The 57671-nt window shown below is 37.8% G+C and carries 57 protein-coding genes and 2 riboswitches (2 of these 59 only partly in view); of the genes, 45 read left to right on the plus strand and 12 right to left on the minus strand.

What is annotated here, in order from left to right:
- From LIS78_RS04815 to LIS78_RS04845, 7 genes are all read left to right on the plus strand, one after another.
- Nucleotides 1–2887 carry the 3' portion of a hypothetical protein gene (locus LIS78_RS04815; protein WP_252284707.1) on the plus strand. 362 nt of this gene lie to the left of the window's left edge, so the window shows 2887 of its 3249 coding nt (coding positions 363–3249); its start codon lies beyond the left edge, outside the window; its stop codon occupies nucleotides 2885–2887.
- Nucleotides 2888–2889: 2 nt separating this feature from the next.
- On the plus strand, nucleotides 2890–3258 hold the full coding sequence (locus LIS78_RS04820) for a response regulator transcription factor (RefSeq protein ID WP_252284708.1): 369 nt from the start codon (nucleotides 2890–2892) through the stop codon (nucleotides 3256–3258).
- Complete coding sequence (locus LIS78_RS04825; protein ID WP_252284709.1) at nucleotides 3248–6124, plus strand: ATP-binding protein; 2877 nt, start codon at nucleotides 3248–3250, stop codon at nucleotides 6122–6124. Before LIS78_RS04820 ends, LIS78_RS04825 begins: the two co-directional genes overlap by 11 nt.
- A gap of 456 nt (nucleotides 6125–6580) precedes the next feature.
- Nucleotides 6581–6955 (plus strand): DnaJ family domain-containing protein, encoded by a 375-nt coding sequence (locus LIS78_RS04830; protein WP_116074601.1) that lies wholly within the window; start codon nucleotides 6581–6583, stop codon nucleotides 6953–6955.
- Nucleotides 6956–6991: 36 nt separating this feature from the next.
- Nucleotides 6992–7798, plus strand: coding sequence for an alpha/beta fold hydrolase (locus LIS78_RS04835; protein WP_252284710.1), 807 nt, complete (start codon nucleotides 6992–6994; stop codon nucleotides 7796–7798).
- Between the two features lie 12 nt (nucleotides 7799–7810).
- A complete protein-coding gene (locus LIS78_RS04840; RefSeq protein WP_195781039.1) occupies nucleotides 7811–8398 on the plus strand; it encodes a histidine phosphatase family protein in 588 nt (195 codons plus the stop codon).
- A gap of 334 nt (nucleotides 8399–8732) precedes the next feature.
- Nucleotides 8733–10052: an aspartate aminotransferase family protein gene (locus tag LIS78_RS04845; protein WP_252284711.1), complete on the plus strand. Its 1320-nt coding sequence runs from the start codon at nucleotides 8733–8735 to the stop codon at nucleotides 10050–10052.
- Between the two features lie 170 nt (nucleotides 10053–10222).
- Nucleotides 10223–10322: riboswitch (SAM riboswitch) on the plus strand.
- A 243-nt stretch (nucleotides 10323–10565) separates the two neighbouring features.
- Here the strand turns inward: LIS78_RS04845 and LIS78_RS04850 are convergent.
- Complete coding sequence (locus LIS78_RS04850) at nucleotides 10566–11195, minus strand: hypothetical protein (protein ID WP_116074593.1); 630 nt, start codon at nucleotides 11193–11195, stop codon at nucleotides 10566–10568.
- 53 nt (nucleotides 11196–11248) lie between these two features.
- Nucleotides 11249–11818 carry a YkoF family thiamine/hydroxymethylpyrimidine-binding protein gene (locus LIS78_RS04855; protein ID WP_252284712.1) on the minus strand — a complete coding sequence of 190 codons (570 nt, stop codon included), beginning with the start codon at nucleotides 11816–11818 and terminating at the stop codon, nucleotides 11249–11251.
- A gap of 522 nt (nucleotides 11819–12340) precedes the next feature.
- On the opposite strand from LIS78_RS04855, the gene LIS78_RS04860 reads away from it, so the two are divergent.
- The 4 genes from LIS78_RS04860 (at nucleotide 12341) to LIS78_RS04875 (ending at nucleotide 16775) form a co-directional block, all read left to right on the plus strand.
- A complete protein-coding gene (locus LIS78_RS04860; RefSeq protein WP_252284713.1) occupies nucleotides 12341–13684 on the plus strand; it encodes a 5'-deoxyadenosine deaminase in 1344 nt (447 codons plus the stop codon).
- A gap of 143 nt (nucleotides 13685–13827) precedes the next feature.
- The gene (locus tag LIS78_RS04865; RefSeq protein WP_252284714.1) at nucleotides 13828–13977 is read left to right on the plus strand and encodes a hypothetical protein; all 150 of its coding nucleotides are present in this window, start codon (nucleotides 13828–13830) and stop codon (nucleotides 13975–13977) included.
- A gap of 294 nt (nucleotides 13978–14271) precedes the next feature.
- On the plus strand, nucleotides 14272–15597 hold the full coding sequence (locus LIS78_RS04870; RefSeq protein WP_013055656.1) for an NCS2 family permease: 1326 nt from the start codon (nucleotides 14272–14274) through the stop codon (nucleotides 15595–15597).
- 146 nt (nucleotides 15598–15743) lie between these two features.
- Entirely contained in the window at nucleotides 15744–16775 is a 1032-nt protein-coding gene (locus LIS78_RS04875) for a LacI family DNA-binding transcriptional regulator (RefSeq protein WP_013081964.1), read from the plus strand.
- A 24-nt stretch (nucleotides 16776–16799) separates the two neighbouring features.
- Here the strand turns inward: LIS78_RS04875 and LIS78_RS04880 are convergent, their stop codons facing one another.
- The gene (locus LIS78_RS04880; RefSeq protein ID WP_013055659.1) at nucleotides 16800–17357 is read right to left on the minus strand and encodes a shikimate kinase; all 558 of its coding nucleotides are present in this window, start codon (nucleotides 17355–17357) and stop codon (nucleotides 16800–16802) included.
- 548 nt (nucleotides 17358–17905) lie between these two features.
- Between LIS78_RS04880 and LIS78_RS04885 the strand changes: the two genes are divergently transcribed.
- From LIS78_RS04885 to aroD, 3 genes are all read left to right on the plus strand, one after another.
- Complete coding sequence (locus LIS78_RS04885; protein WP_252284715.1) at nucleotides 17906–19336, plus strand: aldehyde dehydrogenase family protein; 1431 nt, start codon at nucleotides 17906–17908, stop codon at nucleotides 19334–19336.
- Nucleotides 19337–19387: 51 nt separating this feature from the next.
- The gene (locus LIS78_RS04890) at nucleotides 19388–21145 is read left to right on the plus strand and encodes a thiamine pyrophosphate-binding protein (RefSeq protein WP_209151051.1); all 1758 of its coding nucleotides are present in this window, start codon (nucleotides 19388–19390) and stop codon (nucleotides 21143–21145) included.
- Nucleotides 21146–21211: 66 nt separating this feature from the next.
- Entirely contained in the window at nucleotides 21212–21997 is a 786-nt protein-coding gene (gene aroD / locus LIS78_RS04895; protein WP_195781031.1) for a type I 3-dehydroquinate dehydratase, read from the plus strand.
- Nucleotides 21998–22035: 38 nt separating this feature from the next.
- Here aroD and LIS78_RS04900 read toward each other — a convergent pair whose 3' ends face one another.
- Nucleotides 22036–22212 carry a YvzF family protein gene (locus LIS78_RS04900; RefSeq protein WP_013081969.1) on the minus strand — a complete coding sequence of 59 codons (177 nt, stop codon included), beginning with the start codon at nucleotides 22210–22212 and terminating at the stop codon, nucleotides 22036–22038.
- A gap of 200 nt (nucleotides 22213–22412) precedes the next feature.
- Here LIS78_RS04900 and treP point away from each other — a divergent pair, with 200 nt between their 5' ends.
- The 7 genes from treP (at nucleotide 22413) to LIS78_RS04935 (ending at nucleotide 30412) form a co-directional block, all read left to right on the plus strand.
- A complete protein-coding gene (gene treP / locus LIS78_RS04905; RefSeq protein WP_195781030.1) occupies nucleotides 22413–23876 on the plus strand; it encodes a PTS system trehalose-specific EIIBC component in 1464 nt (487 codons plus the stop codon).
- A gap of 15 nt (nucleotides 23877–23891) precedes the next feature.
- Entirely contained in the window at nucleotides 23892–25577 is a 1686-nt protein-coding gene (treC, locus tag LIS78_RS04910) for an alpha,alpha-phosphotrehalase (RefSeq protein ID WP_252284716.1), read from the plus strand.
- An 88-nt stretch (nucleotides 25578–25665) separates the two neighbouring features.
- Entirely contained in the window at nucleotides 25666–26382 is a 717-nt protein-coding gene (gene treR, locus LIS78_RS04915) for a trehalose operon repressor (protein ID WP_013055666.1), read from the plus strand.
- Between the two features lie 355 nt (nucleotides 26383–26737).
- Nucleotides 26738–27454 carry a 5-oxoprolinase subunit PxpB gene (gene pxpB, locus LIS78_RS04920; RefSeq protein WP_252284717.1) on the plus strand — a complete coding sequence of 239 codons (717 nt, stop codon included), beginning with the start codon at nucleotides 26738–26740 and terminating at the stop codon, nucleotides 27452–27454.
- Nucleotides 27450–28448 carry a 5-oxoprolinase subunit C family protein gene (locus LIS78_RS04925; protein WP_195783321.1) on the plus strand — a complete coding sequence of 333 codons (999 nt, stop codon included), beginning with the start codon at nucleotides 27450–27452 and terminating at the stop codon, nucleotides 28446–28448. Before pxpB ends, LIS78_RS04925 begins: the two co-directional genes overlap by 5 nt.
- A gap of 11 nt (nucleotides 28449–28459) precedes the next feature.
- Nucleotides 28460–29215, plus strand: a complete 756-nt coding sequence (locus tag LIS78_RS04930; protein ID WP_195781026.1) for a LamB/YcsF family protein — start codon at nucleotides 28460–28462, stop codon at nucleotides 29213–29215.
- Nucleotides 29216–29224: 9 nt separating this feature from the next.
- Nucleotides 29225–30412, plus strand: a complete 1188-nt coding sequence (locus LIS78_RS04935) for an NRAMP family divalent metal transporter (RefSeq protein WP_252284718.1) — start codon at nucleotides 29225–29227, stop codon at nucleotides 30410–30412.
- Between the two features lie 42 nt (nucleotides 30413–30454).
- On the opposite strand, the gene trhA is transcribed toward LIS78_RS04935, so the two are convergent.
- Nucleotides 30455–31105, minus strand: coding sequence for a PAQR family membrane homeostasis protein TrhA (gene trhA, locus LIS78_RS04940; RefSeq protein ID WP_014461342.1), 651 nt, complete (start codon nucleotides 31103–31105; stop codon nucleotides 30455–30457).
- A gap of 382 nt (nucleotides 31106–31487) precedes the next feature.
- Here trhA and LIS78_RS04945 point away from each other — a divergent pair, with 382 nt between their 5' ends.
- The 4 genes from LIS78_RS04945 to LIS78_RS04960 all read left to right on the plus strand — a co-directional run bounded on the left by LIS78_RS04945 (nucleotide 31488) and on the right by LIS78_RS04960 (nucleotide 34965).
- Nucleotides 31488–32126 (plus strand): DUF1643 domain-containing protein, encoded by a 639-nt coding sequence (locus LIS78_RS04945; RefSeq protein ID WP_229754487.1) that lies wholly within the window; start codon nucleotides 31488–31490, stop codon nucleotides 32124–32126.
- A 101-nt stretch (nucleotides 32127–32227) separates the two neighbouring features.
- Nucleotides 32228–32647: a hypothetical protein gene (locus tag LIS78_RS04950; RefSeq protein ID WP_014461339.1), complete on the plus strand. Its 420-nt coding sequence runs from the start codon at nucleotides 32228–32230 to the stop codon at nucleotides 32645–32647.
- A 464-nt stretch (nucleotides 32648–33111) separates the two neighbouring features.
- Entirely contained in the window at nucleotides 33112–33765 is a 654-nt protein-coding gene (gene bluB / locus LIS78_RS04955) for a 5,6-dimethylbenzimidazole synthase (RefSeq protein WP_116074569.1), read from the plus strand.
- Between the two features lie 168 nt (nucleotides 33766–33933).
- On the plus strand, nucleotides 33934–34965 hold the full coding sequence (locus tag LIS78_RS04960; RefSeq protein ID WP_116074567.1) for an AI-2E family transporter: 1032 nt from the start codon (nucleotides 33934–33936) through the stop codon (nucleotides 34963–34965).
- On the opposite strand, the gene LIS78_RS04965 is transcribed toward LIS78_RS04960, so the two are convergent.
- Complete coding sequence (locus LIS78_RS04965; RefSeq protein WP_195781023.1) at nucleotides 34962–35840, minus strand: LysR family transcriptional regulator; 879 nt, start codon at nucleotides 35838–35840, stop codon at nucleotides 34962–34964. The genes LIS78_RS04960 and LIS78_RS04965 overlap by 4 nt on opposite strands.
- A 161-nt stretch (nucleotides 35841–36001) precedes the next feature.
- Here LIS78_RS04965 and LIS78_RS04970 point away from each other — a divergent pair, with 161 nt between their 5' ends.
- The 9 genes from LIS78_RS04970 (at nucleotide 36002) to LIS78_RS05010 (ending at nucleotide 48078) form a co-directional block, all read left to right on the plus strand.
- Nucleotides 36002–36982 carry a zinc-binding dehydrogenase gene (locus tag LIS78_RS04970; protein WP_252284719.1) on the plus strand — a complete coding sequence of 327 codons (981 nt, stop codon included), beginning with the start codon at nucleotides 36002–36004 and terminating at the stop codon, nucleotides 36980–36982.
- A 234-nt stretch (nucleotides 36983–37216) separates the two neighbouring features.
- Nucleotides 37217–37795 (plus strand): DedA family protein, encoded by a 579-nt coding sequence (locus LIS78_RS04975; protein WP_229754486.1) that lies wholly within the window; start codon nucleotides 37217–37219, stop codon nucleotides 37793–37795.
- 515 nt (nucleotides 37796–38310) lie between these two features.
- Nucleotides 38311–39207 (plus strand): shikimate dehydrogenase, encoded by an 897-nt coding sequence (locus LIS78_RS04980; protein WP_252284720.1) that lies wholly within the window; start codon nucleotides 38311–38313, stop codon nucleotides 39205–39207.
- Nucleotides 39208–39847: 640 nt separating this feature from the next.
- Nucleotides 39848–41152, plus strand: coding sequence for an MFS transporter (locus tag LIS78_RS04985; protein ID WP_013081988.1), 1305 nt, complete (start codon nucleotides 39848–39850; stop codon nucleotides 41150–41152).
- A gap of 98 nt (nucleotides 41153–41250) precedes the next feature.
- Complete coding sequence (locus tag LIS78_RS04990; protein WP_209151055.1) at nucleotides 41251–42459, plus strand: CaiB/BaiF CoA transferase family protein; 1209 nt, start codon at nucleotides 41251–41253, stop codon at nucleotides 42457–42459.
- Nucleotides 42459–43415, plus strand: a complete 957-nt coding sequence (locus LIS78_RS04995) for a hydroxymethylglutaryl-CoA lyase (RefSeq protein WP_195781019.1) — start codon at nucleotides 42459–42461, stop codon at nucleotides 43413–43415. The genes LIS78_RS04990 and LIS78_RS04995 overlap by 1 nt, the downstream gene beginning before the upstream one ends.
- Nucleotides 43416–43566: 151 nt before the next feature.
- On the plus strand, nucleotides 43567–45015 hold the full coding sequence (locus LIS78_RS05000; protein WP_252284721.1) for an aldehyde dehydrogenase family protein: 1449 nt from the start codon (nucleotides 43567–43569) through the stop codon (nucleotides 45013–45015).
- 91 nt (nucleotides 45016–45106) lie between these two features.
- A complete protein-coding gene (locus LIS78_RS05005) occupies nucleotides 45107–45982 on the plus strand; it encodes a sugar phosphate isomerase/epimerase family protein (protein WP_195781017.1) in 876 nt (291 codons plus the stop codon).
- 160 nt (nucleotides 45983–46142) lie between these two features.
- Nucleotides 46143–46244, plus strand: a riboswitch (purine riboswitch).
- A gap of 505 nt (nucleotides 46245–46749) precedes the next feature.
- Nucleotides 46750–48078 (plus strand): amidohydrolase family protein, encoded by a 1329-nt coding sequence (locus tag LIS78_RS05010; RefSeq protein ID WP_252284722.1) that lies wholly within the window; start codon nucleotides 46750–46752, stop codon nucleotides 48076–48078.
- A 47-nt stretch (nucleotides 48079–48125) separates the two neighbouring features.
- Here LIS78_RS05010 and LIS78_RS05015 read toward each other — a convergent pair whose 3' ends face one another.
- The gene (locus LIS78_RS05015) at nucleotides 48126–48323 is read right to left on the minus strand and encodes a cold-shock protein (RefSeq protein ID WP_013055689.1); all 198 of its coding nucleotides are present in this window, start codon (nucleotides 48321–48323) and stop codon (nucleotides 48126–48128) included.
- A 423-nt stretch (nucleotides 48324–48746) separates the two neighbouring features.
- Between LIS78_RS05015 and LIS78_RS05020 the strand changes: the two genes are divergently transcribed.
- The 11 genes from LIS78_RS05020 to LIS78_RS05065 all read left to right on the plus strand — a co-directional run bounded on the left by LIS78_RS05020 (nucleotide 48747) and on the right by LIS78_RS05065 (nucleotide 55779).
- Complete coding sequence (locus tag LIS78_RS05020; RefSeq protein WP_195781015.1) at nucleotides 48747–49379, plus strand: NAD(P)-dependent oxidoreductase; 633 nt, start codon at nucleotides 48747–48749, stop codon at nucleotides 49377–49379.
- Nucleotides 49380–49551: 172 nt separating this feature from the next.
- Complete coding sequence (locus LIS78_RS05025) at nucleotides 49552–50538, plus strand: Gfo/Idh/MocA family protein (RefSeq protein ID WP_252284723.1); 987 nt, start codon at nucleotides 49552–49554, stop codon at nucleotides 50536–50538.
- Between the two features lie 139 nt (nucleotides 50539–50677).
- The gene (locus LIS78_RS31265; RefSeq protein ID WP_286676942.1) at nucleotides 50678–50812 is read left to right on the plus strand and encodes a hypothetical protein; all 135 of its coding nucleotides are present in this window, start codon (nucleotides 50678–50680) and stop codon (nucleotides 50810–50812) included.
- A gap of 448 nt (nucleotides 50813–51260) precedes the next feature.
- Entirely contained in the window at nucleotides 51261–51803 is a 543-nt protein-coding gene (locus LIS78_RS05030; protein ID WP_195781013.1) for a peroxiredoxin, read from the plus strand.
- 119 nt (nucleotides 51804–51922) lie between these two features.
- A complete protein-coding gene (locus LIS78_RS05035; protein WP_013055693.1) occupies nucleotides 51923–52366 on the plus strand; it encodes a TlpA family protein disulfide reductase in 444 nt (147 codons plus the stop codon).
- A gap of 147 nt (nucleotides 52367–52513) precedes the next feature.
- Nucleotides 52514–52693: a hypothetical protein gene (locus tag LIS78_RS05040; protein ID WP_252284724.1), complete on the plus strand. Its 180-nt coding sequence runs from the start codon at nucleotides 52514–52516 to the stop codon at nucleotides 52691–52693.
- A gap of 198 nt (nucleotides 52694–52891) precedes the next feature.
- The gene (locus LIS78_RS05045) at nucleotides 52892–53503 is read left to right on the plus strand and encodes a sigma-70 family RNA polymerase sigma factor (RefSeq protein WP_057239085.1); all 612 of its coding nucleotides are present in this window, start codon (nucleotides 52892–52894) and stop codon (nucleotides 53501–53503) included.
- Nucleotides 53496–53642 (plus strand): YvrJ family protein, encoded by a 147-nt coding sequence (locus LIS78_RS05050; RefSeq protein WP_013055696.1) that lies wholly within the window; start codon nucleotides 53496–53498, stop codon nucleotides 53640–53642. Before LIS78_RS05045 ends, LIS78_RS05050 begins: the two co-directional genes overlap by 8 nt.
- Nucleotides 53643–53646: 4 nt before the next feature.
- Nucleotides 53647–53874, plus strand: a complete 228-nt coding sequence (locus tag LIS78_RS05055) for a helix-turn-helix domain-containing protein (protein WP_013055697.1) — start codon at nucleotides 53647–53649, stop codon at nucleotides 53872–53874.
- A 486-nt stretch (nucleotides 53875–54360) separates the two neighbouring features.
- Entirely contained in the window at nucleotides 54361–55260 is a 900-nt protein-coding gene (locus LIS78_RS05060; RefSeq protein WP_252284725.1) for a LytS/YhcK type 5TM receptor domain-containing protein, read from the plus strand.
- Nucleotides 55261–55296: 36 nt separating this feature from the next.
- On the plus strand, nucleotides 55297–55779 hold the full coding sequence (locus LIS78_RS05065) for a diguanylate cyclase (RefSeq protein ID WP_252284726.1): 483 nt from the start codon (nucleotides 55297–55299) through the stop codon (nucleotides 55777–55779).
- 28 nt (nucleotides 55780–55807) lie between these two features.
- Here LIS78_RS05065 and LIS78_RS05070 read toward each other — a convergent pair whose 3' ends face one another.
- The 5 genes from LIS78_RS05070 to LIS78_RS05090 form a co-directional block, all read right to left on the minus strand.
- Nucleotides 55808–55981 carry a twin-arginine translocase TatA/TatE family subunit gene (locus tag LIS78_RS05070; protein ID WP_252284727.1) on the minus strand — a complete coding sequence of 58 codons (174 nt, stop codon included), beginning with the start codon at nucleotides 55979–55981 and terminating at the stop codon, nucleotides 55808–55810.
- Nucleotides 55982–56054: 73 nt separating this feature from the next.
- The gene (locus LIS78_RS05075; protein ID WP_047933611.1) at nucleotides 56055–56369 is read right to left on the minus strand and encodes a DMT family transporter; all 315 of its coding nucleotides are present in this window, start codon (nucleotides 56367–56369) and stop codon (nucleotides 56055–56057) included.
- A gap of 1 nt (nucleotide 56370) precedes the next feature.
- On the minus strand, nucleotides 56371–56712 hold the full coding sequence (sugE, locus tag LIS78_RS05080; RefSeq protein WP_195781010.1) for a quaternary ammonium compound efflux SMR transporter SugE: 342 nt from the start codon (nucleotides 56710–56712) through the stop codon (nucleotides 56371–56373).
- 42 nt (nucleotides 56713–56754) lie between these two features.
- Nucleotides 56755–57345, minus strand: a complete 591-nt coding sequence (locus tag LIS78_RS05085; protein WP_195781009.1) for a TetR/AcrR family transcriptional regulator — start codon at nucleotides 57343–57345, stop codon at nucleotides 56755–56757.
- Nucleotides 57346–57429: 84 nt separating this feature from the next.
- Nucleotides 57430–57671, minus strand: partial view of a hypothetical protein gene (locus LIS78_RS05090; RefSeq protein ID WP_252284728.1) — the 3' portion only. The gene runs 412 nt beyond the window's last position; 242 of the gene's 654 nt are visible here — the last part of the coding sequence; the start codon falls outside the window, past its right edge; the stop codon is at nucleotides 57430–57432.

Here is a 57671-nt window from a genome sequence, read left to right on the forward strand (position 1 = left end):
ATCTCAATTGGTGTATGGCGGTATGACTTCTGACGACGTCAGCTACGTTAAGAAAGCGCTGAATGGACGTACAAAAACGTTGATTGGAGAGTTTAATACATTCGGAAGCCCTACTTCTTTAGACGTTCGTAAAGAACTGTATGAATTATACAATGTTACCTGGTCCGGCTGGATTGGTCGTTATTTTGATGAATTCGGCAGTGAAGAAGTTCCTGCTTGGGTAAAAAGTGCTTACAAAAAGCAGTACAGCAAAGAGTGGAACCTTACAGGGAAAGGATTATTATTTGTTAATGAATCCAATAAGCTCGTTATTGTAACGGAAAAAGAATTAAAAGAAAATCCAGTATGGTTTCAATATACAAAACAAGGAAAGAAAACATTGGATTTACAGGATGAATCTGCTTATCAATATTGGTTTGACGTAATTACACCGCATCAAAAAAGTGATGTGCAGGCTCAGTTTGTCTTTCACTTGGATTCTAAAGGACAAAACAAGCTAAAGGAAAATGGCATTCCTTTGTCCATACCAGCAGTCATTCATCACAATAAAGAGCGATATGATACCTATTACTTTGCAGGAGATTTTGCAGATCAAGGAGAAGTACCTTCCATTTATCAAACCTCTTTTTACCCGGTGTGGAAGAAATGGACAGAGAAAATTGGAAAAGAAGATGAGTCTTCATTTTACTGGACTGTTTACCTGCCTCTTATGAACAAGATAATAGATCAACGGAAAAATGAATCGCAGCCCGCCGCTGCTACTTTTAATGAAAATATGGAAATCTATGAAGATGCTGACCGTAAAGTAGCAGGGAAAGTAGGGAAAGATTATTTGCAAGTTTATCAAAATGGCAAGTGGAAGGATTTGCTGATTAAAGGAGTAAATATGGGCATTAGTAAACCAGGCCATTTCCCCGGTGAGACTGCTATTTCGAAAGAGGAATATTTGCGCTGGTTTAAAGAAATTGGAAAGATGAATGCAAACTCAGTCCGCGTATACACCATTCATCCTCCTGCCTTTTATGAAGCGCTTGCTGAGTATAACCAAAAAGCCAAAGAACCCATTTATCTTTTTCATGGAGTATGGGTGAATGAAGAAGTTTTCTATGATTCACAAGATGCTTTTGCGAAGGGAAACACAAAAGAATTTGAAGCTGAAATGAAAAGGATTGTAAACGTTATTCACGGAAATGCAACGCTGCCAAAACGGACGGGACATGCAAGCGGCACCTATACAGCAGACGTTTCTCCTTATGTGCTAGGCTGGATTATAGGAGTTGAATGGGATCCTACTGTAGCCCTTTCAACAAATGAAAAACATAAAGGAATGAAAGATTTTAAAGGGCAGTACATCTATACCGAAAAAGGCAATCCCTTTGAAATTTGGCTTGCTCAGCTTATGGAAAAAACAATTTCATATGAGCAGGATAAATATGATTGGCAGCGGCCTATGAGCTTTACGAACTGGGTGACGACGGATTTACTGACTCATCCATATGAGCCTTCTGAAGACGAAGATAAAGTGTCTGTTAATCCTAATTTAATTCACACGACCAAAAAATTTGAGCCGGGCTTATTTGCTTCTTATCATATTTATCCGTACTATCCTGATTTCTTAAACTATGAACCTCGTTATCTTGCTTATAGAGATCATCGAGGAGAGAAAAATAACTACGCAGGCTATTTGCAAAATATGAAAGAAGTTCATCATATGCCCGTTCTTGTTGCAGAATTCGGTATCCCAGCTTCACGAGGACTGACCCATAGAAACGTATACGGGTGGGATCAAGGCTTTCATACGGAACAAGAACAAGGAAAGATTCTGTCACGCTTATACGAAGATATTGTTGAAGAGAAAATGGCTGGCGGTATGGTCTTTACATGGCAAGATGAATGGTTTAAGCGAACGTGGAATACGATGGAGTACGACAATCCGAACCGCAGACCATTTTGGACGAATTTGCAAACGGGAGAGCAGCATTTTGGACTGCTGAGTTTTGATCCAGGAACGAAGCTAAAAGTCAAAGTAGACGGTAAATCAGATGATTGGAAAAAGCTGAAAAGCAAGTCGGTATATAAGCCGTCTAAGAAGTTAAAAGCATTGAACATTACAAGTGATGAAGGTTATCTATATCTACACGTGAGTGCAAAAGAACTGGAAGATCAAAAGCTTTATTTCTTGTTTAACACGATTAACAATCAGGGACAGGCGAAAATTCCTCAAATTCCTTCCTTAAAAACAAAAGGAATCGATTTTGTAGCAGAATTAAACGGGAAAGAAGACAGTCACTTATGGGTAGACAGCTATTACGATACGTATTATTTTTCATATGCTCATCAGCTTCAAATGATTTCAGCGGTAAAAGGAACCGATACAAAAGACAACGGCATGTTTAATCCAATCAGGCTGGCGCTCAACAAAGAGTTAGCGATTGGCGAAGGGAATAACAAGAGAACCATTCCTTTTGACGCCTATGAAACTGGGAAGCTCGAAGAAGGAAACAGCGATCCTAACTCTTCTTCATTCGATTCATTAGCAGATTTTAAAGTGGATGAATCAAATGGAATTGCTGAACTTCGCATCCCTTGGGCGCTTTTAAATGTAAAAGATCCGAGTCAAAAAGAAATAATGGGAGATATTTGGTCCAAAAAAGGATTAGAATCCAGCGAGAAAATAAAAGGAATTCAAGTGGGAGTCGTAGCTGTTAATAAGAAGAGCAATGACGTGGAAGATACGTTTCCGACTCAGAAAAAAGGAGAACTTTTATTAAAAGATTTTTACTTATACAAGTGGAAAAATTGGGAGTATCCAACTTTTCACGAACGAATAAAGCCGTCCTACTTCATATTGCAAAAAACGTATGGACGACTACAAGCGGAGGAATAACAATGGCCAAAATTTTATTAGCGGAAGATGAAGAAGTGCTTCGTATGTTAGTGGTAGATACGCTTGAAGATGAAGGACATGATGTGACGGAAGCAGAAAATGGCGAAGAAGCTTTGGAATTTATTAAAGAACGTGATTTTGACTTAATTATTTTGGATTATATGATGCCCGCGTTCACCGGGCTTGAAGTCATTCAGCAGCTGAAAGAAATGAAAGATAAGCGCCATACAAAAGTATTGATGCTTTCAGCTAAGAGTCAAGCTGCTGATCAAAGCCGAGTGTTAGAAGCAGGGGCTGCGTATTTTATGTCTAAGCCGTTTAGTCCCCTATTACTAGCCGAACGTGTCGAGGAAATTTTAGATGAACAATAAACTAAAACGAAAAAGTATCTCAACCCAGTTCATCCTCTTAGCAAGTATCCTTTTACTTGCTTTTGCAGCGGGTTCAACTGTACTTGTCGTACGACAAAAAGAAATTACAGCTGATTATGCCCAGTACAGGGCACAAGTACGGGAAAAGGCACAGCTGCTATCTACAATTGATAAATCAATGAACAAGGCTTTTTTGCAGGCTCGTGGTTTTATTGCGTTTGATTCAGAGGATATGTATAACGAGGCTGCAAGTCAGCAAAAAATTATCGAAGAAAATCTCGATCGACTTTCAGGTCTAGCCACAGATAGACGTGAGCGTACGTTTGTAAATGAAGCGATGGTGATGTTAAACACGTATTTTAATCAAACGCTTCCTTATTTTAAAGATATTTACGACAAAAAAGGTATTGAAGGAGTCCGCTCTAGTCCTGAGCGGAAGGCTGCTTCTAAATCAATAGAACAAATGCAAAAAGAACTTGATGACTATCAAAACCAGCTAACTAAAGACTTAAATACACAGTACGATGATACGTCGAGTGAAATGCAGAAAAGTCAAACGCTCTTTATTTTATTTTTAGCGTTTACAGTGGTCATTTTATTGTTGCTTACACGGGTACTGCTAAATAAGTTTGTAAAGCCACTAAGTCAGCTAGCATATACGGCAAGCGAAATTGCTGCTGGAAAAGAAATGCCTATGACATTTGATGAACATAGAAGAGATGAAATCGGTATGCTATCTCAAGCCTTTTACAAAATGGTATCGACTTTGCAAAATAATGAACAGGAGTTAACGGCTCAAAATGAGGAGCTGATTGCACAGCAAGATGAGTTGCACAGTCAGCAAGATGAACTTCAGCACGCATTAGAATTGACAAAGGAACGAGAAGGAGAGTTAGAATTGCGCAATTTATTTGTGCATGGACTAACAAATTCTCTTCACAAGCAAGAAGTTCTCACGAGTGCTGTCACAAACATGAGCCGAGTGATGAAAGCTGATCACGGTTTTATTATGCTAACCGATGAAAAGACACATGCTTCATTTGGTCTATCTTCATCAAGTGTTCAACAGATGGTGGCAAATCTTCATAATAATTATGTTGATCATGTGCAAAAGACGAAAAAATGTTTGGTAGTAAAAAGAGAGTGTATAGAACATGAGCGCCTATATCATCAGCAAACGTTTTATTTGTATGATGTTATCGTACCGGTGCTGTCTTCACAGGGAGATATGCTAGCCTATATGTTTTACAGCCGCTACGCGGATGAATACACAGAACATGAATTACAGACATTTGAAATACTGGCCAAACAAATCACGATTGCTCTTGAAAAAATTTATATTTACGAAGAGTCTGAGCATGACCGATTGCTATCTCAAGATATTTTAAACTCGATTCAAGAAGGAATGCAGCTTGTAGATACAAGCGGTACGATTCTACAAGTGAATACGAAGATTAGCGAATTGTTTCAATATGAGCATCAAAGCGGGCTTCTTCAGCTCTCTCGCGATCAATGGCTAGATGCTCTCTCTCAAAAAATCGAAAATATACAGCAGCTGAGACAATACGTTGAAACCATTTGTAAGGGAGAGCAAGTAGAAAAGTCTTTTGTTTATTACCTGCACACGGAAGGTAAGCGAAAAGTTATAAAAGTTTATAGCGAATACGTGTATCGAAACCGTCAGATGTTTGGCGTATTGTTCGTTCATCGTGATATTACGAAAGAATTTGAAGTTGATCAGATGAAGTCGGAATTTGTAAGCACTGTGAGTCACGAGCTGCGCACACCTTTAGCAAGTGTATTAGGGTTCACTGAGCTTATGCTAAACAAAACATTAAAAGAAGAAAGACAGAAGAAGTATTTAACTACTATTTATCAGGAAGCACAGCGGTTAACGTCTTTAATCAACGATTTTCTGGACGTCCAAAGAATGGAAGCGGGGAAACAAACCTACGATAAAAAGTATCAAGACATTCTGCCGCTTATTAAGCAGGTGATTGAGGTCCAGAAAATACAAACAAGTAAGCATGAATTTGATATGATTTCCGATCAAGAGCATTTTACAGTAATGGGAGATAAAGATAAGCTGCTGCAATTGTTTAATAATGTAATTAGCAATGCAGTGAAATATTCGCCCGATGGAGGGAACGTTACAGTTAAAGTGTATCAAAAGGAACACGCTGTTTATATTGATATTCAAGATGAAGGAATTGGTATACCAAGTGAAGCGCTAGGTCAATTGTTTACCAAATTCTACAGAGTAGATAACTCCGATATGCGCAAAATTGGTGGAACTGGTCTAGGATTAGCAATTGTAAAAGAAATTGTAAAAGCTCATGGTGGAGACATTACTGTACAATCGGAATGGAAAAAAGGAACAACATTCACGGTTGTGCTCCCGCTTCTATATGAAGTTCAGTACGATGAAGAAATGATGATAAGTACGAATGATAACCGTAAAAGCGTAGTGATTGTAGAAGATGATAAAAGTTTAGCGACGCTTTTACAGGTAGAATTAAAAGAAAGCGGTTTTCACGTTCGGTATTTTAACAACGGAGAAGACGCATTAAACTCTATTCATCAGCAAAAGCCTGAAGTGGTTGTTCTAGATATCATGCTAGGAGAAAATAAGTTAGACGGCTGGGATGTTTTAAGACATCTCAAAGAAAATACAGAGACAGAAAAAATTCCTATCTTAATCTCATCTGCTTTAGACGAAAGAAGCAAAGGATTAGAGCTTGGAGTGTGTGAGTTTCTGATTAAACCCTATCAGCCTAGTAAATTATCCAAAACGATTCTTCAGCTGCTTTTGAAAAAACAAGAGCATGAAGGAGAAATTATGATTCCATCAGATAATGAAGAGTAGAAATTTGGTGAGGCTTCGCTATATTTACGGAGTCTCATTAAACGAAAAGAAAATTAGTAAAGTAATATAAAAAAACACTGAAAACGCTATCAAAATGTGGTTTTATAGAAAGTAGGCATAACATGATGACCTTAGAATTACCTTTTTCCACCTCCTTACATGCGTAAGGAGGCTTTTTTGTATAAATATAGTAAGATAAGATAACAAAACCTGATGCAGAATCGTTCATTGAATTTCAGCTAGTTAAGAAACTGCTCAAGAAAGTTTGATAGTGAAAGGCGTGAAGCTCTGGAAATTATTTCACAAAGGGAAGGTAGTCTATCCAAGAAGTGAAGGTAGTTCAATTTTTATAATCATAGTATAATAAAAAATACGGTTATAAAAGCTGTGTTCGTTATACATCTTTTATATAGAAGGTAAGATTGAATTTTATATTTTCTTAAAGGAGGTCTTTCCTTGGATATTGCGTATATAATTGCTGAAGAAAGAATTAGACAAGCAATAAAAGACGGTGACTTTGATAAGCTGCCTGGGGAAGGAAAACCATTAAAGTTAGAAGATTTATCACATATACCTGAAGAACTGCGCCAAGCTTATAGGATGTTAAAAAATGCAAACATGATAACTGATGAACAAGAGCTAAAACGAGATATGGCTACAATAGAAGAATTGATTTCTATATGCACGAATGCTAATGAAGAACAAAGGCTAACAGAGATGCTTACGGAAAAGCGTTTGCGCTTTGAGCAGCTCGTTGACAAGAAAAAGATGACAAGTTCTGCAGCTTACAGGACGTATCAGAATAAAATTTACTCCAAATTTTTTTATTAATGAGTGTAATGGACGAGACGATCGGAGGGTGAGAACTTGCGGCTGTTAATTTTATTGATTAGTATCATATTATTTATTTCGCTTTGTTTTTATATTTTTGCCCCACAAATAAAACGAGGTGCCCAATCGAAAAATGTGCCAGTTTTATTTATGCATGGCTATTTAGGCAGTCAAAAAAGCTTAGGGAAAATGATTAAACGATTTGAACAAAACGGATGGGGAACTAAAGTAGCTTACTGCGTTGTTCAAAAAGATGGAGCTATTCAGTGGAAGCATATTATGAAAGCAAAAGAGGGAAAACTTCCGCTTATTCATATCGTCTTTAAAAAGCCAGATGCCAGTATTGCACAGCAGCAAAAATGGATTGAAGCTATTATGCAAGATGTACGTGATACATATAAAGCATCTTCTGTTGATTTAGTTGGACATAGTATGGGAGGAGTAACAGCAGCAGCTGTTAGTTTGTCTAACCCTCAATATATTCAAAAGTTAGTTACGTTAGGATCGCCAATTCAAGGATTAGATTATCAGGAGTTAATGGAGATGTATCCTCATGCACGCAATCATATTGAATCTATGGGTGCTCGTGATTTAGCTTTTCACTCTATAGCGTTAAACAAGCTATACGAAAGTCGTCAAGATTTCTCAAAAGAAATCGACGTTTTTTCAGGAGCAGGAGACGTGGGTGATAAGACAGATGGAGTGGTAACAGTAGAAAGTGCGTACGGACTGCAAGAGTTTACCGAACACATTCACCTCCAAACGTTTCATGAAGCACATTCGGATTTACATGAAAGCTCAGAGGTTGATAAAGCTGTCTATCAATTTCTAAAACGGGATTAAAGGGGGATTACGATGCTTTACTTAATTAGACACGGCCAAACAGATTGGAATAAAAACAAACTTATTCAAGGGCATGCTGATATTCCGCTCAACGAAGCGGGAAAGCAACAAGCTAAACGCGTAGCGGAACGTTTTCGAGATATCCATATTGATGTAATCTATACAAGCGATTTGCTTCGTGCGCAGGAGACGGCTAGGGAAATTGCAGCAGCTGCTAAAGTAGAGAAAGTCGAGGTTTGTGAGCAGCTGCGTGAGCGCTCTTTTGGAGAACTAGAATCAAAGAACGTAGAAGTTCTGCATGAGCTTGTGCCAAACTATGCGACAAATTGGGGAGAAGAACCTTTATATAATATCGAAACACTCGAAGCCGCTCAAGAACGGATGGTTCGGCGGTTAACGGAAATTATGAAGAAGTCTATCGGAAAGAAAGTAGCAGTTGTTAGTCATGGAGCGGCAATTAATACATTCATCCATCATGTAACAAGTGGAGAACAAGGAACTGGGACGACAAGTTTGCAAAATACATCCATTACAACGTTTGCTTATGAAAACGGAAAGTGGCGTCTTGAAACAATCAATGATGCCAAACATCTTGAATAAATATACTTTACATAGGCTGGGACAGCAGTATTTTAGTTGAGGGAAGATCCGAACGATTAATCGTTCGGATTTTTTATGTTTAATGGATTTAGTTATGTCTCAATCTCTGTTTTTATGATAAATAAACAAAAAGTAGGGGAGATGAAAAGACGATATATTAATTTTAAATATAAATATTTATACAATTGATTTTAATAAAAATGCATAGTAAAATAAGTTTTATTACTATTCTATTAAAGCGTTTAGTATAACTGAATTTCCTAATATTGTTTAATAAGTAACTATATTTCGGAATAAGATTAATTGATTTGTATAATTTCAAGGAGGATGTAGTATGTCAAAAGATTGGAGTCACTTATTTGAAAGAATGCCTGAATTGCTAGCACCGACGATGGCTAAAGACCATCCGAATTTGCCCGTTGTGAAAGAAGAAGGATGCTATTATTATGGATTGGATGGTAAAGAATATCTCGATTTTACTTCCGGAATCGCTACGACAAATGTAGGACACAGACATCCGAAAGTAGTAAAAGCAATTAAAGACGGAGCAGATCAATTATTGCATGGTCCTTCTGGTGTTATTATGTACGAATCGATATTAAAGTTAGCTGATGAGTTAGGGAAAGTAACACCGGGTAATTTAGACTGTTTTTTCTTTGGGAACAGTGGCACGGAAGCAATTGAAGGAGCATTGAAGTTAGCGAGACATGTGACTAAGCGTCCGTACGTTATTTCTTTCTTAGGTTGTTTTCATGGCCGTTCCATGGGAGCTTTAAGTGTTACAACATCCAAAAGCAAATATAGACAGTTTCAGCAGCCTTCGGGACTGACGTATCAAATTCCATATGCAAATCCAAAAGAGTGTCCGCCAGAGCTAGATAGCGATATATACTTTACTGAAAAGCTTGAAAAAGATTTTGAAACACTCTTTAAGCACCAAGTGACGCCCGAAGAAGTGGCTGCGGTTATTTTGGAACCAGTATTAGGAGAAGGCGGTTATATTATCCCGCCTAAAAGTTGGATGAAGAAGTTAAGAGAAATTTGTGATCGACACGGAATATTACTTATTTTTGATGAAGTGCAAACGGGTTTTGGACGCACCGGCGAATGGTTTGCTGGACAAACGTTCGATGTCGTACCAGATATTATGGCTATAGCAAAAGGAATTGCTTCTGGAATTCCACTTAGTGCAACGGTAGCTTCTCAAGAATTAATGAAGCAGTGGCCGCTTGGCACACATAGTACAACATTTGGAGGGAATCCTATTGGATGTTCAGCTGCGCTTGCGACCCTTGAAGTGATGAAAGAAGAACAGCTGCTGGATAATACGAAAAAAATGGGTGCTTATGCGTTAGAAAAGCTACATCTTTTAAAGGAAAAACATTCAGTGATTGGTGATATCCGTGGTTTAGGACTTATGATTGGAATTGAAATTATAGATCCGTATACGGGAGAAGGAGATGGAGACGCCCTATTCGAGATTTTAGATTTAGCTTTAGAAAAAGGCGTGTTATTTTATTTTTGTGGAAATGCAAGTGAAGTTATTCGTATGGTACCTCCGCTTACTGTAACAAAAGAACAGATAGATGATGGCATTCGTATGCTAGATGAGGCTATTACTTCTTTTGAAAAAAAGTCATTTGTAAAGGCATGATTAAAAAAATATAAAAAAATTATATATTTGTAACCTAGTTGTCATAGTAATGGTAGCGATATCATAGTTTTAGAGGGAAAACAATTTTCTGAAAAGTAGTTGACATCTGTTTGTGCAGCATGTAACATAATATTTATCTTATCAACAATTATCAACAAAATTCGACAAACTTCTTATCAAGAGAGGTGGAGGGATAGGCCCTTTGAAACCTCGGCAACGGACTGTATAGAACCGTGCCAACTCCCACAAGCAGTGCTTGACAGATAAGAAGAGACCAGGCTTACTAACAATTGTGATCCCAACCTCTTCTTACAGGCACTTAGACACTGTAAGTGGAGGTTTTAATTTTATGACAAGAATATGACATTTAGATAAAAAACAGCAGGTGAAATTACCTGCTGTTTTTATATGCTGTAAAATGATAAATAACCTACCAGAATTCCTAGTAAAAGTACTCCAATCGTAATACCAACAATCCACCACATCAATTTTTTCATTATTTATTCCTCTTTATCAATTAACTATAGCTGTAGATCCGCCTGAAGCGCCGGAAGCTGTACCGTAAGCAGTTTGTCTTTTGATTCCGGCATTTTTAGCTGCAATTTTCCACTGCCAGTCAATTCGCCCGTAGGCTCGGTTATTTTGCACCCAAGATTTTGAGCTCTTTTTTGAAATAGATACAAGGGGGTTTACATTTTTCGTGACGACGCCTCGTACACTTTTCACTGAAGTCACCGATGAGTTTTTCGTGTAATAGTCTACATACACCGTTAGTTTTGTTGTTGTAAATCCAGCCGCTTTATAAGAAGCCGTATAAGCTGCTGTTTTGAATAAAGGTGAAGCCGTTCTTGCTCCGTATGCTGCTGTACTTGCAGCTTCGACCGTGCCGCTGCTCTCTTCAATATCCATTTTTAACAGAGATGGATCCTTTAGTGATTGTACAACTTTTTGTTTTTGTTGACGCGACAGTTTTGAAAATTCATACAGTGAACTTTTATCACTTTGCGCTTTCAAGAACTGCGTGTAAGAAGCAACCGTTAAATGAGCAGGTTTTTCACTAGCCATAACAGAGTTTGGTACGACTAATAGACATAATAATGCACCTATCAGGAAAAAAGAAAAAAACGTTCTTTTTGTAGCCATATTTATATAAATCCTTTCTAGTAGTCTATCTTTATAAATAGATAAGAAGTAATTTATCGTTTTGAAGAAGGACTGTGTGCTGACATATTAACTGTCATCACGACACGAGCTTGCTGTACAGATTTCATAAAACATTCGTATAGAGAAGCGAATACTTTGTCCACATCTCCTTCTAAAGCTGTTGCAAAAGGCACGGTTTCGGTAAATACTCCCTGTTGTTTAACTGCGCCAATTCCGCTTTTGATGATGTCTACATAATGCGGCGTATCTAATGGATACAAAGAAAATTGAGTGGATACAGGGAACGAAGCACAAAGCTGTTGGTTTGAAGACATGTTTTCTTTTGGTTTTATTTTTCTTTCTTCGAAATATTCTTGGTGCTGCCCTGTTGAAAACGTGGCATTCAGCACAATATGCTTTCCTGACTTTCCAGCACTTTTATAAATGGCTTGCACAACTTCAAATACGTCTTTGGCAGTTCCTTCAATAAACGTACTAACACGGTCCGTTTTTCGCTGAACTTTAGACATATCCACTTCGTTTAGTGCGCCTAAAATAATATCGATGAAGTTATCACTCATAACGGAAAGCGTAAAACGACAGCCAACATTTATTTTTTCCAAGTTAATCACCCCTAAAATATAGATTTGTAGTTTTTTAATCATACAAATCATAAAATAACTTTTCTGTTTTGTATAGAAACAGAAGATAGATTCTTTATTTTTAGGAAATATTACATAGAAGAAACGAAAATAAATTGCATAACATGAAAAATAAGGGTGTTAAGAAAAGTCACATAATGAAAAAGAATAAAAAAACAATGTTAGAACTTCTGACAAAAAGCTGGAATGTAGACTGAAAACACCATATTATAAATACAAGATCACATTATTCTCCTGCGATTTCGTATAACCTCTTGAAAAAGGGACTTGGGATTTTATCATAAATCCAACCTCCTAGCTGTATAATCAGCTAGGAATTTTTTTTACCCAAACTCTCTATCGCGCATGAGGTTACCTACACTTATTCAACTCAGAGCATGCACCATATATATTTAAGACCAGTGTAAGAAAGATTGCTTGAGGATGTTAGTGTTCGGCTTGAGCTAGAAATAGATAGATGTTACGAAAGAGGGGAAAGAAGGTATGACGCACACATTAATTAAAAATGCAGAGATTATTACGATGAATGAGAAGAATGATATTATTTACGGTGACCTTTATATTGTTGGAAATCGTATTGCAGCCATCGGGAAAAACCTGCATCAGGAAAAGGTAGATAAAGTCATTGACGCAGCAAATAAAACGATTGTGCCGGGCTTTATACATACTCATATTCATTTATGTCAAACGCTTTTTAGAGGGCAAGCAGATGATTTAGAGCTGCTAGACTGGCTAAAGAAGAAAATATGGCCGCTTGAAGCTTCGCATGATGAAGAATCTATCTATTATTCAGCACTGTTAGGGATCGGCGAACTCATTCAAAGCGGAACTACAACAATTGTAGATATGGAAACTGTTCATCATACAGACTCTGCTTTTCAAGCTATATCTCAAAGTGGAATCCGAGCTCTTGCAGGAAAAGTAATGATGGATAAAAAAGGCGATGATCTGCCAAAAGCTCTGCAGGAGACAACGGCTGACTCGATCAAAGAAAGTGTAGAGCTGCTTGAAAAATGGCATAATTCAAATAACGGTCGTATTCGATACGCATTCTCCCCAAGATTTGTGCTGTCGTGTACGGAAGATTTGCTGCGTGAAGTGAGCCATTTATCAGCTGCATATAATGTCCATGTACATACTCATGCTTCTGAGAATCAAGAAGAAATTCGCATCGTAGAAGCTGAAACGGGTATGAGAAATATCATGTACTTAGATCATTTAGGATTAGCCAATGAGCGCCTTATTTTAGCGCACTGTGTGTGGCTAAACGATCAAGAGAAGCAAATTATTAAGAATCAAGGAGTAAAAGTTAGTCATTGCCCAGGCTCAAACTTAAAACTTGCATCCGGAATCGCAGATGTGCCCAGTTTATTAGAACAAGGTGTATTTTTAAGTCTTGGCGCTGACGGTGCTCCTTGTAATAATAATTTGGATATGTTCAACGAAATGAGGCTGGCCGCTACGATTCATAAACCCTCGTACGGACCAACGGCCATGAATGCAAAGCACGTGCTAGAAATGGCTACAATCGGGGGAGCGAAAGCAGTTGGGCTTGAAAAAGAAATTGGAAGTTTAGAGGTCGGGAAAAAAGCGGATCTTGCTATTTTAAATTTAAATCAGCTTCATACCTTTCCATCTTACGGCGTAGACCCTATTTCCAGAGTTGTGTATTCGGCAACGCGAGGAGATGTAGAACTAACGATGGTTGATGGAGAAATTGTGATGGAAAATCGCGTGCTGAAAACAATTGACCAGGGAATTGTATTGAAAGAAGCAAATCATTCGATTGATCGTCTTCTAAAAAGAATCCCACTTTTAATTTCATAAGATATAAAACGAAGAAGGTGCTGAGACAAAAGTATTTTAGTTGAAGTGAAAATCGAATGATTAATCGCAATTATTGATTAATCATTCGATTTTTTTGCTGTCATGATGAACGTAGGTTTAATCTGTTTAGTAGCTTCTAGCTGTTGATTAGAAGGCAAGACGAAGACTCCTGCGGGAAAAGCGTAAGCGACGAGGAGGCTCACCGGCCGCCCGCGGAAAGCAAAGCCTTGCACGGAGATCAACAGCGGTGTCACAAGCAGTCCAGATCATTTATCCAGTTTGTTCGTCTTTAGATGGGATTGATTTAGTTATGTCTCAATCTCTTTTTTTTGTATAAATGATTAAAAAGAGTACTCTTGCCACAGACTAAAGGGATAGAAGAAATAAATTTTCAAAATTCCAAACTAACGGAAGATAAAAATTTTTATAATGATAGCGTTTTCTGCCTTTGCATATCTGTAAATTAAGACTATAATAGGACAAAAGATTTTACTTTGTAACGTAAAATCCTCCTAAATCGTGTCCTTGTTAGGACATTTGAATAGGTAGGATTTTTTATTTTTTTTAGAAGTAGGGAGGCGCGCGTGTTGGAGCGTAACGGAATATTAGAGCGCTTGTTTAAACTATCAGAGCGCAACACAACACCAAAACAAGAAATACTAGCAGGACTTACAACTTTTATGACGGTCAGTTATATGGTAATCGTCAACCCCATTATCATGTCTGACGCGGGGATACCCCGAGAAGCAGCTCTTGCAGCTACCATTTACGCCATTGTATTTAGTACGTTACTGATGGCCCTGTGGGCAAACTTCCCAATTGTAACCGGTCCAGGGATGGGCTTAAATGCGTTTTTTACGTATTCAGTAGTATTAGGACAAGGATTGTCATGGCAAACGGCACTTGGAGCGGTTTTTATATCTGGCGTCTTGTTTTTTGTTTTGACAGTAACAGGAATACGCGGAAAGATTATTGATGCCATTCCAAACGTATTAAAGTCTTCAATAGCAGTTGGAATTGGTCTTTTTGTTGCGTTTATCGGTTTGAAAAACGCTGGATTAGTTGTGGCAAACGAGTCTACTTTTGTAGGGCTTGGAAACGTTATGGATAAAGGACCTTTACTTGCTATTTTTGGGCTGATATTAGCAGCTGTACTGATGGCTAAAAATGTAAAAGGTGCTCTCATTATAAGTATTTTTGCTACGACAATATTAGCGATGATTGTAGGAGTACAAGCAGTTCCTCATTCCGTGAAAGACGTTTTTTCAGCCACGCCGCCAAGCGTCGGAGAAACATTCTTTCAAATGGATTTAAAAGGTGCAGTTGCCTACGGCATTTTTTCAGTTGTATTTTCTTTCACCATCGTAGAACTATTTGATACGCTAGCGACACTGATTGGACTATCTAAAAAAGCAAACTTAGTAGATAAAAACGGTAAAATTCCAGGTTTAAATCGCGCGCTTGCAGCGGATTCAATCGGTACAATGGCGAGTGCTATTTTTGGAAGCACAGCGTTAAATACGTATATTGAAAATGCAACAGGTATTGCAGAAGGAGGACGTACCGGCTTAAAGGCATTAACGGTTGCCATCTTATTTATATTTACCTTGTTTTTTGCACCGCTCATTCAATTTATCCCAAGCGTTGCTACTGCACCAGCACTCATTATTATTGGTTCGCTTATGCTAAGTGACATTCGAAACGTTAACTTCGACGATTTTACTGAGGTTGTTCCCGCTTTCTTAACAATTGTCATGATGCCGTTAACCTACAGCATTGCAGAAGGTTTAGCATTCGGCTTCATTTCATACACAGCGATTAAACTGTTTACAGGACGCCATCGCGAAATTCATTGGATGATGTATGTGATTACCATTGCCTTTTTTATCAATTTTTATATGAGTTCGCATTAGGAAGAAAAGACGTAGCCCCACACTACGTCTTTTTTTGTTACTGAGTCCTTGTCAGAGAACATCGTGAAAGGATGAAGCTTTTCTTTTATTTTAGATAATTGTAAAATAATCATAAAAGGTGCGTTATAAAGGGTTGGTGGAATAAATTGAAACAAAGTAAACGCAAACGTGTAACCTTACAACAAGTGGCAGAACACGCGGGAGTATCTCGAGCTACCGCTTCGCTTATTGTGCGAAATAGTCCAAGTGTTTCTGAAAAAACAAGGAAAAAAGTTCTAGCTTCGATGAAAGAGTTAGGATACGTATATGACCGTATTGCAGCAAATTTAAGATCTCAAACTTCATCAACAATCGGAGTTATTATTACGGATATATCTAATACGTTTTTTACAGAATTGTTAATTGGAGTGCACGAGGAGCTCGAGAAAGACGGATATACGGTGTTTTTAGGTACGACGTTTGATTCGGATAATCGACAGGATCAGCTGCTTTCTACGATGCTAGAGCATCGGGTAGGAGGCATTATTTTATGTCCTGTTGCGGGTACATCGGAAGATACGATAAGAAAAATTCAGCATTTAGATGTTCCTTCAGTACTAGCAGTAAGGGAATTGCCTGAGGTGGAGTCAGATTATGTAGGGGTAGATTATAGCTTAGGCGTTCAAAAAGCGGTTCAACACTTACTTGAACAGGGACACAAAAGAATCGCATTTTTAGGAGGAACAACCGGTTCTACAACGTGGAAAGAAAGAATGGAAGGTTACCGTTCGGCGCTAAAGAACGCAGGAATTTCTATCGATGAAGAGCTTGTTATTCCGAGCGGTCCGACAAGAAGCGGCGGTGTAGAAGCTGCACGTCAAGTGTTGGACATTTCTGAGCCTCCAACAGCAGTTTTTTGTTTTAGCGACTTAGTTGCATTTGGTGTTATGCAAGGTTTAAAAGAGAAAGGGATTGTTCCGGGAGAAGATATAGCGGTAGTGGGATTTGATAATGTCATGGAATCATCCGTATGTCACCCTACTCTAACAACCGTCTCTTCTTTTGCAAGACAAATAGGAAAAGATGCTGCACGGTGTCTTCATAACCAAATTGTTGATAAAAAAGAACATCATCATCGCATTATTTTAACGCCTCAGTTAGTTGTTCGAGAATCGTCATCAAAAAAAAGAAGCAGTTAATGAACTGCTTCTTTTCCTTGTGAATTATTTAGACGGTTCGTAAATATCCCAAGCCATTTTCAAGGAATCAACAATATAATTTGCTACTTCTTCAATATCCAAATTGTCAGTTTCTACTTTGGAGTGGTGGTTGGAATAAATTGCTTGTCGCGTATAAAATAATTCTTCAATATCCTCTAGGCTTCTTCCTTGTAAAACAGGGCGACTGTCAATAATGAGGCTGATGCGCTCTTTCCATGAATCCCATGAAAGGTCTAAAAAGAATACAATACAATTTGATAAGCATATTTTTTGAATTTCTTCTTGAAGAAATGCGCCCCCGCCAACGGATATAATTTTTAAACGCTGCTGAGATAACTGGCTAATTACTTCTTTTTCTTTATTTCGGAAAAACTCTTCACCAAACTCTTTAAAGATTTGTGATGTAGGCATTTGAAACATTTTTTCGATTTCTTGGTCTATATCGACAAAATCTCTGTATAATTTCTTAGCGACTAGTTCGCCGATTGTTGTTTTACCTACGCCCATAAAGCCAATAAATACAATGCTTTTTTCTCTAAGAGACATCTCGCTGTAAGTCATTTTTCAAAGCCTCTTTCTGTTTTTAACAATAAAAAACTTATTATTTTGTATTTTAGTTATTAGAATTATAATACAAATTTTACTGTTTGTAAAAACAGTGAAAGGTATATTATGTCCTAAGCAACAAGTATCAGCTCACGTTTATAAAATTTTTGTTAGTCAACAGATGGTGATACGCTGTAACCAAAACAAATAAGCAATAGTTAAGCTCGATCATAATCATAAATTCTTTGTCATATTGATAGTGCTGCTATCTTATATACTCCTACAGTGTATGTAAGAAAAAAAAGGAAGTGAATGTGAAACTACGTAAGAGAGTATAAGCAAACTGGACTCAGTATCAATAAATATTTTTAGAAAATTCTTTAATTTTCTATTGCTAGATTAAAATTTCTGTTGTAGGATTATGATAACGTTTACAAAACGAGTTATTACTTTAAATCAATAGGATTTATAGAAAACTGCATCAAATTTTAGATCGATCTAAAAATAAGATTAGATCGATCTAAAAATAGCAGTCAGGTCAATTGTTAAAAGGAGAGATAACAATGAGCTTTAGACGAGCAAGGCCTTATGTAAATAAAGAATGGCTTGAAGGTAATCGATCAGCAGTAAGTATTAAAAGTCCGTACTCGCAGGAAGTAATTGGTGAGCAAATTATAGCAACGCCAGAAGATGTTGAACGAGCGCTATCAGCCGCCTATGAAGCTAAAAAAACAATTGCTAGTCTGTCTTCTTATGAAAGGGCCAAAATTTTAAAAGAAGCAGCACGGCTTTTGGAAAAGCAAAAAGAAAAATTTGCTTTTCTCATCTCAAATGAATTAGGAAAACCGCTGAAGAATACGTTGGATGAAGTATCTCGATCTGTAGAAACATTAGAGCAATCTGCGGAAGAAGCAAAAAGGCTTATCGGTGAAACGATACCAGGAGATGCTTCCGAACGAGGGGGAAAAGCGATAGCTTCCACATTCCGTGTGCCTGTCGGAGTTGTTGCCGCTATTACTCCTTTTAATGCACCTTTGAATTTAGTATGCCACAAAATTGGACCAGCTTTTGCTGCTGGCAACAGTGTCATTTTAAAACCAGCTCCGCAAACAACCTTAGTTGCTTCAGAATTTATAGCTCTATTATTAGAAGCTGGAATCCCTGAATGCGCTATTAATATGGTTTTAGGGGGAGTAGAAACAGGACAGCAAATCGTAAAAGATGACCGGGTAAATGTCATTTCTTTTACCGGTGGAACAGTAGCAAGCAGAAATATATGTGAGCTGGCTGGAATGAAAAAAGTGCTTCTAGAATTAGGAGGAAATGCTTCAACAATCGTTCATGAAGATGCCGACATTAAAAAAGCTGCTGAAATGTGTGGGAGAACAGGGTTTAGCAACTCCGGTCAAAGCTGTATTTCAGTTCAGCGTATTTATGTACATGACTCAGTTGTTTCTGAATTTACAGAGCTTCTGAAGAATGAGGTAACGTCTTTAAAAGTTGGTGATCCTCTGCTGCCTCAGACGGATGTTGGGTGTTTAGTAGATGAAAGAGCCGCAAACCGAGTTTTGGTTTGGATTGAAGAAGCAGTCGATCTAGGTGCAAAGCTGATATGCGGCGGCAAAAAGACAGGGGCTTCTATAGAACCTACTGTTCTATTAAATCCTCCTAAACAAAGCAAAGTGGTGTGTCAAGAAGTATTTGGGCCTGTGGTGAGCATCATTCCTTATCAAGATATTGAAGAAGCTATTCGGGAAACAAATGATTCATCATTCGGTTTGCAAGCAGGGCTGTTTACAAATCAAATGGATTTAGCTTACCGTGTTGCTGAATCTTTAGAAGTAGGAGGAGTTGTGATTAATGGCACCTCTAATTTTCGACTCGACCATTGGCCGTACGGTGGGATAAAAGACAGCGGCGTTGGTAGAGAAGGACCTCGATTTGCGATTGAAGATATGACAGAAACAAAAATGATTGTCCTGCAGCTATCGTAGCTGAGTTTATTACCTGACAAAATATATAGTGAATTTAAAGGAGGATATACAATGGAAAAATTAATATCACATCAATTAGTAAATTATCTTGAGGAACGAGGCATCGAGCATATTTTTGGTTTGTGTGGTCATACAAACATAGCGGTACTAACAGCCTTAGAAGAAAGCAAAATTAAATTTATCAACGTTCGACACGAACAAATTGCAGCGCATGCAGCTGATGGCTATGCACGTGTGACGAAAAAAGCAGCAGTAGTATTAAGTCACTTAGGTCCTGGCTTAACAAATGCTGCTACAGGCGTAGCCAATGCAGCGTTAGATTCAATTCCAATGGTTGTCATCGCTGGTGATGTTCCTACTCATTATTATGGAAAGCATCCGCATCAAGAGGTAAATTTACATGCTGATGCTTCGCAATATGAAATTTATCGTCCATTCGTTAAGCGTGCATGGAGAGTGGACCGTCCAGATTTATTTCCCGAAATATTAGAGAAAGCATTTTTATTGGCAGAAAGTGGGAATCCCGGCCCCGTATTAGTATCTGTACCTATGGATATCTTTTCAAAAAAGATCGATGTTTCTTTATTTGATCGATTGCATCGCCAAACGAAATCTTTGCAAAAACCTTCTATCGATGATGAAACGGCAAAGAGTATTGTACAAAAATTAATTAACGCCAAAAATCCAGTGTTATATGTAGGCGGAGGTATCCTATTAGCAGATGCAGCAAATGAATTAAAAGAGCTTGTGGATCACTTGAACATTCCAGTAGCCCACTCCTTAATGGGCAAAGGAGCACTTCCAGATGATCATGACTTGACTCTAGGGATGACTGGTTTTTGGGGCACGAAGTTTATTAATGAAAAGTGTCGGACTGCCGATTATATTTTAGCATTAGGAACACGATTTGCAGAAGCAGATTCTAGCTCCTGGGAGCCGGAATATACGTTTGATTTTTCACAAACAAAATTGATTCATATTGATATTGATCCTAGCGAGATAGGGCGTAATTATCCTGCCGAAATTGGTGTAGTGGCTGATTTAAAACAAGCCCTTAAAGTCTTAAATCGCGTGGCTAAACAGCTTATTCCGGAAGGAGTAAAAAACGAAGCATTAATCAAAGAGATTGCTTCTTATCGTGAAGAGTTTAAAGCTAGCAATGAAGAGTATATTCACGACAATTCATTCCCAATGCAGCCGCAGCGAATTTTAAATGAAGTTCGTGAAGTCCTGCCGAAAGATGCCTATATTACTACTGATGTAGGCTGGAATAAGAATGGGGTAGGACAGCAGTTTCCAATCTATGAAGCTGGAAGTATATTAACTCCAGGAGGTTTTGCCACAATGGGATTTGGAGCGCCGGCAGCTTTAGGAGCAAAGGTAGCTCAGCCTGATAAAGTAGTTGTTTCTCTAGTAGGAGACGGGGGATTCGGCCAAAATCCAGCTGTGCTTGCTACGGCAGCCGAAGAGAATATTCCTGTGGTTTGGATCATTATGAATAACTTTGCGTTTGGTACGATCGCTGGGCTGCAAAAAGCACATTTTGGAACCACTCTAGGCACGGTATTTGAAAAAGATGGAGAGGTATATTCTCCTGACTTTGCAAGTATCGCTAAAGCTTATGGAGTAGAAGGTATAAAAATTCAGTCAGCCGAAGAGTTTAAACCGGCACTTCAAAGAGCTATTGCTTCTAATAAACCAGTTGTAATTGATGTAGCGATGTTAAACAATCCTGTACCAACGTCAGGACATTGGAACATCATGGATATTTACTCACCGGATAAGAAAGTACACCATGTATCTGTTTAACAAGTATGGAACAAATGCTGAAATGAAAAAGGAAACATTTAACTTTGATAAAAAGGAGCTGTTCCTATGTTAGAACGAGGAGAAGGAACTCATTCTCCATCTATTTGTACGCCTTTAGTGGGCAAAGATCGCAAAGAGCTTTTAACAGAGCTAGCGGAAATTCTATTAAAAAAACCGGATATAATTGAATGGCGCTTAGATTTTTACGAAGAAATTCAAGATATAAACAGCGTCCTTTCTGCAGCTAAAGATATATATGAAAATAGTGAGCGCACTCCTATTTTGCTTACTGTACGTTCTCAAAAAGAGGGGGGGCAGCCTATTTCCTTATCAGAAAAGGAAGTAGTAGCCATACTTGCAGAGGTATGTAAGCATCCATATGTAGCAATTATTGATTTTGAAGTATCAAACCAGCCGGATCACATCCGCTATTTGCGTGAAGTTTCCAAGGAAAATAACAAGAAACTTGTGCTTTCTTATCATAATTTTTCTTTTACGCCTCCTAAAGCGGAAATTTTTAAAAGCTTATTTCTAGCTGAATTTTACGGAGCAGATGCAGCGAAAGCAGCTGTCATGCCTCAGAACAATCAAGATGTTTTAACTTTATTAGAAGCTACAAGAGAGGCTGAAAAAGAGCTCAGCATTCCTCTCATTACCATGTCGATGGGAGGGTTAGGAGCTATTAGCCGAATCGTCGGGTGGATGTACGGCTCTTCTGTTACTTTCGCTGTAGGGAAAAGCAGCTCGGCTCCTGGGCAAGTTCCAATTGATGAATTACGAAAAATAATTCAGTTAACAAAAAAAGTTACGGATCCTGAGAACTATCATTCCCATCAAATTGTTTCGATATAAAATAAAAAGAACAAGAGCATAGCATGCTCTTGTTCTTTTTATTTATCCTTTAAATGCATTGAAAGATACACCCGAGTATCTTTTTTGCGCTCATACTTTGGATTAGCGCTTCGCGTATATTCTTTTGACTGATGTTCTATATGGTAGTTCTGTTCAAACTGTTTGATCGCTTCATTAATTTCTTCTTGTTTTCCCATTAATCTTACTTGCAGCATTGTAACGTCTCCTTCTATATACTTCGCTTTTTGACTATATCATGAAATGAAAAAGAAGTAATTTTATTTTTGTTGACGAACCTGTATATACAGGTTAGAATAAAAACATAAAACTTGTATATACAGGTTTTCGGTGAGATTTATATGGGGGGATAGGAAATATAGGAATAAAATGAAAACGGAAACAAGGGGGAAAAGACATGAATCGAGAATCTGTTGAACGCATTGTAGAAGCCGTTGGTGGAAAAGAAAATATCTCTGCTGCAACGCATTGTGTAACGCGTCTTCGACTTGTTTTAAAAGATGAAGGTAAAGTCAATCAAAGTATGCTAGATGAGCACGAATTAGTAAAAGGATCTTTTTCTACAAACGGCCAGTTTCAAGTTGTTATTGGTCAAGGCACGGTTGATAAAGTATATAAAGAAATGGTGGCGCTTACAGGGATAGGTGAACTGTCAAAAGAGGAAGTGAAAAACGAAGCGGCTAAAAACTTAAATCCGCTGCAGCGCGCAATAAAAACATTAGCTGACATTTTTATTCCCATTTTACCGGCCATCGTAACCGCGGGTTTATTAATGGGAATCAATAATGTATTAACAGGAGCCGGAATTTTTTACGATGATAAATCAATCGTAGATGTTCATACACAGTGGAAAGACTTCGCGAGCATGATTAATTTAATTGCCAATACGGCTTTTGCATTTCTGCCGGCTCTTATTGGATGGTCAGCTGTTACGCGTTTTGGAGGAAGTCCTTTATTTGGAATTGTCCTTGGGCTCATGCTGGTACATCCTGATTTGCTAAATGCCTGGTCTTATGGAGAAGCATTAAAAAAAGGAAGTATCGATACGTGGAATTTATTTGGTCTGCAAGTTGAGAAAGTTGGCTATCAAGGGCAGGTTTTACCTGTGTTAGCTGCTTCGTTTGTGTTAGCAAAAATCGAATTGTTTTTACGAAAACGAATACCAGATGGTTTTCAGCTTTTAATTGTAGCGCCTGTAGCTCTTTTAGTGACAGGGTTTCTCGCTTTCATTGTGATTGGTCCGATTACATTTGCAATAGGAAATGTTATTACAGGTGCAGTTGTATGGCTGTTTAAAACGGCTCCATTTATTGGAGGGCTTGTATACGGAGGCTTATACGCTCCTCTTGTTATTACAGGCATGCACCATACATTTTTGGCCGTAGATTTACAGCTGATTGGAAGCGTAGGAAGTACGTTCTTATGGCCAATGGTAGCATTATCTAATATTGCCCAAGGCTCTGCGGCTTTCGCGATAATGGTTCTTTCAAAAGACGATGAGAAATTAAAAGGACTGTCTTTAACGTCAGGGATTTCAGCGTGGCTTGGCATTACGGAGCCTGCAATGTTTGGTGTGAATTTACGCTTTAGATTTGCTTTTATTTCTGCAGTGATTGGTTCAGCTATTGCCGGTGTCGTCATATCCATGGCGGGAGTGAAAGCGGCATCGGTGGGAATTGGTGGTATCCCTGCTCCGTTATCAATTGTTCCACAGAGCTGGTCAGCTTTTATTATTGGAATGGTAATCGTAATTGTGGTGCCGTTTCTTTTAACGTTAACGCTTGGAAAGCTTCAGAAAAAATCAACCGTTACATCAACTGTCGCGGGTACAGACTCGTTTCAACATAATTCAAAGAATTAAATGGTGGTGTTAAAAATGCAAGAACCTTGGTGGGAAAAATCGGTTGTCTATCAAATTTATCCAAAAAGCTTTTACGATACGACTGGCAACGGCGTTGGTGATATAGCAGGCATTATTGAAAAGCTAGATTATTTGAAAAAGCTCGGGGTAGACGTTGTGTGGCTAACGCCAATTTATAAATCGCCGCAGCGGGATAATGGATATGATATAAGTGATTATTTTGTTATTCAAGAAGAATACGGAACAATGGAGGACTTTGATCGTTTAGTAACAGAAGCGCATAAGCGGGATCTTAAAATCATCATGGATATTGTTGTTAATCATACGTCAACTGAACATGAATGGTTTCAAGAAGCTAAAAAATCGAAAGATAACCCGTACAGAGATTTTTATATTTGGAAAGATCAAAAAGAAGATGGAAGTGCTCCGACGAATTGGATTTCAAAATTTGGAGGTTCGGCGTGGGAGCATGATAAGTTGACAGAACAATCCTATCTGCATTTGTTTGATGTCACGCAAGCAGATTTGAACTGGGAAAATGAGCGTGTGCGCCGCAGCGTGTACGATATGATGACGTTTTGGCTTGAAAAAGGAGTAGATGGATTTCGTCTGGACGTTATTAACTTAATTTCAAAAGATCAGCGTTTTTTAGATGATGATGGTTCTATCGCGCCAGGAGATGGACGAAAATTTTATACCGACGGTCCTCGCGTTCACGAATATATGCGAGAAATGAATCAAGAAGTTTTTTCAAAATACGATAGCATGACCGTTGGGGAAATGTCGTCGACAACTGTTGACCACTGTATTCAATATTCTCATCCGGACCGGGGCGAGCTTAGCATGACGTTTAATTTTCATCATTTGAAAGTCGATTACCCAAACGGAGAAAAGTGGGCGCTAGCAGATTTTGATTTCATTAAATTAAAAGAGATTCTATCAACTTGGCAAACGGAGATGAATAAAGGAGGGGGATGGAATGCACTATTTTGGTGCAACCATGATCAGCCTCGCGTTGTTTCCCGCTATGGAAACGATGAACTCTATCATAATAAATCTGCCAAAATGCTCGCTGCAACGATTCATCTGATGCAGGGAACACCTTATATTTATCAAGGGGAAGAAATAGGTATGACAAACCCGAAGTTTTCCTCTATTGATGAATATAGAGATGTGGAGTCATTAAATGTGTATGAGATAAAACGTGCACAAGGAATGGACGAAAATGAAATTTTGGAGATTTTAAAACATAAATCAAGAGATAATTCCCGTACACCGGTGCAATGGAGCGATGAGCCAAATGCAGGTTTTACAAAAGGAAAGCCATGGATTAATCCGGCCGATAACTACCGTGAAATTAATGTAGAAAAAGCGTTAGATGATGAAGATTCAATTTTTTATTTTTATCAAAAGCTTATTGCATTACGCAAGCAGTACGAGATTATCACCTATGGAAACTATGAATTGATTCTTGGAGAAGACGAGCAGATTTTCGCTTATATCCGAAATGGAGCAGATGAAAAGCTGTTGGTGATAAATAATTTCTACGGCAGCGAAACAGCCTTTGAACTGCCAGAAGATATAACTTTTGAAGGATATTATAGTGAAATATTGCTGTCTAACTACGAAGATTCATCAAAGGAATTCAAGCGAGTCTTACTTCGGCCGTATGAATCAATCGTGTATCATTTAAAAAAATAGAGAAAAAAGTAAAAAGAACGATGGGTGACAATCTATCGTTCTTTTTATACAATTGGGTATATATAGAAAGTAAAATAGGTGATGGCAATTGAAAGAAAATAAATTTATCAGCATTTACGAACAGTTAGTCGATAAAATTAAACGTGGTGACTGGCGTCCTAATACAAAACTTCCTTCTGAAAATGAGCTTGTTGAACAGTATCAAACGTCTCGTGAAACGATACGGAAAGCGTTAAATTTACTTTCACAAAATGGGTACATTCAAAAAATGAAAGGAAAAGGCTCTTTTGTATTGGACGTATCACGCTTTGATTTTCCAGTGTCAGGACTTGTAAGCTTCAAAGAAGTCGCGGAAAAGCTAGGACATACATCGACTACTATTGTAAAAGAGTTTGAATTAGTCAAGGCCGATCAAGATCTGTGCACACAGCTTGGGGCGACGAAAAAAGATCTCATATGGAAAGTAGTTCGAGCGCGTGAAATCGATGGAGAAAAAATTATTTTAGATAAAGATTTTTTTCATAAAAAGTATGTTCCTCACCTCACAAAAGACATATGCAAAGGCTCTATTTATGAATACTTAGAAAAAGATCTTGGGCTGAAAATAAGCTTTGCCAAAAAAGAAATTTCCGTTGACGAGCTGACGGACGAAGATAAGTGTTACTTAGATTTAAAAGACTATGAACATATTGTGGTAGTAAGAAACTATGTGTATCTAGAAGATGCAAGCCTTTTTCAATATACGGAATCACGTCATCGTCTTGATAAGTTTCGTTTTGTGGATTTTGCTCGCAGAGGTATATAATGGTTCACTGCCCATGAGTTTTTCCTTTTTGTAGATTTTTACAAAAAAACTGCTTTGGTATAAAAAACAAGGCAGTTTTTTTATGGGGAAAATTGAAAAAACGTGATCCTTTTGACGATAAAATTTTAAAAAGGTTGAATTTTTCTTTGGAGTTTGTTTTAGTAGAACATAAGATTATTTTATATTTGTATAATGTTATCCATACAGGATAGAGATTTATTGTTCTTTTTTTATTAGATATATAAGAAATTGTTATTTGAAAACAACAATTCCATTAGTAATTCTAATGAATGTATCTAACTACAGCATTAAAGGGAGCTGCTCAAACAATACTAAGTAAAAAGGGGGAGACGGAATGAGTAACGATTATCGACTTTATCCTCTTGGTGACAGCGGCATTGTCGTTTCATTTGGAGACGAAATTAATTTCGGCATACATAAACGTATTCAGCAATTTACTGAGGTGCTAGAGCAATCATTATGTAAGGGAATGATTGAATATGTGCCGGCTTTTACAACAGTTACAATCTATTATGATCCTTGGATAATGAGTGAAAAAGGAAGAAGAAATCCTTACACAGCAATGTCTACATATATTGAAGAACTGCTTTTCCGCCAGGAAGAAAAATCTGAAGCGGTCGCTAGACAAATTGAAATTCCGGTGTGTTACGGAGGAAAGTACGGCCCGGACTTAGAGAAAGTAGCTGCTTTTCATTCATTAACGCCTGATGAAGTTATCTCCATTCATACAAACGGAGAATATTTGGTGTATATGATAGGCTTTGCTCCTGGTTTTCCTTACTTGGGAGGAATGAGCGAAGAAATTGCGACTCCAAGAAAAGAATCACCGAGAAACAGCATCCCAAAAGGGTCAGTTGGCATCGCAGGAATGCAAACCGGCGTGTACCCAATTGAGACACCTGGAGGATGGCAGTTAATCGGGCGTACTCCTCTTACACTATTTAACCAAAAAAAAGATTCGCCAAGCTTGCTTCAAGCAGGTGATCGTATCCGATTTGTTTCCATTTCTGAAACGGAATATGAAGCACAAAAGGAGGTGGATGAAGATTAGTATTAAAGTGATACGTCCCGGTTTATTAACAACGATTCAAGATATAGGCAGACATGGATATCAAAAGGACGGCATGATTGTCAGCGGGGCAATGGACAAAGTTGCTTTAAGGATTGCCAACTTATTAGTAGGAAATCAAGAAAATCAGCCGGCTATTGAAATTACGTTAATGGGACCAAAAATTGAATTTCAGCAAGATGCTTTGATTGCCCTGACAGGAGGGGATTTATCGCCAACTGTTAATGATGAAGCCGTAAAGATGTGGCGGCCTTTATATGTAAAAAAAGGGAGCGTGCTACAGTTTGGTGTTCCGACTTTAGGGTGCCGTTCTTATTTATCGGTTTCCGGTGCTTTTAATATTCCTGCAGTTATGGGAAGTACATCTACTTCACTTCGCGCTCGGATAGGCGGGCTGAACGGTAAAGCATTACAGTCAGGAGACGAAGTATTAAGCCACCCTCCTACAGAAACAGGGGAAGCAATTATAAAGAAACTGGTGAAAAAGCAAACGGACCGCTCTTTTCAGCAGGCTTTTTGGACGATTCATCCTAAACTTCTTCCTTCATACGAGACGCCTATTATCCGCACGATGAAAGGTGCGGAATTTGATTGGTTTACGAAAGAAAGTCAACAACATTTCTTTCAGCAAGAATTTGACGTTACCCCTCAATCTGACCGAATGGGCTATAGGCTAAAAGGGAAGAAATTAGTCCTTGGTCAAGAAAAAGAGCTGCTCTCTAGCGCTGTGACGTTCGGTACGATTCAAGTACCAAAAGAAGGACAGCCCATTGTTTTATTAGCAGATCATCAAACGACAGGAGGATATCCTAGAATCGGACAGGTAGCAACTGCAGATTTTTCAGCGCTGGCGCAAATTTCTCCAGGGAAAAAGGTTTCTTTTCAAGCAATTTCACTGGATGAAGCGCAGCATTTATATATGGAGCAGGAAAAGAAAATAAATCATATTAAAAGAGCACTTCGAATGAAAATATAAGGGGGAAGAAGATGGCTACTGTTGATTTGAACTGTGACTTAGGGGAGAGCTTTGGGAACTATAGATTAGGAAATGATAAAGAAATTTTACGCTATGTAACGTCAGCAAACATTGCTTGTGGCTTTCATGCCGGAGATCCTTCGGTTATGAGAGAAACAGTAAAACTGGCTTTGAGTGAAAATGTGGCGATTGGCGCGCACCCCGGATTGCAAGATTTAGCTGGATTTGGACGTAGATATATGAAAATTACGCCTCGAGAAGCTTATGATTTAATGGTATATCAAATGGGGGCTCTTTCAGCTTTTATACGTGCAGAAGGAGGGACCCTTCATCACGTAAAACCTCATGGCGCTTTATATAATATGGCTGCAGGGGATCGAGACATAGCTAAAGCTATTGCTGAAGCTGTTTATAATGTCAGTGAGGAAGCTATTCTATATGGTTTGGCTGGAAGTGAATTGATTAAAGCCGGAAACGAAATGGGCTTGCGTACGTCTCAGGAAGTATTTGCAGATCGAACCTATCAACAGAACGGCATGCTGACGCCGAGAAACGTTGAAAACGCCGTAATTAAAGATGAAGAAGCGGCTATTTCTCAAGTAATTAAAATGGTCAAAGAAAAGAAAGTGTTCACTGTGCAAAATGAAGAGATTCCCATTCAAGCAGATACCGTTTGTATTCATGGAGACGGTGCACATGCTGTTGAATTTGCCAAAGCTATTTGTGACAAGCTAAAAGAAGAACAAATCATTATTCAACCACAATGAGGTGACATCATGAAAAAAGAACGCAACTGGAGCGTGCTGCTCGGAGCAGCATTTTTAATGGCTACTTCAGCAGTGGGTCCAGGTTTTTTAACTCAAACAACGGTCTTTACACAAGCTCTCGCCGCAAGTTTTGGTTTTGTCATTTTACTGTCGATTTTATTAGACATTGGCGTTCAGCTAAACGTATGGCGTATTATTGCCGTTTCAGAAAAAAGAGCACAGGATATCGCTAACAGTGTTTTGCCAGGTCTCGGCTTATTTATTGCTATTTTAATTGTAATCGGAGGCTTAGCATTTAATATTGGAAACGTAGGAGGCGCGGGTCTTGGTTTCAATGCGCTATTTGGCATTTCTCCTAAAGCGGGTGCAGTCATTACAGCCATCATTTCTATCGCAATTTTTTTAATCAAAGAAGCCGGAAAATTAATGGATCGTTTTGCTCAATTAATGGGCGGAATATTAATTATTTTAATGGTGTATGTGGCTATTTCGTCCGCTCCCCCAGTAGGAGAAGCAGTCTCTAAAACATTTTGGCCGGATAACATTGACGTAATGGCGATTGTTACGCTTGTAGGAGGAACGGTAGGAGGATACATTACGTTTGCAGGAGGTCACCGTTTATTAGATGCAGGAATTAAAGGAAAAGCCGCGATTCCTGAAGTAACAAGAGGAGCAGTATCCGGCATTACGATTGCTTCGATCATTCGAATTTTTCTGTTTTTAGCGACATTAGGTGTGTTGAGTCAAGGGTTAAAACTGAATCCTGATAATCCACCTGCCTCTGTTTTTCAGTTAGCCGCAGGGGATATTGGCTATAAATTATTCGGTGTCGTCATGGCAGCAGCGGCTATCACTTCAGTTATTGGTTCGGCATATACATCGGTTTCCTTTATTAAATCCTTCAGCAAAAGGATTGAGAAATATGAAAACTGGATTATCATTGCATTTATTGCGATTTCAACCCTGGTTTTCTTGACGATTGGTCAGCCGGTCACTCTGCTTATTTTAGCTGGAGCATTAAATGGGTTAATCTTACCTATTACACTCGGAACAATGCTTATAGCGGCTTATAAAAAGAAGATAGTAGGCGATTACAAGCATCCGACTTGGCTTACCGTTTTTGGCGGTTTTGTGGTCGTTATTATGGCTGTGCTAGGAGTCTATACGCTTGTGACTCAAATGGCAAAACTGTGGTAAGGAATTCTATAACCAACTAAAAAAGGGCCTTATGGCCCTTTTTTAGTTGGTTATAGGCAATACATATAAAATGATTGCTAAAAAGTGGAGTACGGTCCCGCCAAGAACAAACATATGCCAAATCATATGATGAAAACGAAATCCTCGCCATACGTAAAAAACGGCTCCGATTGTATACAATACGCCTCCAACTACGAGAAGGACAATTCCTTGATGGGCAATATTTTGAGTTAACGAATCCCACGCAAATACAATCATCCATCCCATAAATACGTAAAGAATGGTGGAAATAAAAAGGAATTTCTTCACAAAAAAAGCTTTGAATACAATTCCTGCAAGAGCGATGCCCCATACAATTCCAAAAAGTGTCCAGCCGGTGGTTCCTTTTACTGCGATAAATAAAAATGGAGTGTACGTACCGGCAATAAACAAATAAATAGAAGAGTGGTCAAATATCTCAAAAAGATCTTTTACCTTACCTTCCGGAAAGCTATGGACAAGCGTAGAGGAGACATAAAGAAGCAGCATGGTTACTCCGTAAATAGTAAAACTGATAACATGCCAAGGCGTTCCTTCTAACGAAGAAAGTACGATTAAAAGCGTTAATCCAACAATGCTGAGTACGGCTCCAATGCCGTGTGTAATCGCATTTGCAATTTCTTCTCCTCTTGTAAATGTGTGTGTAGTAGCCATTTACAAAATCCTTTCTTTACACAAATTTATCTTCTATTTTCTCAGAGGATCAGTTTTGAATATACCTGCTGAGAAAAAATCCGTAACTGTCAAAAACATGAGTGAAAAAGTCATTGGTTATTTCTTTATTATAGACCATTCTTTTGATTTTATCTATTTTGACTGGAGGTCCGAAAAGAGGAAAGATGTATATGTGAATGTTCACTAGCTGTAAAAAGCATGTATAGAAGAAAAAATTGCTTTTTGAAAAAATGGCAGAAAAGTTGTCATGAAGGCATGATTTTGAAATACATATAAAATAAAACTTTTAACAGTCAAGGTTACGATTGCTGCTTAGCTCATTTGCAATAGATAAGTAACAAGATTGTAAGAAGGCAGGGGGATGGAAGCAGTGAAAAAAGAAGTTATTTTTGATGAAACAGGCACATACAAATACTCTCTATTATGCAAATGGAGTGAAGTAAACGAACGTAAACTTACGTTTATCTTGTCATTTCCAGAAAATACGTATGAATACAGCGACGATACAGCTGTATCCAAATGCATAGAACTGGCGCAAAAGTGGGGATTTGGAGTCTTAGAAATCGTTTATTTATTCAGCTATCAAACCGATCATGTTTCGTTTTTACGCATGCTTTCAAAAGAAGAAGCTGTTGGAACAAGAACAGGTGAATATATTCAAAAAGCAGTGGAAGATGCTGAACTGGTTGTGGTAGCTTGGGGTGATCATGGAAGCATTTATAACCGGCAAGAGGAAGTAGAGCGCTTTTTGAAACACAAGCCGGTATACTGTTTTGGAAAAACGAAGCAGCAATTTCCTCGCCATATTTTATCCGTCGTGCACCGCACAGAATTACAGAAATACGAAGTGCCGGCTAATCGTGAAGAGTTGGAAGAAGTTTCCTCGTTTATTGAAGACATAGATCAAAGTTTTGGTGGAGAGGATTATTCTCCAATTAAACAACTAACAGAAGAAGAGCCGCTTATGTTTATTGAAGACATTGCCAGTATGTATCGGTAAAAAGAAGAAGCGAGGTTTATATTCCTCGCTTTTTCGTTAGTATAAAACACCAAGTTTTGTCATATGGTTGTATCAAGAAGCGTGTGTAAAGGGGGAACTTTATGAAGTTGAATGAAGTATTGCACCGCATCACAACTATTTATAATGAGTTAGAAGAAGAGTGCTTTCAATATATAGGAGCTGTGATCAACGAAAATGCAGAGCTGGATATTTCTCGTCTAGAAGAATTAAGTACGCTGTTAAACTTCGTATATGAATGCTCGCAGGATGTATTAGTAGGTTCTATTTTAACAAAATTGGATTATGGACAACCCATTTATCAATTTGCTATGTTAAAGCCTATTTCCCTTGAAGGAAATGAAGATAAGTTAGATATTTTATATGAAGAAAAGGTAAAAGTAGAAAGAGCTATTCTAGATGTGTATACAGCTCAGCGAAAGAAGTTATTGACTCAAGCAGCTGAAGACTTAAAAGAACTGCACTACGAGCTGCAAACCTATGTGTATGCTTGCAACATATAAATGAATCTGTTGAAATGGCAAGGCATATATACAAATAAAAGGGAACATGTTAGGATAAGTAAAAAGAACTCCTAATCAAAGAGTTCTTTTTATTGTAAAATATATGATTTTGAACTAGTAAAGCATAAAGACGGTGGTAATGGCAGTTACCCTTTTCTTTGTGCTTTTTTTATCCGATTGTGCTGATGATACTGCTTACTGCGTTAAAAAAGTTCATAAGTACCTCGTTAAGCATGTAATATGCCTCCTCTCTTACTAAATATGTACAATCAAATTATCCAATTGTGTTAATGATACTGCTTACCGCGTTAAATAAGTTCATTAAAACGCCGTTGAACATGTTTGCAACCTCCTTTATGATAGATTCATATAGTAATACGAGAAAACATAAAGTTTGGATCACATTTTTTTAATGTTTTTTTAGAAAAATAGTTAAAAAGAGAGTTTAATGGAGGTTGAAAAAGATGAACTCGTTTACAAACGACGAAAAGCAAGCGGTATACAAAGCGATTTACGGAAGAAGAGATGTACGAACATTTTTGTCTGATGAGATTCCTAATGAAACGGTTTATAACATTCTACAGGCTGCTCACAGCGGACCTTCCGTCGGGTTTATGCAGCCTTGGAATTTTATATTAGTATCTGATACAGAAGTGAAAAATAAACTTGCCTGGGCAGCAGATAAAGAGAGAAGAGCACTGGCTATTCATTATGAAGGTGAAAAGAAAGAAGATTTTTTAGAGCTAAAGATTCAAGGATTACAAGAAGCGCCGTTAACTATTTGCGTAACGTGTGATCCAACAAGAGGAGGCTCTCATGTTCTCGGAAGAAACTCAATTCCAGAAACCGATATGATGTCAACTGCATGTGCGATTCAAAATATGTGGCTTGCTTCATATGCAGAAGGACTGGCAATGGGGTGGGTAAGTTTTTATAAGAAAAATGATGTACGTGACATTTTACATATTCCTCCTCATATTGATCCTGTAGCGCTCATGTCAATTGGTTATACAGATAAATACCCTGAGAAACCAATCTTAGAACAAGCTAACTGGGAAAAAAGAAGGGATTTAGACAAGCTAATTTATCATAATGTATGGGAAAATGAAAAAGAATAGGGGAGAGAAAATAAAGACATACTAAAAAGCGCCGAAATATAGTAAAATTTGAATATTAAATGATACACTATATATAGCGAAAGCGGATATGAGCGTCTAGCGTATCCGTTTTATTTATATGTATACAAATGACTTGGGAAAAAGAGAGATAGGAGAATTGAAGGTTTCATGAATATTGCAAGAAGTTGGCTTCACAACAAACTTACTGTTCGCATCATTACGCTTATTATCATTACAGTTTTACTTGTCAGCATTAGAAGTATGCTTCAGCTGCTGTTATTTACGTTTATTTTTACCTTTTTAATTGGTCGTCTTCAACAAACGTTAAGAAGAAAGCTTCCGCTTAATTCAACGCTTATACTCATCGTCATCTATATCGCACTGATTGGGGCCCTCGGTATTGTAGGGTATGTATATATCCCGGTTATTATGACGCAAGTTACCGAGCTTGTACAGAAGCTGATGTATTTTTACAAGCACCCCCCTGATAATACATTCGTCACCTATATTATCGATAATCTAAAGAGATTCAAATCACCAGAAAATATTCAGCAGAATATTGATTTAGTGTACAGCTATTTATCTAATATTGGAAAAGTAAGTGCACAAGTTTTCTTAGCACTCTTGTTAAGCCTATTCTTTTTACTTGAAAAGTCGCGGATTCACCGATTATTTGTCCAACTGGAACAATCTAGGCTGGGCTGGTTTTTCAAAGAAGCTGGCTATTTGGGGAGAAAATTTGTTAATTCCTTCGGCAAGGTAATAGAAGTTCAGTTTATTATTGCTTTTGTAAACAGCATTTTATCCGTTATTGCGCTGTGGGTGTTAGGGTTTCCTAATTTGCTTGCGCTTGGCGTTATGGTCTTTCTACTAGGGTTAGTGCCTGTTCTTGGGGTATTTGTTTCACTCATTCCACTTTGTACAATCGCTTACAGTTTAGGAGGCGGTGTAAAAGTACTGTCTGTATTAATTATGGTGGTAGTACTTCACGCACTTGAAAGCTATGTATTAAATCCAAAGCTGATGTCATCTAAAACAAACTTGCCAACGTTCATTACGTTTATCATTTTAGTGTTTGGTGAACACTTCTTGGGCGTATGGGGGCTGATTCTTGGTATTCCTATTTTTATTTTCTTTTTAGATTTAGTAGGAGTAGATTCAGCACAACAAATGTCAAAAAAAGAAACCTCCGCAGATTAGTTTGCAGAGGTTTCTTTTTTTAAGGAGCGTATCGTTTTTTGAATAGTAGGATGATCTCGGTGCTTAAGTTTATAAGCAAGAAAGATCTGATTTTTTACTGCTAAATGTTCAAGTTCGACTTTTACTTTTTTTTCTCGAAGCGCTTCTTGAATTAAATAGCGGGGAAGCAGGCTGATTCCCATGTGATGCTGAATGGCTTTTAACACCGTTTGAAGATTTGGAATCACATGATGAGGCTGAATTTCAGGTCGTTTTTTAAAATGCTGCCGCCAAAATCTCCTGATAATAGGAAGTTCAAGGCCATAGCTAATCCACCGCTGATTGTATAAAAAATCTTCTATATCTTTACTAGCTGTAATTTCAAAAGAAGGAGGGACGGTTAAGACAAACTCTTCTTCTTCTATGACCGTATATTCGACTCCTGGTATCTGCAATCTTTGGGTTGTAATAGCAATATCAATTTCGTCGTTTTGTATCTTTTCAAGTAAAACAGAAGCAATACCAAACTGGCTGTAGCAGCGGATACCTGCATCTTTTATTCTTTCTAAAGCTTGTTCGGTAAAATACTCTACCGGAGAACCAATTTTTACGACCGGCAGCGCGTCGGGAGAAGAAGCGGTCATTTTTATTTGGAGTGAAGCAGCTTCTAGACTTTCGATTAACGGGACGATACGCGTGTACAGTTCTTTACCTTTTTCTGTTGGAATCATCTTTCTCGGTGCACGGATAAATAAATCTTCGCCTATTTCAGCTTCTAAAGCAGCTAAGTGCTGACTCATGGCCGGCTGCGTTAAGATCCTCGCTCTGGCTGCTTCAGAAACGGATCGATATTTGTAAATGCTAATAAAGCTACGATACCATTCAAAATCAATCATTTATGTTATCCTTTCTTATAAATTTATTTATGGATATCCGTTTATTTTCTAATTTGTATTATAGACAAGCTCTCTTTAAAATAAAAATAGTAAGCAAATCATTTTTAGATAAAATAATAAAAGCACCGCTAGGCAAATGATTTAGAAAGGAGAGTTAGACTGTGAAAGCATTATTATTGCAAGATAAAAATAAATGGACAGAAATGAAAGTAGAAGAAATAGAAAAACCTCTTCCAAATAAAGGGGAAGTAGTAGTTGAAGTTCACGCAGTGGGACTTAATCCCGTAGATTACAAAACAGCTACTAACGGAAACCCTCATTGGACATATCCTCACATTCTAGGTTTAGATGTAGCGGGGACAATTGATGAAGTTGGAGAAGGAGTAGTTGACTGGAAAAAAGGAGATCGCGTTGTCTATCACGGGGACTTTATGAAAAAAGGCGGATATGCTGAATATGCGGTTACAACTCCTCATTCAATTTCGCGCATTCCTGATGCTGTTACATTTGAAGAAGCTGCTGCTTTGCCTACTGCAGGTTACACGGCGTATGAAGCACTATTTCGTAAACTTCCAATGAACCATATTCAAACCATCTTAATTCACGGAGGAGCTGGAGGCGTAGGGGGCTTTGGCGTGCAGCTTGCTAAAAACGCTGGAAAAACCGTTTTCTCATCAGCTTCAGCACATAATCATGAGTATGTGAAGTCGTTAGGAGCTGATTATGTAATTGATTATCGCGAGGAAAACGTCGTGGAAAAAGTAGTGGAGCTGACAAATGGCCGCGGCGTAGATGCTGTGCTTGACACAGTGAGCGCAAAGAACGCAACGGATTCTTTAGATATGATTGCCTATAGAGGACATTTAGCACATATTGCTGGTGCACCTGATTATACAAAAGTAAAGCCTTTTACAAAGGTGATTTCTTATCATGAAGTAGCTTTAAATGCTGCACACCACATTGATGACATGATTGCGCAAGCGGATTTAGCAAAAATGGGCGATGAGCTTTTAGCATTAGTAGCAGAGAAGAAAGTAGCTCCGATGATTGAGCGCATCATCTCGTTAAAAGAAGTGCCAAGTGCATTAGAAGAGCTTTCAAAACGCCATGTGAAAGGGAAAGTTATTGCTAAAGTTAAATAATAGCAGGACAGAAAAGACTCTTTTATTACAACTAATAAAAGAGTTTTTTCTGCTATTTTCTTTTTTTGCGTTACTTCACTTATGAACTGCATATGATAGAAGATAATCAAATATAGCAAACGGGTGCGTATGAGCTTTTTTTACTAGTAAAATTGCTTTGAAATCGTGAAATTTTGAATAGTTTGAGTTATGATGAAAGAACGTGAAATTTGTATGATTGAAAGGAGAAAAAAGGTGCAAGGGTTTATTGATTTTGTACAAAATTTAGGTATAGTGGGCATCTTTATTGCTACAGCAATCGAAGCTGCGGCAATTCCTTTTCCGTGTACGTTATCGATTTTGCTCATTGGCTCGGTGCTGCAGCTCTCAATATGGAAAATCCTTATTGTTTCAGCTGTCAATACCGTTATTTATATCGCATTCAACTATATTCCGTTCGTTATGGGATACAGGTTTGAATCTATTACCAAGCGCTGGTTTGGTGAAAAAAATATAAAGCGTGCCCAAAAATGGTTTCATAAATATGGAAAATGGAGTATTACGATTTCTCGTCCCATCAGTATCGCAAACTATATAACCTATTTGGCAGGCCTTAGTAAAATCAAATCTAGGGACTTTGTTTTATACAGCACCTTAGGCATTTTTCCGTGGTTTGTTTTTTTGCTCTATGTAGGAGGACTTGGAGATATTGAAAAAATCCAAAAATATTTGCATGATGTTGATCGTTTAATATTTGTTATTCTTATAATCGGAGTGATAGTTGGTGCAGGCTGGTGGTTGAAAAAGAGAACAGAGAGACAAGCTCAAAAATAAAGCTATAATTATGGTTATAGCTTTATTTTAATATAAAGAAATTCTTTAAATAAAAAGATTTTTCTGAAAAGTAACAAAAAAACATTTTTCCTTTTAAAAAAATGTGATACTATGATACATAAGGTCGCTAAGAGTTGTCTTGGTTCACCGAGTGTTTACTGCAGTCATTTAATAAAAGAAGCTAGGTATAGGTGAAAGATTTGTTTCTAGTAATGTTGAGAAATGCTGCCTTGTGAAGGGAGGTAAGGCGTACAGTACGTTTCAAACGTATGTTATTAAAAACGTAAACTTGTAAGCGATTTCTTGCTTTTTACATGTGAGTAGAGCAGCTTTGGTTTTGAATGCAGCTTGTCAAAGGTGGTTGAATAATGAGTATAGTTTAAAATTAGATCGATCTAATTATTCATATTATATGAATGTGAAATGTGTTTGATGGTAAATGAAAATAAGCTTAAAAAGTACAGTTTAGGTTCCACAATTATTTCTGAAATTTTAATAACATAGGAGGTAAAATCATGAAAAGCGTAGGGCGTATTAACGGCAAAACTCAGCTCATAGGCCTTTTAGCAACTCCAATCGGACATTCATTATCACCGTCTATGCATAATATGGCCTTCAAAAAATTGGGATTGAATTATGCTTATTTAGCTTTTGAGGTAGGAAATGACTCGTTAGAAGATGCAATTAAAGGGCTGAGAGCGTTAAATGTTAAAGGTTTTAATGTATCAATGCCCAATAAGACAAAAATTCTCCCGTTTCTTGATGAATTAGCAGACAGCGCCAAATTTTCAGGAGCAGTTAATACCGTCGTAAACGATAATGGCGTACTAGTTGGGCATAGCACAGACGGTATGGGCTACATTCGAAATTTAAAAGAGCACGGCGTGGATATCACAGGGAAAAAAATGACGTTGATCGGTTCGGGTGGAGCAGCGACGCCTATTGCTATTCAAGCAGCTTTAGAAGGACTTGAAGAATTAACAATTTTTGCTCGTCACGATGAATTTTATTCAAAAGCTGTAGAAAACGTAAAAATTATTAATGAAGAGATGAAACATGTTTCATGTAAAGCGAAGCTGTATTCTCTTGAGGATACAGACAGGTTAAGAGAAGAAATTAGAACGAGCGATATTTTGACAAATGGAACAGGAGTGGGAATGAAACCGTTAGAAGAATTCAGCATTATTGAAGATATATCAATGCTGCGTCCTGATTTAATTGTAACAGATGTCGTGTATATGCCTATGAGATCAAAACTGTTAGAACAAGCTGAATCAGTTGGATGTCACACTATTAATGGAATAGGAATGATGATCTGGCAAGGGGCCATGGCATTTGAATTGTGGACCGGAAAAGAGATGCCTGTAGAGTATATTAAGCAACAAATGTTTGAACCAAGCTTACAATATTAAAAACCCGTATCTTCAAACTTTACTAGAAAATTGTACGAATGAAGTGTCTGTATTTTCTATTTCTTTAACGCAATAAGAGAAATGGTTGTAAAATTAATACGGTTATTTTTTGAATTTATTATATTAAAAAGTATATATGTTAATTTTCTAAAAATTAAAAATATATATTGCGCAGGCAAATGTAATTCAGTATACTAAAACTCAAGTTTGAATGGATTTTATATTAGTCTGTGTCAAAAGACGACGCTTAGCAAAAAAAAGGCAGGTGTTACAATGAGAAATTAAAAAAGCAGACGTTGATCATCATGTTCGGATATTTGAGTAGATCATAAAATATACAGCACCGTTCCGCAATATGTGAAGAGATTCCCGCCGGAATTAGAACGATCTAATAAAAATTTATTAGATCGTTCTAATTAGAAATTTCTATTAATCTTTTTAATTCCACTAATAAAATGTTTTTACGAAAGGATAAAAGAATAAGTAAATAGCTAGAGGATTAGGTTTTCAGCATTGCCATCTTTCAACTTTAGTTCAGACAGAATTTATGTAAGCAGGCAATTATAAATGGGATCTGAGCAAAGAAATATTTCGCAAAAATGAAAGCGCATACTTAAAATCTTATGAGTGAGGGAAAAGAATGAAAAAACATCGTTGGTCGATTGTATTCTTGATTGCGGTTGGTGTAGTTGTAAACTATTTTGATCGAATTAATATGTCCATTGCTATGCCGTTGTTACAAAAAGAATTTAACTTGACAGCAGGTCAGATGGGGATTTTCCTATCAGCATTTGCATGGTCTTACGCTTTACTTCAACTTCCTATAGGGCCCTTGCTAGATAAAATAGGCGTAAAATGGGTAACGCGTGTAGCGACCGTTATATGGACAGTAGCTTGTCTTCTAACTGCAGTAGCAAATGGATGGGGGTTAATTATTTTATCTCGGGTGCTGTTAGGAGTTGGAGAAGCACCATTCTTTCCATCTGCTGCCAAAGCAGTTAGCCATTGGGTTCCACGTCAGGAGCGCGGAAAAGCTATCGCAGCTTATGATTCTCAATCCAAACTTTCCAACGCCATCGGGGCACCTATATTAGCACTAATTGTAACAGAGTGGGGCTGGCGAGGCGGTTTCTTAGCAACTGCTATTCTTAGTTTCATATATGCTATTGTTTATTGGATCTGGTATCGTGAACCTCATGAAGATGAGCGTTTGACGAAAGAAGAATATGACTACATTGTTCAAGGCGGTTCTCAAAGTTCAGAAGAAGTTAAAGGCAGTGCAATGGAGAACATTCGATATTTGCTAACTAAAAGAAAAGTCTGGGCAGTATTCATTGGGTTTGCGGCATACGGCTATTCATGGTTTTTGTTCTTGACTTGGCTTCCTGGATATTTAGCAACAGAAATGAACATGTCTATTTTAAAATCAGGCTGGTACTCGGCTATACCTTGGATTGTAGGTACCATTACTGAAATAGTAATCGGGGGCTGGCTTGTTGATCGTCTTATTAACAAAGGGTATAACCGGACGCGTGTCAGCAAATTTTTTCTAGTAATAGGTATGGTGTTTGGTTTGTCAATTATTGGGGCAGCGTTTACTCACAGTGCGAACGTAGCTGTATTTTGGATTTCAACAGCACTTGGAGGTCTTGTTGTCACATCTGCTGTTGCCTACAGCATTCCTACATTTATTGCACCAAAAGGAACGGTAGGAACATTAACGGGACTTTTAACATTTGGGAATAACTCGATGGCTATTGTTGCACCTATTACGACTGGGTTTATTGTTCAGGCCACGGGTTCATTTATGTATGCTTTCCTTTTAGCAGCTGCTTTTTTAGTGATTGGAATTTTAAGCTATACGTTCCTGCTAACAGATTTAGACCCGATTGAAAGCAAAGAGTCTATCCTATTAGAAGAAAAAGAGTTAACTTTAGAAAAATAAATAATCTTAATATTCTGTCTATTGTTAAGTTAAAGCAAATTTACAAATTAATTATCTTAATTAACTATGCAAACAGTTATTACCGGAGGGGATTCAACATGTTGACCAAAAATTATGGACCTTTAACAGGAGTTCAAATACTAGATATTTCTACTATGATTGCTGCTCCTTTTGGAGCTACTCTACTAGCGGACTTAGGAGCGGAAGTAACCAAAATTGAGCTTCCGGGAAAAGGAGACACGCTTCGGACTGTAGGGCCTTGGAAAGGGACTGAACCCTTAAGGTGGCCGGGACTTGCTCGCAATAAAAAGTCTGTTACGCTGGATATTCGATCAGAAGAAGGAGCAGAAATTTTCAAAAAGCTAATTAGTGGAGTAGACGTTTTAATTGAAAATTTTCGTCCGGGCACACTGGAAAAATGGAACTTAGGATATGAAGAGCTTAAAAAAGTTAATCCTAAGCTAGTAATGGTGCGCGTATCAGGTTATGGACAAACAGGTCCTTATCGAGAAAAAGCTGGATTCGGTACACCGGGCACAGCATTTAGCGGACATACTTATTTACAAGGATATTCAGATCGTCCGCCCGTCAGTCCTTCTTATTCTTTACTAGATTATGTAACTGGCATATATACCGCGTTCGCTTGTGTAAGCGCTATCTATCATAGGGATGTACACGAACAGCCGGAAGGTCAAGTAGTAGAAATGGGATTATATGAATCTATTTTTCGAATGATGGAGTTTTTAATCGCTGAATATGATCAAAACGGAAAAGTAAGAGAGAGAAGTCCTGGACTTGCAGGTCATTCAAGCCCTGCAGGCACATATGAAACAAAAGACGGAAAATTTGTTGTATTAGTATGCAGTACAGACTCTACCTTTGATCGTCTTGCAGAAGCAATGGAAAGAAAAGATATGTTAAAGGACCCGAGATATTATACAAATGTAGAACGTTTAAAGCATGATCATGAAGTTCAGGAAATTGTGTCAAGTTGGATTAAGGGCTTTACTCAAGACGAGCTGCAGGCAAAGTTAGATTCATTTGGTGTGCCAGTTAGTCCTATCTACAGCATTGAAGATATATTTAATGATCCTCAGTATAGAGAACGAGAAAACATTGTAGAAGTAGAGCACCCCCGCTTAGGAAAAATTAAGGTTCCGGGAGTAGTACCAAAGTTTTCACATACACCGGGAGCAATTCGTCATCGTGCCCCTGAATTGGGAGAACATAATGAAGAAATTCTAGGCGGAAAACTGGGGTTATCAAGTGAAGACTTAGCGGCGTTAAAAGAAAAGGGGGTTATTTAATGAATACTATTCAAAAAATAGAATTACCGGAAAAAGTCATAATCTGTGAAGTAGCCCCAAGGGATGGGTTTCAAGCTGAACATGAGTGGATTCCTACAGAAGAAAAAATATCTATTATCCGTCAGCTAGCCAAGACAGGCATTCAATCAATGGAAATTACGTCTTTTGTACATCCGAGAGCGATTCCTCAGTTAAAGGATGCCGAGCAGGTTGTAGAAAGTGTTCAAGATTTAACAAATATCAAATTTCGCGCGTTAGTGCCGAATGTAAAAGGTGCACAGAGAGCCATTGACGCCGGAGTGAAAAAGTTAAAGCTTATGCTTTCAGCTACAGATTCTCACAGCTTATCTAACGCAAATTGTTCTGTAGAAGAAGCCCAAAAAGGTTTTTATCCTATTATCGAATTAGCGGAAAAGCATAACGTTAAAGTGGGAGGTTCAATTTCCGTAGCGTTTGGATGTCCTTATGAAGGAAAAGTTGCTATAGAACGCATTTCTTCTATTGTAGAACGATACAGAATGATGGGTGTCGAGGAAATTTCTTTAGCGGATACAACGGGGATGGCAAATCCTCAGCAAGTGTATCGTATGCTAGGGTTTCTTAAACAAAATTATCCCGGCATTATTTTCTCCATGCATTTGCACAATACGAGAGGAATGGCATTTTCTAATGTAGTGGCTGCTTTGCAGCAGGGCGTTATTCATTTTGATAGTTCTATTATCGGTTTAGGAGGGTGTCCCTATGCTCCAGGCGCCACGGGAAATATAGCTACAGAGGATCTGGTTCATGGATTAAGTGAAATGGGAATTCATACGGATATTGATCTTAATAAGCTTATTGAAGCAGCAAAAGAGGTGAAGCAAGTAATTGGTCATGACGGAGGAAGCTATATGCTGCAAGCAGGTCCTTGTTCAGAACTTCATGCCAAGCCAAAGGTTCAAGAGAAATTAGTATAGCTAAGCGGTGAACATGATAGCCTTCTAGGAGGTGAAGAGAGCGTTTAAATAAAAATAAATTAGATCGATCTATTTTTCTCTTATATAAAAACGTTCAGGCCTTATTTTATATAAAAGTTTGTTTAATAAAAATGAAAAGTTGGTGCTAAACATGATAGAAACTATTGAAAAGAAATCGCAGCCTTATATTAAAGGTGAATGGATTGTTGAAGATCGTGAAGTTGCTTTAATAAAAAACCCCTATTCTGGAGAAGTCATAGGTGAGCAGCTATTAGCAAATGAAGAAGATGTTGAAAAAGCATTATCATCAGCCTATGAAGCAAAAAAACATGTCGCTGCACTTTCTTCTTACAAGCGTTCTAAAATCTTAAAGAAAGCGGCTCTATTACTAGAACAAGAGAAAGAAAAATTTGCTCAACTTATTTCTTTAGAATTAGGAAAGCCTTTGAAAAATACGCTGGATGAAGTGGCCCGTTCAATCGAAACATTAGAACTGTCAGGGGAAGAGGCAAAAAGATTGATTGGTGAAACATTGCCTGGCGACGTTTCAGAACGAGGTGCACAAGCTATTGCATCTACTTTCCGAGTGCCCGTTGGTGTTGTAGCGGCTATCACACCGTTTAACGCCCCTTTAAATCTTGTATGCCATAAAATTGGGCCGGCTTTTGCTGCTGGTAATAGCGTTATTTTAAAGCCGTCTTCGCAAACAACTTTAATTGCAACAGAGCTCTTAAAGCTGCTGCTGCGGGCAGGATTCCCTAAAGATGCTGTAAATATGGTGCTTGGTCGAAGACAGGTTGCACAGCAAATTGTAAAAGATGATCGTGTGAACATTATTTCATTTACAGGTGGAACAGTAGCTAGTAAAAACATCTGTGAGCTAGCTGGAATGAAAAAAGTATTGCTCGAACTAGGAGGAAATGCTGCAACGATCGTTCATAACGACGCAGATTTAAACCGTGCTGCAGCTATGTGTGCTAAAACCGGATTTAGCAATTCCGGGCAGAGCTGTATCTCTGTTCAGAGAATTTATGTACATCAATCTGTGGTCTCTGAGTTTACCAATCTTTTAAAAGACGAGGTGCTGAAACTTAAAATCGGAGATCCCTTATTGCCTGATACGGATGTAGGGTGTGTAGTAGATGTCCATGCAGCTGCACGAGTGACGAGCTGGATTGATGAGGCCGTACAGTCGGGGGCACAAGTGATATGCGGAGGAAAGCACCGCGGAGCTACGGTGGAACCTACCGTTCTACTAAACCCTTCTAAAGAAAGTAAAGTTATTTGTGAAGAAGTATTTGGTCCTATTATTAGTATTGTCCCGTACGCTACGATTGAAGAAGCTATTGAAGAGACAAATGATTCTGCTTTTGGTCTTCAAGCAGGGATTTTTACGAACAAAATGGATTTGGCTTATAAAGTGGCTCATTCTCTTGAAATGGGCGGTGTAGTTATTAATGGAACATCTAACTTTAGATTAGATCATTGGCCATATGGCGGAGTGAAAAACAGCGGTATTGGCAGAGAAGGTCCACGTTACGCCGTTGAAGAAATGACTGAAACGAAGATGATTGTATTAAGACTGCCTACAGAGAATTAAAATCAAATCAATATGTAGGACGTTTATAAGTATATATCGTAATTTTAATTAGATCGATCTAATCTGTTTGAATAAAGGAGGAATTTATAAAATGGCTAATCAATTTTCCCTTGCGTATCTCACTGTTCTTGGATGTTCGCCACCTGAAATGACGTATATGGCTGCGAAGGCAGGATATGATTTTGTTAGTTTAAGGCCTATTTACATGGGGTTGCCTGGAGAGCCTAACTATGCGTTAGCTGAAAATAAGCAGCTGATGCGAGAAACAAAATCTGCTATGTCAGAAACAGGAGTGAAGCTTCTTGATATAGAGTTAGCACGTATCTATGAGGGAGTTGATCCAAAACGTTACTTACCTGCAATGGAAGCAGCTGCTGAACTTGGAGGACGTCACGTCCTTAGTAGCATTTGGACGGACGATCGCAATTTTGGTATCGAATGTTTTGCTGAACTCTGTGATCTAGCTAAGCCTTTTGGTTTAACCATTGAATTAGAATTTGTTCCTATTGCGAGCGTATACAACCTTAAAGGAGCACTGGATGTTCTTCATACAGCTAACCGTGAAAATGCAGGTCTTATGATTGATATCCACCATTTTCATCGATCAGGAGATAAAGTGGAAGATTTGGACCAAGTACCTCGTGAGTGGTTTCGCTATCTTCATCTTTGCAACGCTTCTGCGGAAATTCCAGTTTCAAAGGAAGAGATGACTCGAGTTCTTAGGGAAGAACGATTGTATTTAAATGAAGAAGGTATTGATGTTGCTAGTATTGTAAATCGTATCCCGCAGGTTCCTTATTCTATAGAATTGCCAAATGTGAAACGTGCCAACGAATTAGGATATGAAGAGTTTGCGCGCCAATGTTTACAAACTGCTAAACAATACTTAGATAAGCATCCGTGCAAGAAGTATGTTTCTCATGACACTATGGGACAAGATCAGCTACGTTTTCATTCTACACGATAGTTCTTGTATACCCTTTTAGGTCTAACTGATGTTAGATAGTTTAACAAACTTTTTGAAAAAGTAAACTTTTGTAAAAGGCGAACTATATATAATTTTGTTAAAAAGATTATTCGTTTATAGTTGACTTACAGAAAGACCTATAGTATATTTGTAGACAAGAAAAAGCTAAATACGGTTCACTCATATATGTTTGAGAATATGGCTCAGACGTTTCTACCTTATCACCGTAAATGATAGGACTATGAGTAAAAAGTGAATCTAGGTTCCCATTTTTACGTTAGTAGAAAGTTTGGTCCAAGCGATTCACATATTCATTTTTGAAAAGAAGTGGATATGACACCGAAGGGATAAAAGCCCAGGCGGGTAGGTTTTTGCTCATTGTATTTGAGAGACCTGCCTTTGTTTGGGCTTTTTCTTATGTGTCTATTTACAGTATGAGCGGGTGATGGAAATTTCTTGTTTGTATCTGCATTGCTTTCTGGGGAGAATAGCGGTGCAAAGCATGAAATCACTCACTGAAGCTTTATCTGTAAGCCCTCATTTAACCATGGGAAGTACATTCTATCTATTTTCTAGCATTTTTTCTTTGATGAGCAGCGTGGGGACGCTGCTCCTTTTTTTGTTCTCGCTTTTTTCTCTGTAAATAAAGGTCTCTAAAGAGAAGGTGATTTGCGAAATTTGGCGAATTAATGCTTTAAACAATAAATGATAGAGAAGATAAAGCGGTCTATGAAAAATGAAGAAGTTGAAAAATTGAGGAGGGAATTATGTTGCTTCACTTAATTAATGTTCGTTTGCCAATTATGCACGATCACGCTCTTTTTGAAGTGAAAATTTCAAATGGAATGTATACTTCTATCGTTTTACAAAACGGTTATCTTGAAGGTGACGAGTTTTTTTCGCTACACGCGGCTGTGTTAGGAAAAGAAACGTCACTTGATGCACAGGGTCGTGTGCTATTACCAGGATTTGTAGATATGCATATGCATTTAGACAAAGCTCATTCGCTTCCTCAAGTGCCCAATATATCTGGAACTCTTCAAGAAGCCATTAAAAATTACAGCAGCAGCCTACCGGCATTTCCAGAAGAAGAAATTAAGCAGCGAATGTTAAAAACTGCTTTGCAGGCATTAGCTAACGGTACGACTACGATTCGAACGCATATTGATTTTGACTGCAGCATGGAAGAAGATAGTTTATTTCGAAGTTTACAAGCGGCTGTCGAAGTGAGAGATGAATTAAGCCCGTATATGGATGTGCAGGTTGTTCCGCTATTCTCTAACTTAGACATTGATGATATGCATAAGATGAATAAAATTGAACGAGCATTCGATCTTGAAATTGATGCGATTGGAGGCTGTCCTCATTTAGCTAGAAATCCAGAAAAAGAGATTGATGCTCTATTTTCGCTGGCTCAAGCCTATAATAAACCTCTTGACTTACATGTGGATGAAAGCGATGATCCGTCTGTTGATACAATAATTAATATTGCTCATAGAACGATTGAATTGAATATGGAAGGAAAAGTGGTAGTGGGGCATCTTTGCTCGCTTGCAGGAATGACTGATGCAAAAGTGAACGAAATCTTAAACCTTTTGAAACAGGCGAAAATTGGAGTTGTCACATTACCTGCTTCTAATTTATATTTACAGGGAAGAGAAGATAAAGGAATTGTAAGACGAGGCGTAACGCGTATTCGCGACATACAAAAAGCAGCGATTCCGATTGCTACTGCATCTGATAACGTGAACGACCCCTTTCATCCGTTTGGAAAAGCAGACTTGCTGCAAGTAGGGTTACTAACTGCCTATGCTGCACATATGGGAAGTCCGGATGATCAGCGGCAGTTGCTCCGAATGATTACAAGTATACCAGCCCGGCTGATTGGAAAAGCAAAGTATGGAGTGGAAGAAGGGAACGAAGCAAACTTTGTTCTATTAAATGTGCAGTCTGTACAGGAAATATGGACTGAACTTCCTGAAACTCGCTTTGTTTTCAACAAGCATCGCTGGCTTAGCGTAAAAGAGACGCATCAGCGGCTCGCTGATACGAACTTGACCAACCTTTGGCAGGAAAATCAAATTTTAATTGGTTAAATAGACATAAAAAGAAGCTGTCACTAAAGTGACAGCTTCTTAATCAATTACTTTTGAACGTTAGCAGCTTGTGGTCCACGAGCTCCATCTTCGATTTCAAATGTAACTTCTTGACCTTCTTCAAGTGATTTGAAACCTTCGCCTTGGATAGCTGAGAAGTGTACGAATACGTCGTCTTGTCCTTCTACTTCGATAAATCCAAAACCTTTTTCTGCATTAAACCATTTTACTTTACCTTGTACCATTGTAGTACCTCCTGTGTGGAAAATCCACGAATATATTACTATCTCTGCTCAATTTCAATAAGAATCACTTTAAAGAAAGTCTTTCTATTTGTTAACACCGAACAAGAAATAATATACCTAGTATAACACTTTTTTATAAAAAAGAAACCTTTTTTCATAAAAAAGTACTCTGAGATAAAAATAAGTTGAAAATATGGATATATTTTGAAATGGTAAATAAGCTATTGTTTTGTGGATCTTTAGCAATTACTAAAATCTTTTATCGCTTAAAAAAATGAATAGTAAGGTTGACAAATTGAATAATGTGTAACTATAATGGTTACAACGAGCTGAGAAGAAATAGCAGTCTATAAAAAGCTCAAATTTTTTTGTGTTATATGTAACTGTAATGGTTACAATAAAAAATAAAAGGAGAGAATAAAAATGAAAATTGGCGTTATTGGAGCAACAGGAAAAGCAGGTCAATTAATTATGAAAGAAGCAAAACAGAGAGGACATGAAGTAACAGCCATTGTTCGAAATGCTTCTAAACTAAAAAATCAAACAAACGTAATTGAAAAAGATATTTTTGCCATTACTTCAAAAGACATTGAACAGTTCGATGCTGTGGTAGATGCATTTAATGCACCTTCTGGAAGCGAACAGCTGCACGTTGAGTCTATACAATCACTTATTAAAGTATTTCAAGGTGTTCAAACGCGACTCGCAGTAGTGGGCGGAGCGGGAAGTTTATTTGTAGATGCAGAAAAAACAACGCCTTTAATGAGCACAGAAGGTTTTCCAGCAGCTTATTATCCAACGGCTTCAAATATGGGCAAAGGTTTAAAAGAACTAGAAAAATCAACTATAGATTGGACTTATTTAAGCCCGGCCGCTTTTTTTGACCCAGAAGGTGCTCGCACTGGAGCCTATCAATTAGGAAAAGATCATGTGATCACAAATAGTCAAAATGAAAGCTATATTAGCTATGCTGATTATGCGATTGCTTTAATAGATGAGTTAGAGAATAAAAACCATGTGAATGAACGTTTTGCTGTAGTGGGTGAGAAAGCATAAGCTTACGTTTGAGTCATATTGAAAAACAGCTTACATTTGTTGTGAGCTGTTTTTTATATGGAACAAAATAGATATAAAGCAATGGAAAATGGTATAGATTTTTTATTATTTCTTCGTTTTTCTTTTTAAAAACGATACAATACAACATAGATGATAAAAAGGAGATGAAAAGATGATTCGTTTTGGCGTAATAGGAACAAACTGGATAACAGATCGACTGTTAGAATCAGCTCAGTATGTAAACGACTTTCAGCTTTCAGCTGTTTATTCTCGAACCATTGAAAAAGCAGAAGAATTTGCAGGTAAATATGATATTCCTCATATATTTACTGATTTAGAGGAAATGGCAGCGAGTGCTGAAATTGATGCAGTGTATATTGCTACTCCAAATGCTTATCATGCGGAACAAGCTATCTTATTTTTGAAAAATAACAAGCATGTACTGTGTGAAAAACCGCTCGCAGCCAATGCAGCAGAAGTAACTCGCATGATTCAAACAGCCAAAAATCACAAGGTGTTATTAATGGAAGCGATGAAATCAACACTTCTCCCTAACTTCAAAGTGATTCAAGAGAACTTACATAAAATTGGTCCAATTCGGAAATACGTTGCATCTTACTGTCAGTATTCTTCTCGTTACGATAAATACAAAGAAGGTATCGTGCTTAATGCCTTTAAGCCAGAGCTTGCCAACGGTTCACTGATGGATTTAGGTGTATATTGTCTTTATCCTCTGATTACGTTGTTTGGAGGGCCTCATAAAATAAAGGCAACGGCGTTTATGCTAGAATCTGGAGTAGATGGAGAAGGGTCAGTTGCTTTAGAGTACGAAGATCGAGACGCGGTCATCATGTATTCTAAAATTACAAATTCGCATTTGCCAAGTGAAATTCAAGGAGAAAAAGGCAGTATGGTTATTGACAAAATACATACCGCTGAAAAAGTAGAAATTCGATACAATGACGGACAGGTAGAAGAGTTAACGGTCGATCAGCCTTATCCTGCTATGTACTATGAACTAAATGAATTCGTAGAGCTGTTAAAGCAAGAAAAGATAGAATCGGACACAAATTCTTATGAAAATTCATATTTAACAATGCACGTGATGGATAAAGTGCGAGAGCAAATCAGTCTTGTATATCCAAATGATAAGAAATAAATAACAGAGGCTGGGACAAAAGTAGTTTAGTTGAAGGAAAATCCGAACGAGTTTGATTCTTGATGGAGAATCAAATTCGTTCGGATTTTTTCATGGTTATGGTAAAAGTAGGTTTCATATATGAAGTTGCTTCTAGCTGTTGATTAGAGGGCAAGGCGAAGACTCCTGCGGGAAAAGCGGAACAGATGAGACCCCGCAGGAGCGCAAGCGACGAGGAGGCTCATCGGCCGCCCGCGGAAAGCGAAGTCTTGCACGGAAATCAACAGCGGTGTAACCAGTCATCCATACTAGATCATTTTCCAATTTGTTCGTCTCTAAATTGGGTTGAGATAGTTATGTCTCATTCTCTTTTATTGTGGTTATAAAGAGCATAATTGAGATTCGAAATCTTGCTGCAGCACACTTTAAAAGCAAATATGTTGAAACAAGGGAAGCTTTTTAGTATCTTCTATCTTTATTCATCCCTGCATACATAGGATTAATCAAGGGAAAGAATAAAAAGAGTGGAAAATATTCGATAATCAATCCTAAATTAAAATGATTATAAAAAAGTATTGACTATAATAATAGCTCGTGTATAATAAAGAATGTAATCAATAGTCATTACTAGTTTATAATGATACTAATAATCGTTATCAAATAGAAACTGTCAATGATTGCATTAAAAATAATACATACAAGCATAAGCTTGTGAAATACATTGTACAAGGAGAGGTTTTGACATGGCAGAACGTATGGTAGGAAAACAAGCACCACGCTTCGAAATGGAAGCTGTACTTGCAAATAAGGAATTTGGAAAAGTAAGTTTAGAAGAAAATATGAAAAACGGTAAATGGACAGTATTGTTCTTCTATCCAATGGACTTTACATTCGTATGTCCGACAGAAATTACAGCTCTATCAGATCACTACGAAGAGTTTGAAGATCTAGATGCTGAAGTTGTAGGTGTTTCTACAGATACAATTCATACTCACTTAGCGTGGATTAACACAGATCGTAAAGATAATGGACTTGGAGATTTGAATTATCCATTAGCTGCAGATCCAACTCATACAGTAGCACGTGATTACGGCGTGTTAATTGAAGAAGAAGGCGTAGCGCTTCGCGGATTATTTATTATTAATCCAGAAGGTGAATTACAATACGCAGTTGTAAATCATAACAATATCGGCCGCAGCGTAGAAGAAACATTACGTGTACTTCAAGCCCTTCAAACTGGTGGACTTTGCCCAGCTAACTGGAAACCAGGTCAAAAAACACTTTAATAAATAGCGGTGGAGTAGAGGAGAAATTCCTCTACTGCTGCCATTAAAATAGAAAAGATAGTTTTCTAATTATAAAAGACGGAATATTCAGTTTTATTAATGAAGAGGAGGATTTTAAAATGAAATTACGTGAACAAATGCCTGAATTAACTGGAGCAACATCTTGGATTAACGACGAAGTAACAAAGGAAGATTTAGTAGGTGATAAAGCAACGCTTATCCACTTTTGGTCAGTAAGCTGCCATTTATGTAAAGAAGCAATGCCTGAAGTTAATGATCTTCGTGATGAGTATGATGATCAATTGAATGTTGTAGCGGTTCATATGCCTCGTTCGGAAGATGACTTAGATATGGGTGTTATTGAGGCAATGGCCATGGGACACGATATTACTCAGCCAATTTACGTAGACAGTGAGCATAAGTTAACAGACGCTTTTGAAAATAAATATGTACCAGCATATTATGTATTTGATAAAGAAGGTCAGCTTCGTCATTTCCAAGCGGGTGGAAATGGAATGCCGATGCTTCGCAAACGTATTAACCGCGTTTTAGGAGAAGAATAATATCTACATGAAGAAGAAATAAAAAGGGCCGGGATAAAAATATTTTAGCCGAAGTGAAAAACGAACCACTGATCAACATGTTTGATCAGCGGTTCGTTTTTTTGTTGTGGTGAACATAGCTTTTATCTGTTTCGTTCCTTCTAGCAGTTGATTGGAGGGAAAGACGAAGACTCCTGCGGGAAAAGCGGAATAGGTGAGACCCCACAGGAGCGCAAGCGACGAGGAGGCTCAGCGGCCGCCCGCGGAAAGCGAAGTCTTGCACGGAAATCAACGGCCGTGTCACAAGCAGATCAGCTCATGTATCCTATTTGTTCGTCTTTAAATTAGATTCATTTCATTATGTCTCAATCTCTTTTTTATTTTTTACTGAGTCATTTCAATCATTAATAAGCCTTTCATCATATTGACATAAAAAACCTAATATAGTTAAATTTATATAAGAACAAACGTTCGTTTTTGGTGTTGTTATTTTACTCTTTTCTCCCTTTTTAATAAGTATAAGAAAAAAAGGAGGAGATTTGCACAATGACTCAGCTCTATTCGCAGCAAGAAAAGCGGCACGACAAAGAATGTACCTTTCATACATTTCTTACAAACCACAGCGCAACTCTTCAGACTCATATAATGAATACATTTTTGACACCAGAACGCTATGAGCGATTACAAAAAGCGGTTGCTAAAAATGATACAAAAGAACAAAGACTTCTAAACAAAGAATTTCATCAGTTTTACAGCGAAGTTAGATTGCTTCATTATATTAACAAGCTTTGCAGACATTATTCCAGAGATGTTATGCGTGTCAAAGAAAAAGAGCGTTCTTATATTCCTCTTCGCCTGCAGCAGCCGGCTGCGCTAGATGGAAATCGAACAGTTGAAGATATGCTAGGGGTACAGGACGGAGCTGTATGGGAGCATGAATTTTTAGGAAATCAACTTGAAAATCGTATTCTTCATCATGCATTTCGCCAATTAACGGCCAAGCAGCAGTGTATGTTGCACTTGATTATTGTCGAACGCTGGACTCATAAAGAAATCGCTGCTTATTTTTCTATTTCTCAGCAAGCGGTTTCTAACCATTACCAACGTGCGCTAAGCAAGTTGAAAAAAATTATGAAGGTGAGTGATAGATATGTTTGATCCTCAGTGGCTTCAACTTGTTGGGAACGTAGGATTTCCCGCTGTCCTTTCTTTTTATTTATTACTGCGTGTAGAAAACAATATAAAGCGACTTGAAGAAAAAGTGGAAGAATTAACAACTGACTTAAGAAAGAAGTGAAGAAATGGAAACTCTATATGAGCTTGTAAATAAAGTGAAAGCTGGAGATGAAGAGGCGTCAAGGCGTTTATTAAAAAAGCTGGAACCAAAACTAAATAAAGCTGTCCAAAGCTTTTCGCTGCATGAGAGAGAAGACGTAAAGCAAGATTTAAAGATTAAAATTCTTTCCGCTGTTAAGACATTTGATTTTTCCAAAACGCCAGGACTTTGGGAATTTTTACGCCATAAATAAAAAAGAGCGCTCGTTGTATCGACGCTCTTTTTTTTATTTTTGCTGCAGTTCGACTACTTACCTTTCAGTGGAAAATACAAAAAATAGAAAATGGATAAATATTTAAAAAAAGGTAAAAGGTGATGTGTATAAATAGAGTTTAGTAGTATACTAACAAGTAGAATTTCTTGTATAAAAGGAAGATAATCACTCTTTATATAGAGAGGATTGTCGGCAACGAATAGAGTATAGAAGAGTTTTATTTAATGAATGAAGGAAAAAATAATGCTGTTCGATAAATCAAACAGCACTATTTATAAAAAAGCGGCAGTAAACAATATGTAAGCTAAGAAGCCTATTGTTTTTTGTTTTAGCTTGTGGAAAGAGGTGAAGAATAAAGTGAGTTAACTTCTCTTTAATATCACGTTAATTATTTCTTTCATGTTTGCTGCGAGTATAGTTCGAGAGCAAATCATTTATAGAGTAGAAGGAATAAAACGGTACAAAATGTATCGCTTAATTTATTACGGATGTTCTTACGGACTATTAGGCAGCATTTTAATGATATATACAATTAAAATAGATTCTACTATTATTCTTGACCTTCGCTTTTTAGCAGTGACAATTGTTTGTCTTTATGCAGGAATGGTACCGGCTATCATTGCGGCTTGTATTATAGGGGTAATGCGTTTGCTTTTGTTTGGAATTACGGCAAGCGGAATAATAGGCGCTGCTACAATTATCGTAATGGCTTTACTGTCTGGGTGGACGGTTCGCTTACCTTATCGTCCATTTATTCGTTTTCAATTAATGAATTCTATTAGCTTGCTTTGCGTATTTTTTTCATTGTCCTTTCTTTTTAAAGATATCAAGCACGCTGCTACAATTATCATCTATTTACTGCCTGCTTCTTTTATAGGTGGGTGTTTAGTGTATCTGGTAGGTAGATATATTTATGTATCTCGAGTAACGACAAGTCAGCATAAAAAGCTGTCTAAAATGTTTTCGGTTATGGTTCAAAATGCAAAGACAGGTACCATGATTGAAACGCCAGAGCGCGAAGTAGCCGTTATTAATCAAACTTTTTGTGACATGTTTGATATACCCGGGCCTCCTAATCAATACGTTGGATTGAAAAGTAATCAGCTGTTTTTATCTCACGCTCCTATGTTGAAAGATCCTGCTAGGTTTTTAAAAACGGTAGGAAGCACCGTCTATTCAAAAGAGTCAATAGTAGATGAAGAAATTACGTTTATTAACGGTAAATTTATGCGCGTGACTACATTCCAATCTATGAAGGTCATGTGTATATTGGCCACTATTGGGAATATCGAGATATTACAGAGAAAAAGAAGGCTGAGTGTGATCTTCGCAAAGCCAATAAAAAGCTTGAAATGCTGTCCATGAAAGATGGCTTAACGGGTCTGAACAACCGCCGATCACTTGATAAACAGCTGGAAATCGAGTGGGAATACGCACGGAAAGAAAAAGAGCCGCTTTCTTTTATTTGATATTGATTATTTTAAAGCGTATAACGATACCTATGGCCATATTCAAGGAGACGAATGCTTAAAAGAAGTAGCGAATATCGCCAAAATCGCTGTCTTTGACGAATCGGCTTTTGTCGCAAGATACGGAGGAGAAGAGTTTGGTATATTGCTTCCTCGAGCTAATCAATATGAAGCGATAAAAATGGCAGAAGCTATTAGACAGCAAGTGGAGCAGCGTGGAATTATCCATCAAGCTTCTGAAGTGTTTAAGTGTGTCACAATCAGCGTTGGAATAATGACAGTCGTTCCATTTGAAAACATACAGCCAATTTCAATTCTCCATCAAGCAGATCAGGCTTTATATGAAGCAAAGCGTAGGGGTCGAAATAGAATTTCAGTATATTCTCACCACAAAGAAGCTGACTCAAACGTTTGAGTCAGCTTTTAAAAGAGATATAAGCCTCTTATTTAGGAGGGGCTTTTTCTTTTTCGTCTTCTTCCATAATTCCTTTTGTAGCGTTTTTAAACTCTTTTAACGTTTTTCCGGCAGCTTTCCCTAATTCCGGCAGTTTCTTTGGACCAAAAAGCAATAGAGCGACAAATACAATTAAGGAAATTTCTCCAAAACCAAGATTCATTGTCATCGTCTCCTATTTTTTGAAAGTGTTTACAAGTTTAGTATAGCATGAAAAGAGAGGAAGTAGTACACCATTATCCAGTGATTTTAAGACCGATTACACCTGCTACAATACAAAAAATAAATAAAATTCGACGCATATCTTTTGCTTCATGAAAGAAAAGCATGCCAAGAAGTACGCTTCCGGCAGCTCCTACTCCCGTCCATATGCCGTAAGCTGTTCCAATAGGTATTTCCTTTAATGCTAAGGAGAGAAGATAAAAACTTCCTGCACCGAAAAGGATAAATCCAATCGAAGGAAACAGCCGCTTAAACCCATCTGAAAGTTTTAAAAAAATCACAAATCCCACTTCGCAAAAACCAGCAGCTATTAATGCAATCCAAGCCATGTTAAGATTCCTCTCTTTCTGTTTCTTCAGTAGAAATTAACTTTAAACCAACGATTCCAAAGATCATTAATCCTAAAAATAAAACCTTTCCAATATTTGCTCCTTCGTCTAAAACGGTCATTCCAAGTATCGCTGTGCCAGCAGCTCCTATACCAGTGAATACTGCATAAGCTGTTCCGACAGCAATTTTTTTTAAGGCATTTGAAAAGAAATAAAAGCTGATGACAATTGTGACGATCGTAATGATTGTTGGAGTTAATTCAGTAAATCCGTGTGAATATTTTAAGCCGATTGCCCATACAATCTCGAGCAAACCAGCGATAATAAGGTAAATCCAAGCCATTTTAATTCCTCCTTGCATAATAATAAGCCCTTTTTACAGGGCCTATTTAGCACGTATGCCTTCCCAAAATATCGTCCAAGCATCGTGGATTTTTTGGTTATAATACTCTGGTTCGTAATAAAAGCGCTGAATGAACAGTCCGTCGGTTAAACAATAAAAGCTATTGATATACAAATCAATGGGACGTTCAATTATTTCGCCTTCATCCATTCCCTGTGTAAAAATAGCATGCAGAATTTGATCAGACAATCGTTCGCTTCTTAAGAAAATAGCTTTTACTTCCGACTGCAAATGTTCAGGTGGAAACAAAATAAGCCGGCGATACATCTGTCCAAAAGAATCTTTTTCAATCATCGTGCAAAAATCTACCACAAAGCAGTGAAGCTGTTCTTTAGCAGACTTCGTTTTATGCTGTTCGTATATAACAGACAACTTTGTCAAAAATAAATTCATTAAATCATGCACGGTTAGTAAAAATAAGTCGTCTTTATTCTTAAAATGAGCGTACAGGGAAGGTTTTTTTATCCCTACTTTTGATGAGATATCAGCAAGCGATGTTTCTGTATAGCCTTTTTCTCCAAAGAGTTCCATCGCTGCAGCTCTAATTTTTTCTACAGTTGATAATTCACTCAAGAAAAGCTCCTCCTCTATCTAACTAACGGTCGTTAGGTAAAAGATATCAAATATAAAAAAAAGAAGCAAGGGAATCGCTTCTTTTTAATGTATTTTTACTAAATGACGCTGAGTTAAAAATAAAGAGAAGATAAAAATAAGCTCAAACGTATTTGTTACGGCTGTGCTTGGTATAGGAATTGGCACGGCACTTCCTACAAGCATCACGGCTACTCCAATCATCATACTGCTCCAGCGCGTCTTGCGAAATAAGGAAATTCCAACGAAAGGCAAAATAATCGCCACAATGAGAACCATAAGAGGGGGACCGGATGATCCCACTAATG

It is taken from the genome of Priestia megaterium (assembly GCF_023824195.1).
Classification (GTDB): domain Bacteria; phylum Bacillota; class Bacilli; order Bacillales; family Bacillaceae_H; genus Priestia; species Priestia megaterium_D.

Bases quoted from the DNA above. Each gene is read 5' to 3' on its own strand.
- LIS78_RS04820 (WP_252284708.1), top strand. From the start codon at position 2,890: ATGGCCAAAATTTTATTAGCGGAAGATGAAGAAGTGCTTCGTATGTTA.
- LIS78_RS04825 (WP_252284709.1), top strand. From the start codon at position 3,248: ATGAACAATAAACTAAAACGAAAAAGTATCTCAACCCAGTTCATCCTC.
- LIS78_RS04840 (WP_195781039.1), top strand. From the start codon at position 7,811: ATGCTTTACTTAATTAGACACGGCCAAACAGATTGGAATAAAAACAAA.
- LIS78_RS04845 (WP_252284711.1), top strand. From the start codon at position 8,733: ATGTCAAAAGATTGGAGTCACTTATTTGAAAGAATGCCTGAATTGCTA.
- LIS78_RS04850 (WP_116074593.1), bottom strand. From the start codon at position 11,195: ATGGCTACAAAAAGAACGTTTTTTTCTTTTTTCCTGATAGGTGCATTA.
- LIS78_RS04860 (WP_252284713.1), top strand. From the start codon at position 12,341: ATGACGCACACATTAATTAAAAATGCAGAGATTATTACGATGAATGAG.
- LIS78_RS04880 (WP_013055659.1), bottom strand. From the start codon at position 17,357: ATGACTTACAGCGAGATGTCTCTTAGAGAAAAAAGCATTGTATTTATT.
- LIS78_RS04885 (WP_252284715.1), top strand. From the start codon at position 17,906: ATGAGCTTTAGACGAGCAAGGCCTTATGTAAATAAAGAATGGCTTGAA.
- LIS78_RS04890 (WP_209151051.1), top strand. From the start codon at position 19,388: ATGGAAAAATTAATATCACATCAATTAGTAAATTATCTTGAGGAACGA.
- aroD (WP_195781031.1), top strand. From the start codon at position 21,212: ATGTTAGAACGAGGAGAAGGAACTCATTCTCCATCTATTTGTACGCCT.
- LIS78_RS04900 (WP_013081969.1), bottom strand. From the start codon at position 22,212: ATGCTGCAAGTAAGATTAATGGGAAAACAAGAAGAAATTAATGAAGCG.
- treP (WP_195781030.1), top strand. From the start codon at position 22,413: ATGAATCGAGAATCTGTTGAACGCATTGTAGAAGCCGTTGGTGGAAAA.
- treC (WP_252284716.1), top strand. From the start codon at position 23,892: ATGCAAGAACCTTGGTGGGAAAAATCGGTTGTCTATCAAATTTATCCA.
- pxpB (WP_252284717.1), top strand. From the start codon at position 26,738: ATGAGTAACGATTATCGACTTTATCCTCTTGGTGACAGCGGCATTGTC.
- LIS78_RS04930 (WP_195781026.1), top strand. From the start codon at position 28,460: ATGGCTACTGTTGATTTGAACTGTGACTTAGGGGAGAGCTTTGGGAAC.
- LIS78_RS04935 (WP_252284718.1), top strand. From the start codon at position 29,225: ATGAAAAAAGAACGCAACTGGAGCGTGCTGCTCGGAGCAGCATTTTTA.
- trhA (WP_014461342.1), bottom strand. From the start codon at position 31,105: ATGGCTACTACACACACATTTACAAGAGGAGAAGAAATTGCAAATGCG.
- LIS78_RS04945 (WP_229754487.1), top strand. From the start codon at position 31,488: ATGGAAGCAGTGAAAAAAGAAGTTATTTTTGATGAAACAGGCACATAC.
- LIS78_RS04950 (WP_014461339.1), top strand. From the start codon at position 32,228: ATGAAGTTGAATGAAGTATTGCACCGCATCACAACTATTTATAATGAG.
- bluB (WP_116074569.1), top strand. From the start codon at position 33,112: ATGAACTCGTTTACAAACGACGAAAAGCAAGCGGTATACAAAGCGATT.
- LIS78_RS04960 (WP_116074567.1), top strand. From the start codon at position 33,934: ATGAATATTGCAAGAAGTTGGCTTCACAACAAACTTACTGTTCGCATC.
- LIS78_RS04965 (WP_195781023.1), bottom strand. From the start codon at position 35,840: ATGATTGATTTTGAATGGTATCGTAGCTTTATTAGCATTTACAAATAT.
- LIS78_RS04980 (WP_252284720.1), top strand. From the start codon at position 38,311: ATGAAAAGCGTAGGGCGTATTAACGGCAAAACTCAGCTCATAGGCCTT.
- LIS78_RS04985 (WP_013081988.1), top strand. From the start codon at position 39,848: ATGAAAAAACATCGTTGGTCGATTGTATTCTTGATTGCGGTTGGTGTA.
- LIS78_RS04990 (WP_209151055.1), top strand. From the start codon at position 41,251: ATGTTGACCAAAAATTATGGACCTTTAACAGGAGTTCAAATACTAGAT.
- LIS78_RS04995 (WP_195781019.1), top strand. From the start codon at position 42,459: ATGAATACTATTCAAAAAATAGAATTACCGGAAAAAGTCATAATCTGT.
- LIS78_RS05000 (WP_252284721.1), top strand. From the start codon at position 43,567: ATGATAGAAACTATTGAAAAGAAATCGCAGCCTTATATTAAAGGTGAA.
- LIS78_RS05005 (WP_195781017.1), top strand. From the start codon at position 45,107: ATGGCTAATCAATTTTCCCTTGCGTATCTCACTGTTCTTGGATGTTCG.
- LIS78_RS05010 (WP_252284722.1), top strand. From the start codon at position 46,750: ATGTTGCTTCACTTAATTAATGTTCGTTTGCCAATTATGCACGATCAC.
- LIS78_RS05015 (WP_013055689.1), bottom strand. From the start codon at position 48,323: ATGGTACAAGGTAAAGTAAAATGGTTTAATGCAGAAAAAGGTTTTGGA.
- LIS78_RS05020 (WP_195781015.1), top strand. From the start codon at position 48,747: ATGAAAATTGGCGTTATTGGAGCAACAGGAAAAGCAGGTCAATTAATT.
- LIS78_RS05025 (WP_252284723.1), top strand. From the start codon at position 49,552: ATGATTCGTTTTGGCGTAATAGGAACAAACTGGATAACAGATCGACTG.
- LIS78_RS05030 (WP_195781013.1), top strand. From the start codon at position 51,261: ATGGCAGAACGTATGGTAGGAAAACAAGCACCACGCTTCGAAATGGAA.
- LIS78_RS05035 (WP_013055693.1), top strand. From the start codon at position 51,923: ATGAAATTACGTGAACAAATGCCTGAATTAACTGGAGCAACATCTTGG.
- LIS78_RS05045 (WP_057239085.1), top strand. From the start codon at position 52,892: ATGACTCAGCTCTATTCGCAGCAAGAAAAGCGGCACGACAAAGAATGT.
- LIS78_RS05050 (WP_013055696.1), top strand. From the start codon at position 53,496: ATGTTTGATCCTCAGTGGCTTCAACTTGTTGGGAACGTAGGATTTCCC.
- LIS78_RS05055 (WP_013055697.1), top strand. From the start codon at position 53,647: ATGGAAACTCTATATGAGCTTGTAAATAAAGTGAAAGCTGGAGATGAA.
- LIS78_RS05060 (WP_252284725.1), top strand. From the start codon at position 54,361: ATGTATCGCTTAATTTATTACGGATGTTCTTACGGACTATTAGGCAGC.
- LIS78_RS05070 (WP_252284727.1), bottom strand. From the start codon at position 55,981: ATGAATCTTGGTTTTGGAGAAATTTCCTTAATTGTATTTGTCGCTCTA.
- LIS78_RS05075 (WP_047933611.1), bottom strand. From the start codon at position 56,369: ATGGCTTGGATTGCATTAATAGCTGCTGGTTTTTGCGAAGTGGGATTT.
- sugE (WP_195781010.1), bottom strand. From the start codon at position 56,712: ATGGCTTGGATTTACCTTATTATCGCTGGTTTGCTCGAGATTGTATGG.